This window comes from Pseudomonas sp. RW407, from assembly GCF_003176655.1.
GTDB lineage: Bacteria > Pseudomonadota > Gammaproteobacteria > Pseudomonadales > Pseudomonadaceae > Pseudomonas > Pseudomonas delhiensis.
Genome location: NZ_QGSL01000107.1, coordinates 321674 through 368315, shown reverse-complemented (window position 1 = coordinate 368315; position 46642 = coordinate 321674). Strand labels below are relative to the sequence as shown.

The window sequence follows — 46642 nt, the reverse complement described above, 5'->3', positions numbered from 1 at the left end:
CCTCTCCCGCAAGCGGGAGAGGGGGCCGTCCCGAGCGGCTGGAAAATCAGGCGTCATCCTGACCCGTAGGGCGCATAACGCCTACGGCGTTATCCGCCGTTTTCATTGGCCAGCGGCTGGGCACGGTCGTAGGAGCGGACTTTGTCCGCGATAGCCGGAGGTTCCGGCGCGATTCGCGGATGAGATCCGCGCCTACGCTGCGTCACCCACGCCATTCCCCTGTAGGAGCGCGCCCTGCGCGCGAATCGCGGGCAGGGCCCGCTCCTACAGTGCGCAACGGCGGATAATCGCAAACGGTTATTCGCCCTACATCGGCGTCAACGGCCGTAACGCTCGCGGCCCCAGGCCAGGAAGGTTTCCAGCATCCGCCGCAGCACCGCGGCGGTCGGGGCGGCCAGGTCTTCGCAGTAGGCGAAGGGCGCTTGCTCGTCCATGTAGTTGCACTGCGCGAGTTCCAGCTGCACCGCGTGCACGTCCTGCTGCGGCTGGCCGTAGTGGCGGGTGATGTGGCCGCCCTTGAAGCGGCCGTTGAGCACGTGGCTGTAGCCTTCGGCTTCTGCGCACACCGCCTGCAGGCGTTCGGCGAGGTCGGCCGGGCAGCTGTTGCCGGAGTTGGTGCCGATGTTGAAGTCCGGCAGGCGGCCGTCGAACAGGTGCGGGATGTGCGAGCGGATCGAGTGGGCGTCCCACAGCAGGGTATAGCCGAACTCGGCCTTCAGCCGCGCCAGCTCCTCGGCGAGCGTTCGGTGATAGGGCGTCCAGACCTCCGCCAGGTAGCGCGCGCGCTCTTCGGCCGAGGGCGCCTGGCCTTCGTGGAACAGCGGGCGGCCGTCGAACAGGGTGTCCGGGTAGAGGCCGGTGGTGGCCGTGGAGTACAGCGGCTTGTCGTCGGCCGGGCGGTTGAGGTCGATGACGTAGCGCGAGTAGTTGGCGGCCAGGGTGCTGGCGCCCAGCTCGCGGGCGAAGTCGTACAGGCGCGGGATGTGCCAGTCGGTGTCGGCCAACTCCTTCGCCTCGTCCACCAGGCCGTTCTCCACGGCCGGGGTCAGGCGGGTGCCAGGGTGCGGCATGCTCACCAGCAGCGGTACACGGCCGCGGCTGAAGCTCAGTACGTTATCCACAGGAGACTTCCTCTGCGTGACGGATGATGCGCTTGGGCAGGTCGCCGCCGAGCCAGTAGGCCAGCTCGGCCGGGCGCTGGATGTCCCAGGCGACGAAGTCGGCGAGCTTGCCCGCCTCCAGGCTGCCGTGGTCGGCTTCCAGGCCCAGGGCGCGGGCGGCGTGCAGGGTGACGCCGGCCAGGGCTTCCTCGGGGGTGAGGCGGAAGGCGGTGCAGCCCATGTTGAGCATCAGGCGCAGCGACAGCGCCGGCGAGGTGCCGGGGTTGAGGTCGCTGGCCAGGGCGATGGCCACGCCGTGCTTGCGCAGGGCCTCCATCGGCGGCAACTGGGTTTCGCGCAGGACGAAGAAGGCCCCCGGCAACAGCACCGCGACGGTGCCGGCCCTGGCCATGGCGATGGCGTCTTCCTCGGTCATGAATTCCAGGTGGTCGGCGGACAGCGCCTGGTAGCGCGCCGCCAGGCTGGAGCCATGCAGCGACGACAGTTGCTCGGCATGCAGCTTCACCGGCAGCCCCAGCGCCTTGGCGGCCTGGAACACTCGCTCGACCTGCGCCGGGGAGAAGGCCAGGTGCTCGCAGAAGGCGTCCACCGCATCCACCAGGCCTTCCTGTGCCAGCGCCGGGAGGATTTCCGAGCACACCCGCTCGATGTAGTCGTCCGCGCGGCCGGCGTATTCCGGCGGCAGGGCGTGGGCCGACAGGCAGGTGGCGCGCACCGTCACCGGCAGTACCTCGCCCAGGCGCCGGGCCACGCGCAACATCTTGCGCTCGCTGGCCAGGTCCAGGCCGTAGCCGGACTTCACCTCCAGCACGGTCACGCCGTCGGCCAGCAGCGGCCGCGCGCGCTTGATGGCGCTGGCCAGCAGTTCCTCCTCAGTGGCCTCGCGGGTGGCGCGCACGGTACTGGCGATGCCGCCGCCGGCGGCGGCGATCTCGGCGTAGCTGGCGCCCTGCAGGCGCAGCTCGAACTCGGCGCTGCGGTCGCCGCCGAACACCAGGTGGGTGTGGCAGTCGATCAGCCCCGGGGTCAGCCAGGCGCCGCCCAGGTCATGGCTGCGCTGCACCTCGTGCAGCGGCAGTTCGGCATGGGGGCCGATCCAGTGGATGCGCGCGCCCTCGGTGAGGATGGCGGCGTCCTCGATGATCGAGTACTTGCCGCCGGCCATGGTGGCGGCATGGCAGTTGTGCCAGAGCTGTTTCATTGCAGTCTCCCGATGCTCGCGCCGACGTTCTGCAGCGCCCGGCGGTCGGCCAGCAGCGCGGCGGCGCGGGCGATGTCCGGGGCCAGCCAGCGGTCGGTGTCGTAGGCCGGCACCTGTTCGCGCAGCAGCTCCCAGGCCCGCGTGGTGCCGGCGCCGAAGCGTTGTTCCTTGAGGAATTCGAAGGCCTGGGCGGCCAGCAGGTACTCGATGGCGAGGATCTGCTGGCAGTTGCCGATGCAGCGGCCGAGCTTGAGCGCGGCGCTGGTGCCCAGGCTCAGGTGGTCTTCCTGCAGGCCCGAGGTGACGTAGTTGTCCACCACCGCCGGCTGCGCCAGCTGGCGGTTCTCGCCGGCCAGGGCGGCGGCGACGTACTGCACGATCATCATCCCCGAGTTGACCCCCGGCTGGCTCACCAGGAATGCCGGCAGGCCGCTGACCAGCGGGTTGATCAGGCGGTCCAGGCGGCGCTCGGCGACGCCGCCCAGCTCGGCCACGGCGATGCACAGCAGGTCGGCGGCCATGGCCACGGATTCGCCGTGGGGGTTGGCCTGGGACACCACCCGGTAGTGCTCGGGCGTGCCCAGCACCAGGGGGTTGTCGTTGGCCGAATTCAGTTCGATCTCCACCTGGCGCGCGGCGTGGGCCAGCTGGTCGCGGCAGGCGCCGTGGATCTGCGGCATGGAGCGCATGCTCAGGGCGTCCTGGGTGCGGATGCCGCGGCTGCTGGCGAGCACTTCGCTGCCATCGAGCAGCGCCCGCAGGTTCTCGCCCACCAGTTGCGCGCCGGGGTGCGGCTTGAGCGCGAGGATTTCCGCGTCGAAGGCGTCGGTCTGCCCGCGCAGGGCTTCGAAGCTCATGGCGCCGATGACGTCGGCCCAGTGCGCCAGGCGCGTGGCGTCTTCCAGGGCCAGGCAGCACAGGCCGGTCATGCAGGGCGTGCCGTTGACCAGGCTGAGCCCGTCCTTGGCGCCCAGCTCCACCGGCGCCAGGCCTTCGGCGTCCAGCGCTTCGGCGGCGCTGACGATGCGCCCCTGGTAGCTCACCTCGCCGACGCCCAGCAGAGCCACCCCGACGTGGGCCATGTGCGTCAGGTAGCCCACCGAGCCCTGGGCCGGCACGCGCGGGGTGATGCCACGGTTGAGCAGTTCCAGCAGCGCCTGCACCACGCGGCGGTGCAGGCCGGACTTGCCGAGGCTGTAGTTGGCGATGGCGACGCAGATGATCGCCCGGGTCTGCTCGTCCTTCAGCGCCTCGCCGACGCCGCAGGCGTGGCTGAGCAGGGTGTTGCGCGACAGCTGGGCCAGTTGCTCGCCTTCGAGCACCACGTTGCACAGGGCGCCGAGGCCGGTGCTGATGCCGTAGGCGCGTTCGCCGCGCTCGACGATGCGCTCGACGATGGCGCGGGCGTTGTCGATGCGCGCCCAGGCCGCCGCCGACAGCTCCAGGCGGGCGCCATGGCGGGCCACGGCGACCACGTCCTGCCAGTGCAGGGGCGCGTCGCCGAAGGTGATGATGGAAGCGGAGGACATCGGAACTCCCGGACTACAGGTTGGCCACGCGGCGCTGGACGAAGCGGTCGACGTACTCGTCGGCCGGCTGGTGGAGGATTTCCCGCGGCGCGCCGACCTGGATCAGCTGGCCGTCCTTGAGGATGGCGATGCGGTTGCCGATGCGCACCGCTTCATCCAGGTCGTGGGTGATGAAGACGATGGTCTTGTGCAGGGTCTTCTGCAGCTCCAGCAGCTGGTCCTGCATGTCCGCGCGGATCAGCGGGTCGAGGGCACTGAAGGCTTCGTCCATGAGGATGATGTCGGTGTCGGCGGCCAGCGCCCGGGCCAGGCCGACGCGCTGGCGCATGCCGCCGGAGAGCTGGTGCGGGTAGGACCTCTCGTAGCCCTTCAGGCCCACGGTGGCGATCCAGTGCAGCGCCCGCTCCTGGCACAGCGCCTTGTTCTCGCCGCGGACCTTCAGGCCGTAGGCGACGTTGTCCAGCACGCTCTTGTGCGGCAGCAGGCCGAAGCTCTGGAACACCATGCTGATCTTGCGCCGGCGGAAGTCCTCCAGCTGGCGCGCGTCGTAGCGCAGGATGTCCTCGCCGTCGACCAGTATCTCGCCGCTGGTGGGGTCGATCAGGCGGTTGAAGTGGCGCACCAGGGTCGACTTTCCGGAGCCGGACAGGCCCATGATGACGAAGATTTCACCGGCCTCGATGGACAGCGACAGATCGTTCACCCCGACCACGCAGTCGGTGGCGGCCAGCACCTCGGCCTTGCTCTTGCCCTGGCGGATCATCGCCAGCGCGGCGTCGGCGCGGGCACCGAAGATCTTGTAGACGTTCTTGACCTGGATCTTGCTCATTTGCTGGCCTCGTGGTGACGCGAGCGGCCGTAGGCCTGGGTGATGCGGTCGATGACCACGGCGAGGATGACGATCGCAAGGCCCGCCTCCAGGCCCTTGCCGACGTTGAGGGTCTGGATGCCCACCAGCACGTCCTCGCCCAGGCCGCGGGCGCCGATCATCGAGGCGATCACCACCATCGACAGGGCCATCATGGTGGTCTGGTTGATGCCGGCCATGATGCTCGGCAGGGCCAGCGGCAGCTGCACGCCGAACAGCTGCTGGCGGCGGTTGGCGCCGAAGGCGGTGACCGCCTCCATGACCTCGCGGTCGACCTGGCGGATGCCCAGGTCGGTGAGGCGGATCAGCGGCGGCGCGGCGTAGATCACGGTGGCGAAGATCGCCGGCACCTTGCCCAGGCCGAACAGCATCAGCACCGGGATCAGGTACACGAAGCTGGGCATGGTCTGCATGATGTCCAGCAGCGGCAGCAGGATGGCGCGCAGGCGGTCGCTGCGCGCGGCGAGGATGCCCAGGGGGATGCCGATCAGCACCGAGATGATCGTGGCCACCATCATCAGCGCCAGGGTCTGCATGAGCTTGTCCCACAGGCCCACCGCGCCGACCAGGAACAGCAGGCCGGTGATCACCAGGGTCGGCACCAGGCGCCGCGTGGCGTGCCAGGCGATGCCGGCGACGATCGCCAGCATCAGCCACCAGGGCGTGGCGCGCAGCAGGCTCTCGAGGTTGACGATGGCCCACAGCAGGGTGTCGGAAATGTGCCGGAAGACGTCGCCGTAGTTGGTCACCAGGGCGTCGACCCAGCCGTTGACCACGTCGGCGATGGAGAAGGTGAAGCGTTCAGGGAACATGGCTCGTACTCGCAAGGATTAGGCATCGCCGGGGAGGCCTGGCCTCCCCGGCTCGGGCAGCGTCAGAGCGCGGCCTGGATCTTCTTCGCGGCGTCCTCGCTGACCCAGGCGCTCCACACCTCAGGGTGCTCCTTGAGGAAAGCCTTGGCCAGTTGTTCGGACGACAGCTTCTCCTTGGCCATCTTCGCCAGGTTCTGGTTCAGCAGGTCGATGGGCAGGTTGACCTTCTCCAGCACCGCGACCAGCTCCGGGGCCTCGTCGTGGAAGCTGCGCGACAGGCCGACCTGGATCTTCACGTCCTTGTTCACCCCCGGCTCGTCCAGCTTGACCAGGTCGGCCTGGCCCATCAGCGGCGTCGGCGACCAGTAGTAGAAGAGGATCGGCTCCTTGCGCTTGTAGCTGGACAGCACCGCGGCATCCAGCGCCGGGCCGGTGCCGGGGCGGAAGTTGGTGTACTTGTCCTCCAGGCCGTACTTCTTGAGCATCTCGGAGTTCTCCAGCTCGCAGGTCCAGCCGGCCGGGCAGTTGTAGAAGCGGCCCTTGCCCGGCTCCTCCGGGTCGCGGAACAGCTCGGCGTACTGGCCCAGGTCGGTGACCGCCTTGAGGTTCGGCGCCTTGGCCTCGATGCCGCGGGCCTTGTCGCCCTCGATCACGAAGCGCGGCACGTACCAGCCCTCGGTGGCGCCGACGATGGGCGCGCCCACGCCGACCACCTTGTTGGCGGCGGCGGCCTTGTTCCAGGCGTCGCTGCGGCCGATCCATTCCTCGCTGAAGATCTGGATGTCGTTGTTGGCCAGGGCCTGCTCCATGGTGATGGAGTTGCCCGGCAGGCTGTCGGTGCTGCAGCCGTAGCCGTTCTTGAGGATGAACTGCATGAGGTCGGTGAGCAGCATGCCGCTCTCCCAGTTCAGCCCGGCGAACTTCACCGGCTTGCCGCTCTCGCACCAGCCCGCCGCCTGGGCCTGGGCCATCGAGCCCAGCAAGCCGGCGGAAAGGATCAGGCCCAGCAGCGTCTTCTTGGAATTGTTCATCTGATGCTCCTAAACGGGAAAATGAGGTTCGGCAGTGCAAGGGGCCGCGCCGCTGGCCGGGCGCGGCCGGGCCGGTTCAGGTACGGGCCGGCAGGATCAGCCGGTCCGGCACCGCCCGGCGGCTGTGCCGGGCGACCAGGTAATAGAGGACGGCGGGCACCACCAGGCCGATGATCCAGGAGATGTCCACGCCGCCCAGGTAATCCACCAGCGGGCCGGTGTAGAACTTGGTGGAGATGAACGGTAGCTGAACCAGCACGCCGACCACGTACACGCTGATCCCCGGCAGGTTCCAGCGGCCGTAGCGGCCGTCGGGGTCGGCCAGGGCCGGCACGTCGTAGCGCTCACGGGTGATCAGGTAGTAGTCCACCAGGTTGACCGCGCTCCACGGGGTGAAGAAGGCCAGCAGGAACAGGATGAAGGACTTGAACGCGCCGAGGAACGAATGCTGGCCCAGCAGCGCGATCAGGGTGGCGGTGCCGACGATCACCAGCACGAACACCAGGCGCTGCAGGCGGCTCACCTCCAGGTGGCCACGGAAGCCGCTGATGATGGTGGCGATGCACATGAAGCTGCCGTAGGAGTTCAGCGTGGAGATGGTCACCTTGCCGAAGGCGATGCTGAAGTACAGCAGCGCGGCGGCGGCGCCGCTGCCGCTCAGGCCGACGATGTAGGCCACTTCGCGGCCGGCGAACTGGCCATCGGCCATGGCCGCGGCGAACACCCCGAGGGTCATCGCCACCTGCGAGCCGATCACCGAGCCGGCGCCGACGGCGAGGAAGGTCTTCACCGACGAGGTGGCGCCGGGCAGGTAGCGCGAGTAGTCGGCCACGTAGGGGCCGAAGGCGATCTGCCAGGAGGCCGCCAGGGACACCGCGAGCAGGAAGCTGCTCCAGCTGAAGTGGCGGATCTGCAGCAGCGCGCCGACGTCGGTCTGGCTCATCAGGCGGCTGAACAGGTAGAAGAAGGCGATCACCCCGACGACGCTGGCGATGCGGCCGATGTAGTGGATCACCCGGTAGCCGAGCACGGTGACCAGGACGATGACGCTGGCGAAGATCAGGATGCCGACGCTGTCGCTGACGCCGAACAGCTGGCCCAGCGCCTGCCCGGAAAGCACCGTGCCGGTGGCGGTGAAGCCCAGGTACATCAGGCACACCAGCACGATCGGGATGGCCGCGCCGTAGACGCCGAACTGCACGCGGCTGGAGATCATCTGCGGCAGGCCCAGCTTGGGCCCCTGGGCGGCGTGCAGGGCCATGACCGTGCCACCGAGCAGCTGGCCGATGAGCAGGCCGACCAGCGACCAGAACACGTCGCCGCCCAGCACCACGGCCAGGGCCCCGGTGACGATGGCGGTGATCTGCAGGTTGGCGCCCAGCCACAGGGTGAACTGGCTGTAGAGCTTGCCGTGGCGCTCGGCCTCGGGGATGTAGTTGATCGAGCGGCGCTCGATCAGCGGCTTGCTGGAACTGTCGCTGGCCTGGGACATCGCTTTTCTTCTCCACCCCGGCGCCGGGCCGGGGTTCTTGTAGTGTCAGAGGACGGATTGCGCTCGGCCCGACCGCCGCGCCCCCACCCGCGCGGCGGTTCCTCCCTGGCCCGGGGCGGCGGCGCCGCCCCCGTTCCTCACTTGCCGGTGATCATCGGCAGGTTCAGGCCCTGCTCCTTGGCGCAGTCGATGGCGATCTGGTAGCCAGCGTCGGCATGGCGCATCACGCCGGTGCCCGGGTCGTTGGTCAGCACGCGGGCGATGCGCGCGGCGGCCTCGTCGGTGCCGTCGCAGACGATCACCATCCCCGAGTGCTGGGAGAAGCCCATGCCCACGCCGCCGCCGTGGTGCAGCGAAACCCAGGTGGCGCCGCTGGCAGTGTTCAGCAGGGCGTTGAGCAGCGGCCAGTCGGACACGGCGTCGGAACCGTCCTGCATGGCTTCGGTTTCACGGTTGGGGCTGGAGACCGAGCCGGAGTCCAGATGGTCGCGGCCGATCACGATCGGCGCCTTCAGCTCGCCGCTGCGGACCATCTCGTTGAACGCCAGGCCGAGCTTGGCGCGCTGGCCCAGGCCGACCCAGCAGATGCGCGCCGGCAGGCCCTGGAAGCTGATGCGCTCCCTGGCCATGTCCAGCCAGCGGTGCAGGTGGGCGTCGTCGGGGATCAGCTCCTTGACCTTGGCGTCGGTCTTGTAGATGTCCTCGGCGTCGCCCGACAGCGCGGCCCAGCGGAACGGGCCGATGCCGCGGCAGAACAGCGGGCGGATGTAGGCCGGGACGAAGCCGGGGAAGTCGAAGGCATTGGCCACGCCCTCTTCCTTGGCCATCTGGCGGATGTTGTTGCCGTAGTCGAAGGTCGGCACGCCCTGCTTCTGGAACTCCAGCATGGCCTTCACGTGCACGGCCATGGACTGCTTGGCGGCCTTCACCACCGCGGCCGGCTCGGTCTGCGCGCGGTCGCGGTACTGCTCCCAGGTCCAGCCGATCGGCAGGTAGCCGTTGAGCGGGTCGTGGGCGCTGGTCTGGTCGGTGACCATGTCCGGGCGCACGCCGCGGCGCACCAGCTCCGGGAGGATTTCGGCAGCGTTGCCCAGCAGGGCGATGGAGATGGCCTTGCCTTCGGCGGTGTACTTGGCGATGCGCGCCAGGGCGTCGTCCAGGTCCTTGGCCTGCTCGTCGACGTAGCGGCTGCGCAGGCGGAAGTCGATGCGGCTCTGCTGGCACTCGATGTTCAGCGAGCAGGCGCCGGCCAAGGTGGCGGCCAGGGGCTGGGCGCCGCCCATGCCGCCCAGGCCCGCGGTCAGCACCCAGCGGCCCTTGAGGTTGCCGGCGTAGTGCTGGCGGCCCGCCTCGACGAAGGTTTCGTAGGTGCCCTGGACGATGCCCTGGCTACCGATGTAGATCCAGCTGCCGGCGGTCATCTGGCCGTACATGGCCAGGCCCTTGGCGTCCAGTTCGTTGAAGTGCTCCCAGGTGGCCCAGTGCGGCACCAGGTTGGAGTTGGCGATCAGCACGCGCGGGGCGTTGGCGTGGGTCTTGAACACGCCCACCGGCTTGCCGGACTGCACCAGCAGGGTCTCGTCGTCGTTCAGCTCCTTGAGGGTGGCGACGATCTTGTCGTAGCACTCCCAGTTGCGCGCGGCGCGGCCGATGCCGCCGTACACCACCAGTTCCTTGGGGTTCTCCGCGACTTCCGGGTCGAGGTTGTTCATCAGCATGCGCAGCGGCGCTTCGGTCAGCCAGCTCTTGGCGTTCAGCTGGGTGCCGCGCGGGGCGCGGATTTCGACGTCGCGGAATTTGCTGGATTCGGTCACGGCAGGCTCCTTCAAGGCAGTCTTGGGCTCGGGTGCGAAAGCCGGGGCGCTCGGCTTCCGGCAAAGGGATTCGGGGTGGGCATCGGTGCAGGAAGCGGCGCCTCCTGTCACGTATATGCTTGTACATACAAGTATAAGCAAAGGAAAGGCCAAGTCCCCCGCCGGGGGCTCTTGGCGTGGTCGGTATAAATCTCAAGCATTTGATTTAAAAAGAATTAACCGGATAACCCCGCGCACCGAGCACGGCCGGCAAGGCCGCCGCGCCAGGCGAACGACTGCACCAGAACGGTGATCGGCTGCTCCATTTCGTAGCATTCGGTAACGCCTGGCCGTTACAGCTCGCCTCATTTCCGGGGGCTGCCACCGCCCTTCCTCATTCCCCGGCCGGGGACGTTCCGCCCGGCCTTCTCGCAGAGGCTGGCGCCGCCGCCTGCCGGCCGGGCGGGCTGGCTCGCTTATTGCTCATACTTGTATATACAGGAATAGATAGTCTCGCCGCCGAGCGCGGTAACACTCCGGAACACGGGAGCCGTCATGTCCGAAACCCTGCAGATCACCCCCGGCCAGTTTTCCCTCGACCAACTGCGCGCCATCCACCAGCGGCAACCCGCGCTGCAACTGGATGAAGCCTGCCGGACGAACATCGAGAACAGCGCCCGCACGGTCAGCCAGATCATCGCCAACCAGCGCACCGTGTACGGCATCAACACCGGCTTCGGCCTGCTGGCGCGCACCTCCATCCCCGAGGATTCGCTGGTCACCCTGCAGCGCAACCTCATCCTGTCGCACTGCACCGGCACCGGCCCGCTGCTGGACGACGCCAGCGTGGCGCTGATCATGGCGCTGAAGATCGGCTCCCTGGCCCGCGGCTTCTCCGGCGTGGGCATGGCGGTGATCGACACCCTGCTCAAGCTCTACCAGGCGCGCGTCTACCCGTGCATCCCGTCCCAGGGCTCGGTGGGCGCCAGCGGCGACCTGGCGCCGCTGGCGCACATGTCCTCGACGCTCATCGGCGTTGGCCAGGTGCGCCACCAGGGCCGCGTCATGGAGGCCAGCGAGGGCCTGGCCATCGCCGGCTGCCAGCCGCTGGTGCTGGGGCCCAAGGAAGGCCTGGCGCTGATCAATGGCACCCAGGTGTCCACCGCCCTGGCCCTGCGCGGGCTGTTCGCGACGGAGAAGCTGTTCGTCTCGGCGGTGATCGCCGGCAGCCTGACGGTGGAGGCGCTCAAGGGCTCCTACGTGCCCTTCGACGCGCGCATCCAGGCGGTCCGCGGCCAGCCCGGGCAGATCGACGTGGCGGCCTTCTACCGCGAGCTGCTGCACGACAGCGCGATCAACCAGTCGCACATCGACTGCAAGCGCGTGCAGGACCCTTATTCCCTGCGCTGCCAGCCCCAGGTGATGGGCGCCTGCCTCGACCACCTGCGCTTCGCCGCCGGGGTGTTCCTGCGCGAGGCCAACGCGGTGTCGGACAACCCGCTGGTGTTCAGCGCCGACGGCGACGTGCTCTCCGGCGGCAACTTCCACGCCGAGCCGGTGGCCATGGCCGCCGACGTGCTGGCCCTGGTCATCGCCGAGATAGGTGCGCTGTCGGAACGGCGCATCGCCCAGCTGGTGGACCCGGCGCTGTCCGGCCTGCCGGCGTTCCTGGTCAAGGAGGGCGGGCTCAACTCCGGCTTCATGATCGCCCAGGTGACTTCGGCGGCCCTGGCCTCGGAGAACAAGACCCTGGCCCACCCGGCCTCGGTGGACAGCCTGCCGACCTCGGCCAACCAGGAAGACCACGTGTCCATGGCCACCTTCGCCGCCCGCCGCCTGCAGGACATGGCCGGCAACAGCTCGGCGGTGGTCGCCATCGAGCTGCTGGCCGCCGCCCAGGGCGTAGAGTTCCACGCGCCGCTGCAGAGTTCGCCGCAGTTGCAGGAGGTGCTGAAGATGATCCGCGCCCAGGTGCCGGCCTACGACCAGGACCGCTACTTCGCCCCGGACATCGCCGCGGCCCGCGCCTGGGTGGAGGAAGGTGCGCTCAGCCGCTGGCTGGACTACTCGCGGCTGTACGGCTGAGGAAGGCGGCGCCCGCCCTGGCGGCAGGCGCCGGTTTCAGCGCGGCTCGAGCTCGATCAGGCAGACGTCCGCCGCGCCGGCGGACGCCAGGCGGTACTCGGCCAGGCGGCCATCGCTTTCCACCTGCAGGCAGTCCTGGCGCGCCAGGCTGCCCAGGGCCTGGCCATCGCGGCGCAGGGCCACGGCAGCCTCACCGGCATTGAACAGCAGGACCATGGCGGCACTGCCGAACAGCGCCAGCTCGCCCTGCACCCGCAGCCACTGCAGGCGGGCGCGGTAGCGCGCGGGCGAGTAGATCAGGTTGAAGTCGCGGATGGCGCCGCCGAGCAGCTCGCAGTCCACCGCGCTGGCGCCATCGAAGGCGAAAGCGTCCAGGGCGTGCAGCTCGCGGGACGGCACACCGTCCACGGTCAGGCGCATGCCCTGACCTTCCAGCACGGTGATCACCCGCTGGTAGCCGGCGAAGGCGGAGAACGGCCCCGGCGCGCCGACGTCGGCGATGGACAGGCGCCAGCCGAAGCCCTCCAGGCCGTCGCCGGCGTCGCGGAGGATTTCGCGGGTGCTGCCCGCGCCGTTCTTCCAGGGCATCACCGGGTAGTCGGCAGCCCGCAACAGGCGGTGGTTCATGAAGAGAAGCGTCCTTCCAGGCGGTAGCGCGAGCCCGGGTAGAGCAGGCGCGCGCTGGTCACGGTGTTGCGCCCCGACCAGGTGCGCCGGCGGATCAGCAGGCAGGGCTCGTGGCGGTCGATGCTCAGCAGCCTGCAGTCCTCGGGGCCGGGCAGCACCGCCTCGACCACGTGCTCACCCTCGCTGAGCGGCGCCACCTGGGTGAGGTAGGCGAAGGGCGTCTGCCCGGAGAAATCCTGCTTGAGGTAGTCCGGGGCCACCGCGGCGTTGACGTAGCGGTCCTCGATCTGCACCGGCACGTCGTTCTCGTAGTGCACGATCAGCGAATGGAACACCCGCTGGCCCTCGCGCACGTCCAGCGCCAGGGCGCGCTCGGCGCTGGCCTTCTCCTCTTCCAGGCGCACCACCACGCAATGGTGGCGGTGGCCGCGGGCTTCGATTTCCTCGGCTATGTTCTGCACCTGGAACAGCGCCGACTGGCCCTTGGGCTCGGCGACGAAGGTGCCCACGCCCTGCATGCGCACCAGCAGGCCGTCGTTGGTCAGCTCGCGCAGCGCGCGGTTGATGGTCATGCGGCTGACGCCCAGCTCGCTGACCAGTTCGCTTTCGGAGGGTACCCGGTGGTGCGGCGGCCAGGCGCCGGACTGGATCTGCTGGACGATCATCTGCTTCACCCGCGCGTACAGCGGGGCGGGCAGCTCGCCCATCTGCGAGGCCAGCGAGGAGCCCTCCGCGGGCGGGGTGGGCGTGGACGATGCGGGCACGGGAGTACTCCTTGTCGTGGCGACGGTGGGCAGTGGCGGGAAGGCAGCGGCGCGATGCGCTCTTGTCCTCCGGCATGTACCGGAATCGACCGGTGCATACAAGCCCCGTGGCGACCGCCGGGCGCGTCTCGTAGTTTACGGCCATCCTAAACGTCTGTATATGTATATACAAATTCGAAGAGCCCTGCGAGGACCCCAGCATGCCTGCCCTGTTCGCCGAACGCGCCCTGCTCCCCAGCGGCTGGGCGCGCGATGTCCGTTTCGAGGTTTCCGCCGACGGCCTGCTGACCCGGGTCGAGGCCAACGCCACCGGAGAGGGCGCCGAGCGCCTGCATGGGCCGGTGCTGCCGGGCATGCCCAACCTGCACTCGCACGCCTTCCAGCGCGCCATGGCGGGGCTGGCCGAGGTGGCCGGCAACCCCAACGACAGCTTCTGGACCTGGCGCGAGCTGATGTACCGCCTGGTCGGCCGCATCACCCCGGAACAGCTGCAGGTGGTCGCCCGCCAGCTGTACATCGAGATGCTCAAGGCCGGCTACACCGGCGTCGCCGAATTCCACTACGTGCACCATGACCAGGGCGGCCAGCGCTACGCCGAGCCGGCCGAGCTGGCGCTGCGCATCAGCCAGGCCGCGCGCGAGGCCGGCATCGGCCTGACCCTGCTGCCGGTGCTCTACAGCCATTCCGGCTTCGGCGGCCAGGCGCCCAGCGAGGGCCAGCGCCGCTTCATCAACGGCACCGACGCCTACCTCGAACTGATCCACGGCCTGCAGCCACGCCTGGCGGCGCAACCGGCGCAGCGCGTCGGCCTGTGCTTCCACTCGCTGCGCGCGGTGACGCCGCAGCAGATCACCGAGGTGCTGGAGTCCGACAGCAGCGAAAGCCCCATCCACATCCACATCGCCGAGCAGCGGAAGGAAGTCGACGACTGCCTGGCCTGGTCGAAGCGCCGGCCGTTGCAGTGGCTGTACGACAACATCGAGGTGGACGGCCGCTGGTGCCTGGTCCACGCCACCCACGCCGAGCCCGACGAGGTCGCCGCCATGGCCGCCAGCGGCGCGGTGGCCGGCCTGTGCCTGACCACCGAGGCCAACCTGGGCGACGGCATCTTCCCGGCGGTGGACTACCTGGCCCGCGGCGGGCGCCTGGGCATCGGCTCGGACAGCCACGTGTCGCTGAGCGTGGTGGAGGAACTGCGCTGGCTGGAGTACGGCCAGCGCCTGCGCGACCAGAAGCGCAACCGCCTGTACCGCGGCGACCAGCCCAACGTCGGCCAGACGCTCTACGAAGCGGCGTTGAAAGGCGGCGCCCAGGCCCTGGGCCAACCGGTGGGCGAACTGGCCGCGGGCCGCCGCGCCGACCTGCTGGTGCTCGACGGCAACGACCCCTACCTGGCCACCGCCACCCCCGACACCCTGCTCAACCGCTGGCTGTTCGCCGGCGGCGACCGCCAGGTGCGCGACGTAATGGTCAACGGCCAGTGGGTGGTGCGGGAGCGCCGGCATGCGCTGGAAGAGCGCAGTGCCGGGGAGTTCGCGGGGGTGTTGCGGGAGTTGTTGGGTTGATGGGGGGTGGCCGGTGACGAGGGCTGCCGGTGGTTTTATCTTTTGGCCAACCTCTTTTCCCTCTCCCCAGCCCTCTCCCTGAAGGGAGAGGGGGCTTGTCCGTGCCGAGAGAAGAAATGGTTTCAGCTGGAAACCACCGGAGCTGCCGGCTGACTCCTGAATCCCCAACCCTGCCCAACGGTCCCCTCTCCCTTCAGGGAGAGGGTTAGGGAGAGGGAGCGGAGGTCAAGTAGCGCGCCTACGTTACCGGCAGACACCACCCCCCACAAAACATCCATCCCTCAATTCCCCGCTATCGCACTATCCTTGCTCCGCCAGATCAGATCGCTCGTGTCATACCCCTTGCGATTAGCCTCAGCCAGCAAACGGCGCAACGTCGCCTCGGACAGGCTGGTCTGCCGCGCCAGCAGCCACAGGTGGTCGCGATCGCGGTTGCCGACCAGGGCGGTCTGGTAGTCCGCGTCGACGTAGATCACCCGGTAGTCGCCGCGCACCACGCCGGGGAGCAGGCGCGACGCCCAGTTGTCGAAGTGCACCCAGAAGGCATCGGTGCTGCCCGGCACCTGCGGGGTGGCCGTGCCGGTCACCTGCTTCCAGCTGCCATCGGCGGTGCGGCAGCGGTTGAGCAGGCCGATGCTGCCGTCGGCGCGCACGCGGTAGTGGGCCTCGGACTGCAGGCAGGCGCGCTGGAAGAACATCGGCTTGCGCGCCAGCTCGTACCAGGTGCCCGCGTAGCGCTGCGGGTCGACCTGCATGGTCTGCGGCCGCTCCTCGGCGTGCCCGGCGCCGCCGCCCAGCGCGAGCAGCGCCACGAGCACCCGCAGCGCGGCGTTCATCTCACTTGAGCCCCTGGCCGGAGAACATCAGCACCTTGTCGCCGGCGTACTGCACGCTGATGAAGGTCTTGTCGTCGCCCCAGGTGCAGCTGGACACGCCCAGCGCGCCGGAGCACTCGGTGGGCTTGCCGAGCAGGGCCTCCACCTCCGCCTTGGCCATGCCGGGCTTGAGCTTGGAGTAGTTCTCCTGGTTGAGCTTGCTGCAGGCGGCCATGGCGATGCAGACGGCGATCAGGGCGATACGGCGGAAGGACATGGGCAACTCCATTGTCGGATGGTCCGTTGGACAAGCGTGGCACAGGCCACGCGAAACGCACCCTTGGAGTCAGAAACGCGAGCCGGGTTCCTTGAGGAAGGCGACTTCCCCGGCGCTGGACTCGCGGCCAAGGATGGCATTGCGGTGGGGGAAGCGGCCGAAGCGCGCGACCACCTCGCGGTGACGCTCGGCGTAGTCCAGGAAGTCGGCGAACAGCGCCTTGTCCACCTCATCGGCCTGTTCGTGCAGCGCGGCGAAGGCGGCCACGGCCTGTTCCTGCTGTGCCAGGTCCTCGGCATGCTCCAGCACCAGGTAGACGAAGACCCGCTCGATCGGCTGCAGCTGGCGGTCCAGCCCGGCTGCAAGGCCGCGGCGCACCAGCGCCTGGGCGCGGGCATCGCCGGCATAGGCGCGCGGCGTGTCGCGGAAGATCATCCGCGGCAGCTGGTCCAGCAGCAGGATCAGCGCCAGCCAGCCCTGGGCCGAGCCGGCCCAGTCGGCCAGAGCGCCATCCAGGGCCTGGCGCACCAGGCCGCCGAAACGGTTGTCCGAGGCCGTGTCCTCGCAGGCGCTCTTGCCGAACCACAGGCCGTTGCGCTGGGCGGCGACGTCGCTGGCGCGCAGGGCGTCGCCGAACCACCAGTCGAGCAACGCCTGCCAGGCGGGTAGCGCGCTCATCAGGCCTGGTGGTAGCCGGTGACGCGTTCGACCTCTTCCTTCGAACCGAGGAACACGGCCACGCGCTGGTGCAGCGAATCCGGCTGGATGTCGAGGATGCGCTGGGTGCCGTTGGTGGCGGCGCCGCCGGCCTGCTCGATGATGAAGGACATCGGGTTGGCCTCGTACATCAGCCGCAGCTTGCCGGGCTTCTCCGGCTCACGGGCGTCGCGCGGGTACATGAAGATGCCGCCGCGGGTGAGGATGCGGTGCACGTCGGCCACCATGGAGGCGATCCAGCGCATGTTGTAGTTCTTGCCCAGCGGGCCTTCCTTGCCGGCCAGCAGTTCGCTGACGTAGCGCTGCACCGGGGCTTCCCAGTGGCGCTGGTTGGACATGTTGATGGCGAACTCGGCGGTGCTTTCCGGCACGCAGATGTTGTCGTGGGTGAGCACGAAGCTGCCCAGCTCGCGGTCCAGGGTGAAGCCCTTGACGCCGTCGCCGAGGGTCAGCATCAGCATGGTCTGCGGGCCGTAGATGGCGTAGCCGGCGGCGACCTGCCTGGTGCCCGGCTGGAGGAAGGCCTGCTCGTTGAGGCTGTCGTTCTGGCTCAGGTGCTGCTCGGGGCAGCGCAGCACCGAGAAGATGGTGCCGACCGAGACGTTGACGTCGATGTTGCTGGAGCCGTCCAGCGGGTCGAACACCAGCAGGTAGGCGCCCTTGGGGTACTTGCCGGGGATCTGGTAGGCGTTGTCCATTTCCTCGGAGGCCATGCCGGCCAGGTGGCCGCCCCACTCGTTGGCTTCCAGGAGGATTTCGTTGGACATCACGTCCAGCTTCTTCTGCACCTCGCCCTGCACGTTCTCGGTGCCCATGCTGCCCAGCACACCGCCCAGGGCGCCCTTGGACACGGCATGGCTGATCTCCTTGCATGCACGCGCCACCACCTCGATGAGGAAGCGCAGGTCGGCCGGGGTGTTGTGGCTGCGGGTCTGCTCGATGAGGTAGCGGCTGAGGGTAACGCGGGACATGGAAGGACTCCGGGGAGAGGTAGGAAAAAACTGCGCGCATTCTAGCGTGGAATCGACCGCGCCGCCTCCCGTGCGGCGCGTCCGTCCTGAGCTTGGAGCGCGCCGCCGGTGGTCGGTTCCCTCTGTGCTGCGGCCGTCAGTCGCTGCCATGGGCGCCCCGGTGGTCGAGGGCAGCCCACCGGGGCTTTCGTAGGCGCGAGCTTGCTCGCGAATGGTCCGCAGCGGAGCAGGTTCGCGAGCAAGCCATACAAGGAGCAGGAACGCCGTCGCAGGATGGGTTGAGCGAAGCGATACCCATCGCCACGGCCGCATGGGTTTCGCTCAACCCATCCTACGAAGAGCACCTCGCCTGCAAGACAGTCGCGCTTCCGAACGCCGCCTCAGAAATCGAGGCTCAGGGCCAGGCTGATGCCCTGCTGCAGGTCGTCGTCGCTGCGGTGCGCGCTGTAGCCGCCACGCAGCGAGAGTTCCGGGGTCAGCTTCTGGGCGAAGCCCAGGGTCGCGCGCTGCAGGTGGCTCTGCGGGGTGTAGCCTTGCAGGGTGAAGCCGATGTCCGGCAGGCTGGTGAGGTTCATGCCGATGTTGCGGGTGTCGTCGGCATATTCGCGCTCCACCGCCACCTCGCCGAACAGCTGGGTCTGCGCCGACAAGGCGAACTTGCCCTGCAGGCCCGCGCCCAGGCGCCGGGAATAGCGGTTCTGCTCGTCGAACGCCAGCGAGGCGGCGTCACCGCCATCCTCGGCATAGCCATCCACCTTCACCCGCGCCCAGTCGGCGCTGACGAAGGGCGACAGGTGCCAGGCCTCGCCGCCCTGGGCGATGTCGTAGCCGAGCCGGCCGCTGAAGGCGAGCAGGTTGCCGTCGGTGTCGGCCTTCTCCTCGATGGTCACCCCGGGGGTGGCGAACTTGCGGTTGGCATCCTCGTAGTCGAGATAGCCGCCGGTCACCGCGGCGTCGGCCCACCAGCGGTCCTGCTGGAACTGCACGAAGAGGCTGCCCAGGTAGCTGTTGAGCTTGTACTCGGAATCCTCGGCGTCGGCCTCCAGCTTCTGCCGGTAGAAGCCGGCGGCGACGCCGACGCGCCAGGCATCGTCGATGCGGTAGCTGCCGCCGAGGTTGAGGTTGTAGCCGAAGCCGTCGCCATCGGCGGCGCTGTCCTGGTCGTCGTAGTCCAGGTGCTGGCCGCCGCCGCTGACGAAGCCGCGCCACTGGCCCACGCCCTGCCAGTCGCCCCAGTCGGCCAGCCACTGGCTGCGGATGCCGTCCTGGAAGCTGTTGAGGGTGCCCAGCGCCATCTCCGGCAGCAGGGTGGCCTCCCAGGGCGCGGACAGGATCGAGTAGGCGTAGTCGGCGATCAGCCGCTGGCCGGCGATGGTCGGGTGCACGCCATCGTTGAAGATCAGTTTGGTCGGGTCGGGGTTGCTGCCGTTACGGCCGTAGGTCAGGTTTTCCGGGCAGCTGTTGCCGCTGAAGCAGGTGCCCACCAGGTTCTGGTCGGCGGCCAGGCCGAAGGCGGCCGGATCGTCCAGCACCTCCTTGAGCATCAACGGGATGTTCAGCGGGATGACGTTGGCGCCGCTGCTGGCCAGCTGGCTCACCAATTCCTCGTTGAAGATGCCGCTGAGCTGGGTGCCGAAGCTCTGCAGGACGGTACCGTTGGTGGCCGGGGTCAGGCCCAGGTCGGGCAGCAGCCAGACCACGATGTAACGCGCGCCGGCCTGGCTCAGGGCCTGGGCGCTGTCCACCAGGCGCCCGGCGGCGGCGCGGGCGGAAGGATCGTCGGTGATACGGAACTGCAGGAAGTCGTTGCCGCCGCCGGTGAGGTAGTAGAGCGCGTTGGGGTCGGCGACGCGGCCGACCAGGTAGCCGTCGCGGGTACGGGTCTCGCTGCCGGAGCTGACCACCGAGCCACCGGCAGCGGTGATGGAGTCGTAGATCTGGTCGGTACGGTAGCCCCCCACCGCCCAGTTGTTGCCGTCCGGCAGGCCTTCGGCGGCGTTCACCAGCGAGGTGGAAGGCCCGAGGTCGCCGGCGGCGACGCCCAGCTTGCCGCCGAGGATCATTGCCGCGGTGGGCCCGAAGACCTCGCCGCTGCCGTCGAGGTAGGTCGGGCCCACGCGGTTGGTGAAGCGGGTGGAGGCGCCGGCGGGGCCGTCGGCATCGGGGAACTGGCCGGCGTCGCTGAGGCTGTCGCCGAACACCACCATGGTCGAATACGGGGAGGGGGACGCTAGGGCTTGGCCGGCGATGCCGAGCAGGCAGGCGGCGGCCAGAGGGGAAAGCACCTGTTTGATCATACAGCTGACTCCATGCTTGTTCTTATAGGTAGAGTGCAACGGCGATAACAGTATCAGAACAATCGCGCAGAGTAGCGTTCTTGACGCATTTCCCTACATAAGCTGGCGTAATTTCTCCATTTCCCGGTATTTGCTCACTGGCCGGCGCGCTGCCCGCGCAACAGGCTGAAGGCCATCCCGCCCAGCAACAGCACCCCGCCCAGCAATACGGCCCACAGGCCGATGCGCTTCCAGTCGCCGGCGCCGGCCACGGCCGCTTCCGCCGGGGCGGCCTGCAGGGCTCCGTCCAGGCTGGCCTGGCCGATCCGCGCCGGCTTGTCCGGCTGGTAGCCGGGGATCAGCACGCCCAGCGGCAGGCTGGCCGAGGTGGCGTCGCGCTTGCCCAGGGCCAGCTGGTAGGGCGCGCTGCCGCGCACCAGGAACACCAGCTCGCGGGCGCGCAGGGCCACGCGCAGGTTCGGCGCCGCGCTGCCCAGGCCGGTACCGCGCTCGTCGGTGACCAGGCGCAGCTGGCGCACCGGCTGGCCGGCGAGGAAGAGTTCGTCCTGGCGCACCTGGCGGCCGTCCACCGGCAGGTCGTAGAGCACCCCGCGGGCCAGCGGGTACCAGTCGTCCCGGCTGCCCTGCCCCGTCGCAGTGCGCGCGGACAGCGCCACCGGCGCCATCAGGCGCTGCGCCGCGGGGTCCAGCTCGAAGCGTACCCGTTCCAGCGGCAGCGCCAGGGGCAGGTCCCAGCGGTAGCTGCCGTCCTGCTCGCGGCGCCCGGCGATGGGCTCGGACCACACCAGCGGCGTGCTCGCGGCCTGGTCGGTGCGGCCCAGCAGGCGCGCGCCCTTGAGCGTCACCGCCGTGCCGCCGCTCGGCCAGGACAGGCGCAGATAGCGCGCCTTCTGCCCGGGCAGGGCCACGTCGCTGACGTCCATGCGCTCGCCGTTGAAGCTCAGCCGGGCGAGCTGGCCGTCGCCCCAGCTGCGCCAGTGCAGCAGGTCGTCGCTGGCCTCGATGCGGAAGTGCTGGAAGCCCTCGGCCTCGCTGCTCCAGTCCAGGGCCAGGCGCTCGAAGGGGAAGTCGGCCTCGCCGGCATCCAGCAGCCAGCCGCTGCGCCGCTCGCCCGTCGGCGTGGGGGCCGCGTCGGGCAGTACTTCCACCAGGGTGCCGGTGGTGCTGCGCTGGATACGCAGGCCGGGCTGCTGGCCGGGGTCGGCTTCGGCGCCGTACAGCGGGAACAGCCGGGCCACGGCCTCATGGGCGGTGCTGCTGCCCTGCGCCGCTGCCGCGCTCAGGGCATAGGGCAGCGCCTCACCTTCCTTGTCGAACACCCGCAGGTCGCGCAGGTCGGCATGGGCGGCGGCCAGTTGCACGCTTATCGGCACCTGCAGGCGGTACCAGGGGCCTTCGCCCTGCAGCCGCAGGGGCACCTGCTGCGGGTAGTCGGCGGGGTTTTCCGCGGCCTGGGCCAGCCCGGCGGCCAGGCAGAGGATGAGGGAAGCCAGCTTCATGCGGGGGGTTGCTCCTGTTGCCCTTGCCCGCGGTGCGGCGGCAGCGGGGCGAAATAGCCGACGACCAGCAGCAGCACGCCGACGCCGATGAAGGAAACGATGCGTTCCAGGCTGCCGCTGTTGCCCAGTTCGACGAAGAACAGCTTGACCACCACCACGCCGATCAGCGCTGCGCCGACCATCCACAGGTCGCGCCGCCCGCGCAGGTGGCCGCCGACCATCAGGCCCAGGGCGATCAGCGTCCAGACGATGGACAGCCCGGCCTGCACCAGCATCGACTCGCGCAGCGGCTCCAGGGCGAAGGGCACGCCGCCCCAGTGGTGCGCGGTGCGGCACACCGCCATGGTCAGCAGGGCGAACAGCGAGGCGCCCAGCAGCGCCTGGGCTGGCAGGCGCACCTGCTCGCCGGGCAGGCCCAGCGGCGGCAGCCCTTCGCGGCTCCACAGGAAGATCGCCGCCAGCACGATCAGCATGCCCAGCTCCAGCGGGTTGAGCAGCGGCAGGTAGGGCAACGGCTGCGCGGCGCCGTCGCTGACCAGGTTGACCAGCCAGAACCAGCCGAGCAGCGCCACGGCCACCGGCGCCGCGGACAGGGCGCGGTACTCGCGAGGGAAGGCCGCCACCGGCCAGGGCAGGCTACGGCGCGCGCCCATGAGGATCAGGTAGGCGCTCGGCACCAGCGCCCAGCCCAGCCAGCGCCAGGCGTTGTAGTGCTCGGCCAGGGCCAGGAACAGGTAGCGCAGCTGCAGCGCCAGCACCGCGAGCAACAGCCAGCAGCCGAGGACGTGGGCGCCGCGCAGGGGCAGCGCCGGCAGCACCGGCTCCAGGCGCCGGAGCGACCAGAAGTGGGCGACGAACAGCGCGCCCCAGCCCAGCCAGCCCAGTTCGCCCAGCGGCTGGTATTCCAGGTGCCAGGCACTGGCCAGCGCCAGCACGCCCGACGGCGCCAGGGCCAGGCAGGCGAGCGCCAGGGCCCGCCACGGCTCGCGGCGGGCGACGAAGGCCCAGAGCATCACGCTCAGCGCCGCCACCAGCAGGGCGACGTGCTCGCGCCGCGGCGCCGGGACGAAGCGGGCGATCTCGCACAGCGCGGTCAGCGCCCACCAGCCGGCGCCCCAGGCCAGCAGCAGCTGCGACAGCCGCTCCAGGGTCAGCGCCCCCAGTTGCAGCGCCTGCCCGCCCTGCCCCGCCCGGTGCAGGCGCCAGGCGCCCACCAGCGCCGCCAGGGCCAGCACCGCCGGGCACCAGAAGCCGCTATGGGCCAGGGGCGTCAGGCCCTCGCCGGACAGCCCGGCGAACAGCGTCGAGCCGCCGAACAGCAGCGCCGCGCCGCCCAACACCTGCAGCAGCAGGCCGAACAGGAAGCTGGCGCGCTGCTGCAGGGCCAGGCTCAGCCAGAGGATCAGCAGGCCGCTGCCGGCCCACACCGCCGCGGCGCTGCGCCAGGGCAGCACGAACAACACCGCCAGGTTGACGAAGGCCAGGCCGGCCAGCAGCACGGCGCTCAGGCCGAGCATCAGCCGGTGGTCGTCGAGCACCAGCGGGTCGCGCGCGGCGAGGATCATCCCGGCGATCAGCGCCAGGCCGATCAGGCTGGCGCCGAACAGGCCGGTCCAGCCGCTGCCGAGCACGCCGGCGCCGCCGTCGGCCGCCTGCAGGTCGGCGAGGAACAGCGCGCCGCCCAGCAGTTGCACGGCGAAGGCGCAGAACAGGAAGGTCCGCGAACCCAGGCGCAGGCCGGCGAATACCGTGGCCAGGCCGGCCAGGGCCCAGGCCATGGCGGTACCCGGCACGGCGAAGCACAGCGGCGCGATCAGGTACAGGAAGGCCAGGCCGCAGACCGCCAGCAGCGGCTGGCAGCGCGGCTCCCAGGGCCAGAGGCCGGCGTCGCCGTGGCGGCGCAGCCGCCAGTAGCTGAACAGCAGCGCCACGCCGAGCATCAGGGCGCCCAGCGGCGCGCCGTCCAGCAGGTTATCCACACCCGGGCGCAGGCCCATCAGGAAGGCGATGGCCGCGCCCACCTGCAGCAGCAGGGCGAACATCCGCGCCAGCCGCCGCCCCTGGCGCAGGCCCAGCCAGTAGATGCCGGCACCCTCCACGGCCCAGGCCGCCGAGGTCCAGCGCGCATCCAGGCCCAGCGGGATGGCCAGGCTGCCGAACACCACGCCCAGCGCCAGGCAGGCTTCCACCAGCAGCAGGGCGCGGCCGGCGGTGCGCCCGGCCAGCAGGCGCGCCAGGCCCATGTAGAACAGCCCCAGGGCGAGGGCGCTGAACGCCGGGCCGAACGCCAGGTGGCGGATCAGCGCGTACTGCAGGCCGAAGCCGATCAGCGGCGCGCCGAACAGCACGGTGCCGTCGACGTAGTCGGTCTGCCGCAGCGACCAGCGCAGCGTCTCGTCGCGCCCGGCGCCCTCCTCCAGCCCGGCGGCCTCGCGCAGGCGGCGGCGGGCGAAGAGCAGGCCGATGGCCACGTACATCAGGAAGAACAGCAGCAGGAAGGGCTCGGTGCTGGCGAACAGCTCCGGCGTGTAGGAACGCAGCCCCCAGGCGAAGCCGATGCCGAAGGTGCCGAAGAAGCCGATCAGGTTGAGCAGGCGCCAGGCGCGGAACCAGGCGATGGCGAAGATGCCGGCGTTGAGCAGGGCGAAGTAGCTGAACAGCGCGACGTGGTTGCCGGCGCCGGTGGACGTCAGGATGGGCGCGGCGAAACCACCCAGGGCCGCCGCGGCGGCAAGGCCGAGCGCATCCTGCAGCACCGCCAGCACGGCGGAGAACACCGTCACCGCCACCAGCAGGCCGAGGGCCTGGCCGGGTGTCAGCAAGGGATGCAGGCGCATGGCGGCGAACACCGTCAGGTACAGCACCGCGATGCCGGTGCCCTGCAACAGCAGGCCGTAGGTCGCGCGCTTGTGCCGCAGCCACCAGCCCAGGCCCAGCAGGGCGATGGCGGCGGCGGCCACGCCCATGTAGCGCAGCTCCACGGGCACCACCACGCGCTCGGAGGCATAGCGCAGCAGGAAGGCCAGGCCAAGGAACAGCAGCAGCACGCCAACGCGCAGCACGGTATTGCCGCCGAACAGCCAGTCACGCGCCGCGCCAAGGGCACGGTCGAACCAGGTCGGGCCGGACGGCGCAGCCGGCTCGGCCTCCCAGGCCGAGACTTCACGTACGACGGGGGCTTCGACGACAGGCGGGACCGGGGCCGGCAGAGGCTCCCGGGGCTGCAACGACCAGTCCGGTGCAGCGGGGCTAGCAGCCGGCACTTCGGGCAGCTCGATCTCCCATTCCAGCTCCGGCTCGGCGACGGCCGGCGCCTCGGGCGCAACGACAGGCTCCACGGCCTCGGCAGGCGGCGAAACCGGCCCGCCCCCGCCCTGCTCCAGGCGCAACAGGCGCTGGTACAGCGCCTCGGTGCCCGCCTCGAACCGCTCGGCGAACTGCTCCAGTTGGCGGCGCAGCGCAGCGTTCTGCCGCTGCAACCCATGCAGCACCAGCGCCTGGCCGAACAGCAGCCCCAGCCCGGCCCCCAGCAACCCATCGGTGATCGACTCGTCCCAGGCAGCGCCCAGCACCAGGCCGATCAGCATGAAAATCCATTGCATGCATTCACATCCTTGAAGGGAAACGCCCCCATCCAGCGGCGCGCAAGGCTCCGAGTATATCGCCCCACGCGGCGCAGGCACCCTGATTCCACAGGATATGACGCCAGCGCCGGGCCGCCAGCCACAGACAAGGCAAAAGGCCCCGCCGGATCGCTCCGACGGGGCCTTTGTCTTTCGCTTGCAGCTTGCCGCTTGAGGCCTGCAGCCGCTCTTGGACTTAGACCTTGCTACGCTCGTAACGCTTGCGGTCGTTCTCGTTCAGCAGCTTCTTGCGCAGGCGGATGGATTTCGGCGTCACTTCCACCAGCTCGTCGTCGGCGATGAATTCCAGCGCCTGCTCCAGGGTGAAGCGGATCGGCGGAACCAGGGCGATGACTTCGTCCTTGCCCGAAGCGCGCATGTTGTCGAGCTTCTTGCCCTTGGTGGGGTTGATCACCAGGTCGTTGTCGCGGCTGTTGATGCCGGCCAGCTGGCCTTCGTAGATCTCGTCGCCCGGGCCGAGGAACAGCTTGCCGCGGCTTTGCAGGGTTTCCAGCGAGTAGGTCAGCGCGGTGCCGGTGGCCATGGAGACCAGTACGCCGTTCTGGCGGTTGCTGACTTCGCCGGCCTTGATCGGGCCGTAGTGGCTGAAGGTCGAGGTCAGGATGCCGGTGCCCGAGGTCAGGGTCAGGAAGTTGTTGCGGAAGCCGATCAGGCCACGCGCCGGAATGGTGTATTCCAGGCGCACGCGGCCCTTGCCGTCGGGGATCATGTTGCTCAGGTCGCCCTTGCGCAGGCCCATCTGTTCCATCACCGAGCCCTGGTGCTGCTCTTCGATGTCGATGGTGACGTTCTCGTAGGGCTCCTGCTTCTCGCCGGCCTCGTTCTCGATGATCACCACTTCCGGACGGCCCACGGCCATCTCGAAGCCTTCACGGCGCATGGTTTCGATCAGTACCGAGAGGTGCAGCTCGCCACGGCCGGAGACCTTGAATTTCTCCGGGCTGTCGCCTTGCTCGACGCGCAGGGCCACGTTGTGCAGCAGTTCCTTCTCCAGGCGCTCCTTGATGTTGCGGCTGGTGACGAACTTGCCTTCCTTGCCGGCGAACGGCGAGTCGTTGACCTGGAAGGTCATGCTCACGGTCGGCTGGTCGACGGTCAGCGGCGGCAGGGCCTCGACGTTCTGCGGGTCGCACAGGGTGTCGGAGATGAACAGTTCTTCCATGCCCGAGACGCAGACGATGTCGCCGGCTTCGGCTTCCGCTACTTCCACGCGCTGCAGGCCGGAGTGGCCCATGATCTTCAGGATGCGGCCGTTGCGCTTGCTGCCGTCGTCGCTGACCGCCACCACCGGGGTGTTGGCCTTGACCTTGCCGCGGGTGATGCGGCCGATGCCGATCACGCCGAGGAAGCTGTTGTAGTCCAGCTGCGAGATCTGCATCTGGAACGGGCCTTCGGTGTCCACCACCGGGGCCGGGACGTGGTCGATGATCGCCTGGAACAGGGCGTCCATGTTGTCGTCCATCTTCTCGTGGTCCATGCCGGCGATGCCGTTCAGGGCGCTGGCGTAGACGATCGGGAAGTCGAGCTGCTCATCGGTGGCGCCGAGGTTGTCGAACAGGTCGAAGATCTGGTCGATGACCCAGTCCGGACGGGCGCCCGGACGGTCGATCTTGTTGACCACGACGATCGGGCGCAGGCCGGCCTTGAAGGCCTTCTGGGTCACGAAGCGGGTCTGCGGCATGGGGCCGTCCTGGGCGTCGACCACCAGCAGCACGGAGTCGACCATGCTCATCACGCGCTCCACCTCGCCACCGAAGTCGGCGTGGCCGGGGGTGTCGACGATGTTGATGTTGTAGCCGTTCCACTTGATCGCGGTGTTCTTCGCCAGGATGGTGATGCCGCGTTCCTTTTCCTGGTCGTTGGAGTCCATCACGCGCTCGGATTCCGCTTCTTTGCGGTCGAGGGTGCCGGACAGCTTCAGCAGCTTGTCCACCAGGGTGGTCTTGCCATGGTCGACGTGGGCGATGATGGCGATGTTGCGGAGTTTTTCGATCACGGTGTTTTCCTAAAAGAGAGCGGCAAGCTTCAGGCCGCAAGCTGCAAGTAAAAGCGTTGGAAAGGGTGCGCAGGCCAGAGGTCGGGTGGATGCCGACGGCGCCGCGCGCTGCGGCGAATATGGCAGGTTCTCATGACCGTTCGCTCTGCTCTTGCAGCTTGCCGCTTACAGCTTGCGGCTGCCCAACGGGCCTGTATACCCGCACGTTGGTATGCCCTTCGTTGACCAGGTGGTGAGCGTGCAGCCGGCTCATCACGCCCTTGTCGCAGAACAGGAGGTACTGGCGGTTGGGGTCCAGTTCCTTGAACTTGCTGTTGATCGCGTAGAACGGCATGGCCAGCACTTCGATGCCTTCCAGCGCCAGGGGTTCGTCTTCCTGGGCGTCGGGGTGACGGATGTCGACCACGATCTGCCCGGGCAGCACTTCGTCGACCATCTCCACCGGCAGGTCCTTGCCCAGCTCGTCGATGACGCGGTCGACGGTCATCTGGGTGGCGCGCTCCAGGGCGCGGTCGAGCACGGCCATGTCGAACCTGGTCTCTTCGTGATCGACGCGGTAGGGCTTGGCCTGGGTGGTCGGGTTCACCGAGATCACGCCGCAGTACTCGGGCATGTGCTTGGCGAACTCGGCGGTGCCGATCTTCGTCGCGGTGTCGATGATGTCCTGCTTGTGGCTGACGATCAGCGGGCGCAGCACCAGGGTGTCGGTCACCCGGTCGATCACCGAGAGGTTCGGCAGGGTCTGGCTGGACACCTGGGAGATCGACTCGCCGGTGACCAGCGCGTGCAGCTCCAGGCGCTCGGCCACGCGGCTGGCGGCGCGCAGCATCATGCGCTTGAGGGTCACGCCCATGTAGCTGTCGTCGACCTTGGTGAGGATCTCGCCGACCACTTCCTCGAAGGGCACGCTGACGAACAGCACGCGCTGCGAGCGGCCGAACTTCTCCCACAGGTAGTGGGCCACTTCCATCACGCCCAGCTCGTGGGCGCGGCCGCCGAGGTTGAAGAACACGAAGTGGCTGATCAGGCCGCGGCGCATCATCTGGTAGGCCGCCACGGTGGAGTCGAAGCCGCCGGACATCAGCACCAACACCTGCTCCAGGGCACCCAGCGGGTAGCCGCCCAGGCCCTCGTGCTGGGCGTGGATGACGTACAGGCGGTCGTGGCGGATTTCCACGCGCACCTGCACTTCCGGGTTCTTCAGCGACACGCCCGCCGCGCCGCAGTGCTGGCGCAGGCCACCGCCGACGTAGCGTTCCACGTCGATGGAGGTGAAGGCGTGCTTGCCGGCGCGCTTGCAGCGCATGGAGAAGACCTTGCCGGGCAGCAGGTGGCCGAAGTGCTGCTTGCACTTCTCGAGGATGTCGTCGAAGTCGCCCAGCGGGTATTCGTGCACTTCCAGGAAGTGGCCGATGCCCGGCACGCAGGTCAGGCGCTCGATCATCTCGCGCAGCGCCTTGGCGTCGGTCACCCGGGTTTCCACTTCCAGGTTGTCCCATTCGCCCTCGACCAGCAGTTGCGGGTCCAGGTCGCGCAGCACGGTGCGGATGTTCTTCGCCAACTGGCGAATGAAGCGCTTGCGCACCGGCCGGCTCTTGATGGTGATTTCCTGGAAGACCTTGACGATGAGTTTCATGCGAGAAAAGGCGCAAGCCCGAAGGGACGAAAAAAAGGGGCAGAATTATACCCGAAATTGCTCAAGACTTGAGCAACCACGTGCAGAATCTTTTTAGTGCACCAAAATGGACTCATGCACCATTATGCAGCACCAAATCGGTGCAACAATTCCGCCATTCACGCCCGGTACCGTGCGCAAAGCCCTGTAGCGCGGGGCTCTGTCCAAAATCGGGCACTGGCACGCTACTTGCTCTCTTGTGAGGCAGGTTGCCCTGGCGGAGTATTCCGGCCGGCATCACCCGATACTGGGGCACAGAAAGCTCCCAGCTCTAATCCCTCCTGGAGGACAGCATGTCGTACAAGTCGCACCAACTGATCAAAGACCATGACGTGAAGTGGGTAGACCTGCGCTTCACCGATACCAAAGGCAAGCAGCAGCACGTCACCATGCCGGCCCGCGACGCGCTGGACGATGACTTCTTCGAAGCCGGCAAGATGTTCGACGGTTCCTCCATCGCCGGCTGGAAAGGCATCGAAGCCTCCGACATGATCCTGCTGCCGGACGACAGCACCGCCGTGCTCGACCCCTTCACCGAAGAGCCGACCCTGATCCTGGTGTGCGACATCATCGAGCCGAGCACCATGCAAGGCTACGAGCGCGACCCGCGCAACATCGCCAAGCGCGCCGAGGAATACCTGAAGTCCACCGGTATCGGTGACACCGTGTTCGTCGGCCCGGAGCCGGAGTTCTTCATCTTCGACGAAGTGAAGTTCAAGTCCGACATCTCCGGCTCGATGTTCAAGATCTTCTCCGAGCAGGCTTCCTGGAACACCGACGCCGACATCGAAACCGGCAACAAGGGCCACCGCCCGGGCGTGAAGGGCGGCTACTTCCCGGTACCGCCGGTCGACCACGACCACGAAATCCGTACCGCCATGTGCAACGCCCTGGAAGAAATGGGCCTGGTGGTCGAAGTTCACCACCACGAAGTCGCCACCGCCGGCCAGAACGAAATCGGTGTGAAGTTCAACACCCTGGTCGCCAAGGCTGACGAAGTCCAGACCCTGAAGTACTGCGTGCACAACGTCGCCGACGCCTACGGCAAGACCGTGACCTTCATGCCGAAACCGCTGTACGGCGACAACGGCTCGGGCATGCACGTGCACATGTCCATCTCCAAGGATGGCAAGAACACCTTCGCTGGCGAAGGCTATGCCGGCCTGTCCGACACCGCCCTGTACTTCATCGGCGGCATCATCAAGCACGGCAAGGCCCTGAACGGCTTCACCAACCCGTCGACCAACTCCTACAAGCGTCTGGTCCCGGGCTTCGAAGCCCCGGTCATGCTGGCCTACTCGGCCCGCAACCGTTCCGCCTCGATCCGTATCCCCTACGTCTCCAGCCCGAAAGCCCGCCGCATCGAAGCGCGCTTCCCGGACCCGGCCGCCAACCCCTACCTGGCCTTCGCCGCGCTGCTGATGGCCGGCCTGGACGGCATCCAGAACAAGATTCACCCCGGCGACGCCGCCGACAAGAACCTGTACGACCTGCCGCCGGAAGAGGCGAAAGAGATCCCGCAGGTTTGCGGCAGCCTGAAAGAGGCGCTGGAAGAACTCGACAAGGGCCGCGCGTTCCTGACCAAGGGCGGCGTGTTCACCGACGAGTTCATCGATGCCTACATCGAGCTGAAGTCCGAGGAAGAAATCAAGGTGCGCACCTTCGTGCACCCGCTGGAATACGACCTGTACTACAGCGTCTGATCCACGAATACCTATAAAGAAGCATCGAACTCAAGGCCTCCTTCGGGAGGCCTTTTTTATTGTTGGTGTTCCGGACTGTCGCTTTTCGTAGGAGCGAGCTTGCTCGCGAATGGTGTTCTGCCGGTGGGGGCGGTGTGCATCCTCAAGAGCGCCCTCTCCCTAACCCTCTCCCTGAAGGGAGAGGGGACCGTTCGGAGTGCCTGGATACTCTAGAGTCAGCTGGACATCGTGGCCTCCGGCTGAAACCTTGCTTTCAGCCGGCACGGACAAGCCCCCTCTCCCTTCAGGGAGAGGGCTGGGGAGAGGGAACGGCGCCAAACCGAAACACCCAGCCCACCTGGAAACTCCATTCGCGAGCAAGCCCGCTCCTACAAAGCGAGCCCCCTCCCCCCAATTCGGCTCAGCCCCCGGCATCTGTATGATGTGGCGAGTTTCGCCCTGCTCCGGAGTGCCATTCGTGACCGACCTTCTTCGCCGCTTCCTGCTGCTGTGCTGCCTGGGCCTGTTCCTCGCCGGGCCGGCGTCCGCCGCGCTGCCCAGCATTCCCGGCGTGACCGGCGGCGGCGATGGCAAGGTCAGCGAGGCGCAGCTGCAGCAGTCGCTGGACCAGGTGATCAAGACCCTGGAGAACGACCAGCAGCGCGCCGACCTGCTGAAGAAGCTCAAGCAACTGCGCGACGCCACCAAGAAAGGCGCGGAAGACCAGGGCGGCGTGCTGGGCCTGATCGGCGACACCCTGGGCAGCCTGGAGAAACGCTTCGAGGGCAGCAACAGCCCGGCGCTGCGCTGGAGCGGCCTGTTCCAGCAGGCCGGCGCCGAGCTGCAGGAACGCACCCCGTCCCTGCAGGAATGGCCGGGGATGATCCTCGACTTCTCCCTGGTGATCCTGCTCTGGGCCTGCCTGGCCCTGGGCCTGCGCTGGGTGGCGCGGCGCATGCGCGAGCGCTTCGGGCTGGCCGAGGAGCTGCCGCAGCACCCCAAGACCCGCGACCTGCTGCTGTTCGCCCTGCGCAAGCTGGGGCCCTGGCTGGTCGCCTTCCTGATCACCGTCTACCTCTCCGTGGTGCTGCCCAGTTCCCTGGGCAAGCTGGTGGCCATGGTGGTCGCCTACGTGCTGGTGTGCGGCACGCTGTTCTCCGCGCTCTGCGTGATCTCCCTGTCGCTGCTCGGCGGCCCGCACCGCGCGCGGGCGCTGAACATCCTGCGGCGCCGCGCCTTCCGCCCGCTGTGGCTGATCGGCAGCCTGGCCGCCCTGGGCGAGGTGATGCACGACCCGCGGGTGACCGACAGCCTCGGGCAGAACATCGCGCTGGCCGTGGGCTCGCTGGCGAACATCTGCGCCGCGCTGTTCACCGCCCTGTTCGTGCTGCAGTTCCGCCGCCCCATCGCCCACCTGATCCGCAACCAGCCGCTGGAGCGCCGCCTCAAGCGCCGCGGCCTGCACGAGCTGGTGGAGCTGGTCGGCTCGCTGTGGTACGTGCCGGTCCTGCTGCTGGTGGGCATCTCGCTGTTCGCCACCGTGGTCACCGCCGGCGACAGCAGCTACGCCCTGCGCCGGGCCCTGCTGTGCGCGCTGATCGCGGTGGTGGCGATGACCGTCAACGGCCTGATCCGCCGCGCCCACCTGCGCTCGGCGCAACGCAGCAGCCGGCGCAGCGCGCCCTATATCGAGCAGTTGCAGAACTTCGGCTACACCCTGCTGCACATCGCCACCCTGCTGGTGTTCCTGGAGGTGGGCCTGCGCGTCTGGGGCATGTCGCTGATCGGCTTCGCCGAGGGCGACGGCTCGCAGATCAGCCTCAAGCTGATCAGCTTCGGCAGCACCCTGCTGGTGGCCTGGCTGATCTGGATCCTCACCGACACCGCGGTGCAGCACAGCCTCGGCCTGGGCGGGAAGAACCGCGCCAACACCCGCGCGCTGACCATGCTGCCGCTGATCCGCAACGTGCTCTTCATCACCATCGCGGTGATCGCGCTGATCGTCGCCCTGGCCAACATGGGCATGAACGTCACCCCGCTGCTGGCCGGCGCCGGCGTCATCGGCCTGGCCATCGGCTTCGGCGCGCAATCGCTGGTGGCCGACCTGATCACCGGGCTGTTCATCATCATCGAGGACTCGCTGTCGATCGACGACTACGTCGACGTCGGCGGCCACCTGGGCACGGTGGAGGGCCTGACCATCCGCACCGTGCGCCTGCGCGACCTGGACGGCGTGGTGCACACCATCCCGTTCAGCGAGATCAAGAGCATCAAGAACTACTCGCGGCAGTTCGGCTACGCCATGTTCCGCTGGCCGGTGCCGGCGAGCATGCCGATCGACGACGCCCTGGCGCTGGTGAAGGACGTGGCCGGCGAGCTGCGCAACGACCGCAGCATCAACCGGGCGATCTGGTCGCCGCTGGAAATGCAGGGCGTCGAGAGCTTCGACAACGGCCAGGCGATCCTGCGCTTCCGCTTCAAGACCGCGCCGATCCGCCAGTGGGAGGTGCAGCGCGCCTTCAACCTGCGCCTGCGCCAGAAGCTGGACAAGGCCGGGCTGGAACTGGCCATGCCGCGCCTGAACGTGCAGCTCTCACGCATGCGCAAGCCGCGCGAGGAAGACCCGCAGGCCCCCGCCGAGCCCGCCGACGGCGGCATCTGAAACCGCCGGCTCAGACCGGCTCGCGCGAGGCCTCGGCGCCCGCCAGGGCGTTGACCTGGGCGCCCTTCTCGGCCAGCACCTGGCCGTAGACCTTGCAGCCTTCGTTGATCCGCACCCGGTCGGCGCTCACGGTGGTCGGCCAGTCCTGCGCGCCGACCACGCAATCGCGCCCCAGGCTGATGCTGCGCCCGGCGCTCAGCGGCCCGGCGACGCGCGAACGGCGGCCGACGCGCACCGAGCCGCGGGCCAGGATGCCGCCGGCCACTTCCGCGCCCTCGTCCATCCATACGCCACCCTCGACCTGCACCGAGCCGAGCACGCGGGAATAGCGGCCGAGGAACAGGTCGCCACGCACCAGCAGGTCGCCCTCCAGGCAACCGCCGGCGGCCACGCGGTACTCGCCCTCCTCGACCTGGTTGCGGCCACCGCCGACCCTGGCGATGCCGGTCGGCGTGCGCGAACAGTCACCGAAGCGGATTTCCCCCGCGGAGATCCGCCAGAACTGCAGCGGCGGGCGGATGCGTATCAGCCCTTCCACCACCAGCGGCCCATGCAGGCAACGGTCGGCCGGGTGCAGGCCCAGGGGCAGGTAGAGCAGGTTGCTCGGCGCCGCGCCGGCCTGCGGCCTGGGCAAGGCCGGCGGCTCGGGCAGCTCGCAGGCGTGCCAGGTGGCGGCGGCAGCGGCCGGTACACCGGCGGTGCTGGCCACGGGCAGCGGCAGCAGGCGCGGCAAGGCCACCAGCAGCAGGGCGATGATCAGGGGCAGCAGCAGGGTCATGCTCGGCACCTCCCGCTCAAGGCGCCAACTGCCAGGCTCCAGGCGGAGCGCAGGGGATGGGACGAATGGATGGACATGGCGTTAACTCCGGACGCCCCGGCACGAGGCGCGCGTACGATTCGATGCGCCTATCTCAAGCCATGCCCCCGGGAATACCGTTGACATTTGTCAGAAAACGCAGAAATCAACAACGAAACCGCGCTAGATATCAAATAAGTTCTAGAAAAGCAGCAGCTGTCCGTCGGCTGCACACTGTTAACTTCCACGCAAACCGGACCGCGGGATGGCGTTTCGCTTGCCACCCGTCGGCGCCGATGCAAGGCTTAGCCCATTGCCTTCCGGGAGATCACGCATGCGCGTGCCAGTCATCTGCCTGCTGCTCGCCCTGGCCGTGCCGGCCAGCGCGCAGATCTACAAGTACACCGACGCCAACGGCAAGACGGTCTTCACCAACCAGCCGCCCAGCGGCGTGAGCGCCAAGCCGGTGGAACTGCCGCCGACCAACACCGTGGGCGCCCAGTCCCCCGGCGCACCGCTGGGCGGCGGCGACGGCGAGCAGCGCCAGGCCCGCTACGCCATCCTGGCCATCGCCGGCCTGCCCGACGAGGAGGCCCTGCGCGCCAACAACGGCAACTTCGACATCGAGGTGGCCATCCAGCCGCAACTGGCCATGGGCGACCGCCTGCAGCTGCGCCTGGACGGCCAGCCCTACGGCGCGCCCAGCAGTTCTACGCGCTTCAGCCTGAGCAACCTCGAACGCGGCGAGCACAGCCTCTCGGTGGACGTGGTGCAGGGCGAGCGCGTGCTGCAATCCAGCGCGCCGGTCAGCTTCACCCTGCAGCGCATCAGCACCAACAGCCCGGCGCGCGTCAGGCCCATGCCGAGGAGCGGCAACTGATGAAGCGCCCACTGCTGCTCGGCCTGCTTTTGCTGGCGGCGTTCCAGGCCAGCGCCGAGGTCTATACCTACATCGACAAGGACGGCAACCGCGTCTTCACCGACCAGCCCACGCGCAGCAACGCCCAGCGCCTGAACCTGGCGCCACCCAACGCCATGCCGAACATGCCCCCGCCACTGTATGCGCCCGCCGCGCAGGCCCTGCCGCCACAGCCGCCGCAATACCAGGTGCTGCGCATCCTGGTGCCCGAGCCCGACGCCACCGTGCGCGCCAACGACGGCGAGCTGATCGTCACCGTCTCCAGCGACCCCAACCTGCTGCCCGGGCACAGCTACCGGCTGTTCCTCGACGGCGTGCCGGTGGGCGCGCCCAGCCGCAGCCCGGTGTTCCCCCTGCACAACCTGGATCGCGGCACCCACCAGCTGTCGGTGGAAATCCTCGACCAGCGCGGCCAGACCCTCGAACAGACGCCAAACCAGCCGTTCCACATGAAGCGCGTCTCGGTCGCCGAGGCCGACGCCAGCGGGCAACCGGCCCTGGCCGCCCAGCGCTGAGCCCGGCGAAGCTTCCCACGCCCTCTTAAGAAGCCTTTCCCGAGAATGCGCACCACTTTGGTGCGCAAGCCTGCACCACTTTCTATACTCTCCCCATTTCGGGTCACGACTACGGCGCGTTTTCCCTGAGGAAATGCCACGAGTCGGCGCAGATCGCGGCCTGGCGCGTCTTTTCGGGGCTTGGTTTGCTTTTTGCATTTTCCTGCCCAACCTTGGAACGCTGCCCGCCATGCCTACAGAAACCCAGCTCAGACTGTTGCTCGACAACCTCACCACGGCGGTGATCCTGCTCAACGCCGAACTGCGCCTGGAGTACATGAACCCGGCCGCCGAGATGCTCCTGGCGGTCAGCGGCCAACGTAGCCACGGGCAGTTCATCAGCGAGCTGTTCACCGAGTCCCAGGAGGCCCTGCAGTCGCTGCGCCAGGCGGTGGAGGAAGCGCACCCGTTCACCAAGCGCGAAGCCACCCTGACCTCGCTCACCGGCCAGAGCATCACCGTCGACTACGCGGTGACGCCCATCCTCAACCGCCGCGAGACCCTGCTGCTGCTGGAGGTCCACCCGCGCGACCGGCTGATGCGCATCACCAAGGAAGAGGCCCAGCTGTCCAAGCAGGAGACCACCAAGCTGCTGGTGCGCGGCCTGGCCCACGAGATCAAGAACCCCCTGGGCGGCATCCGCGGCGCCGCCCAGCTGCTGTCCCGCGAGCTGCCCGACGAGTCGCTCAAGGACTACACCAACGTCATCATCGAGGAGGCCGACCGCCTGCGGAACCTGGTGGACCGCATGCTCGGCTCGAACAAGCTGCCGCAACTGCGGGTGACCAACATCCACGAAGTGCTGGAGCACGTCTGCAGCCTGGTGGGCGCCGAGACCCAGGGCAGCATCCCGCTGATCCGCGACTACGACCCGAGCATTCCCGACCTGCTGCTAGACCGCGAGCAGATGATCCAGGCGGTGCTCAACATCGTGCGCAACGCCATGCAGGCCGTCGCCGCGCACAACGAACTGCGCCTGGGCCGCATCACCCTGCGCACCCGCACCCTGCGCCAGTTCACCATCGGCCACACGCGCCACCGCCTGGTGTGCAAGGTGGAAATCATCGACAACGGCCCGGGCATCCCGGCCGAGCTGCAGGACACCATCTTCTACCCCATGGTCAGCGGCCGCCCGGACGGTACCGGGCTGGGCCTGGCCATCACCCAGAACATCATCAGCCAGCACCAGGGGCTGGTCGAATGCGAGAGCCACCCCGGCCACACCGTATTCAGTCTGTTCCTGCCCCTGGAACAAGGAGTGCACCACCCATGAGCCGTTCAGAGACCGTCTGGATCGTCGACGACGACCGCTCCATCCGCTGGGTACTGGAAAAAGCCCTGCAACAGGAAGGCATGACCACCGTCAGCTTCGAGAACGCCGACAGCGTCATCCACCGCCTCGGCCGGCAGCAGCCGGACGTGATCATCTCGGACATCCGCATGCCCGGCTCCAGCGGCCTCGACCTGCTGGCGCAGATCCGCGAGCTGCACCCGCGCCTGCCGGTGATCATCATGACCGCCCATTCCGACCTGGACAGCGCGGTAGCCTCCTACCAGGGCGGCGCCTTCGAGTACCTGCCCAAGCCCTTCGACGTCGACGAGGCCGTGTCCCTGGTCAAGCGCGCCAACCAGCACGCCCAGGAGCAGCAGGGCCTGGAAGCGCCGGCCAACCAGGCGCGCACCCCGGAGATCATCGGCGAGGCGCCGGCGATGCAGGAGGTGTTCCGCGCCATCGGCCGCCTCAGCCATTCCAACATCACGGTGCTGATCAACGGCGAGTCCGGCACCGGCAAGGAACTGGTCGCCCACGCCCTGCACCGCCACAGCCCGCGCGCGGCCGAGCCGTTCATCGCGCTGAACATGGCGGCGATCCCCAAGGACCTGATGGAGTCCGAGCTGTTCGGCCACGAGAAGGGCGCCTTCACCGGCGCCGCCGCGCAGCGCCGCGGGCGCTTCGAGCAGGCCGACGGCGGCACCCTGTTCCTCGACGAGATCGGCGACATGCCGGCCGACACCCAGACGCGCCTGCTGCGCGTGCTGGCCGACGGCGAGTTCTACCGCGTCGGCGGCCACACCCCGGTGAAGGTCGACGTGCGGATCATCGCCGCCACCCACCAGAACCTGGAAAACCTGGTGCGCGAGGGCAAGTTCCGCGAGGACCTGTTCCACCGCCTGAACGTCATCCGCATCCACATCCCGCGCCTGGCCGACCGCCGCGAGGACATCCCGGCACTGGCCCGGCACTTCCTCGCCCGCGCCGCCCAGGAGCTGGCGGTGGAGCCGAAGCTGCTGAAACCGGAAACCGAGGAATACCTGAAGAACCTCGGCTGGCCGGGCAACGTGCGCCAGCTGGAGAACACCTGCCGCTGGATCACCGTGATGGCCTCCGGCCGCGAGGTGCACATCGACGACCTGCCGCCGGAGCTGCTGACCCAGCCCCAGGACAGCCTGCCGGCGGCCAACTGGGAACAGGCCCTGCGCCACTGGGCCGACCAGGCCCTGGGCCGCGGCCAGTCGAGCCTGCTCGACAGCGCCGTGCCGGCGTTCGAGCGGATCATGATCGAGACCGCCCTGAAGCACACCGCCGGCCGCCGCCGCGATGCCGCCGTGCTGCTGGGCTGGGGACGCAATACCTTGACGCGCAAGATCAAGGAGCTGGGCATGAAAGTGGATGGCCCGGACGACGAAGGCGACGACTGAAGCGCCCCTGGAGCGATCGAAGGGGCCTGCGGGCCCCTTTTTCGCGGGGAAGCGTTCTTGCACCTTGTAGGAGCGAGCTTGCTCGCGAACGGAGTTTCCAGGTGGCCTTGGTATTTCAGTTTGACTCCGCTCCCTCTCCCCAACCCTCTCCCTGAAGGGAGAGGGGGCTTGTCCGTGCCGAGAAAGAATTTGGAGTCAGTCGGAAACCACGCGCTAGCCGGCTAACGCCGAAACACCCGAGCACACCGAACGGTCCCCTCTCCCTTCAGGGAGAGGGCTAGGGAGAGGGGCGGAGTTGAGCCGACACACCGTCGCCAAGGGTAAACACAGCTCACGAGCAACCTTCCCTTGCGATAACCCCGAAATACCCCCAGAACCTGTGGATAACCCTGTGCACAGGCCGGGGAACGATCGCCCCGCAGCCCAGGCCCCGCGGGCCTCGCAGCCCCGGCTGAATTCTGTGCAGGATTTCCCACCTTGCCCACAATCACTGTGCGCCCACCTGTGGACAACCTTGGGATGAATGGCCACGACGCAGACCCCACGGGCCCTGCGCCGGATCGATCAATCGCTGCTCAATCCGTGGCGAAGCCGAGCTGGCGCCAGGCTTCGTAGACGGTCACGGCGACCGTGTTGGACAGGTTCAGGCTGCGGCAATTGGGGCGCATGGGCAGGCGCAGGCGCTGCTCCGGCGGCAGCGCGTTGCGCACCTCCTCCGGCAGGCCGCGGCTTTCCGGGCCGAACAGGAAGGCGTCGCCGCGCTGGTAGGCGACCTCGTGGAAGGCATGGGAACCCTTGGTGGTGAAGGCGAACAGGCGCGGGTGGCCGAGCTTCTCCAGGCAGGCCTCCAGGCTCGCGTAGCGCTGCACCGGGGCGTACTCGTGGTAGTCCAGGCCGGCGCGGCGCAGGCGCTTGTCGTCCAGTTCGAAGCCCAGCGGCTCGATCAGGTGCAGGCTGCAGCCGGAATTGGCGCAGAGCCTGATAATGTTGCCGGTATTCGGTGGAATTTCCGGTTGGAAGAGGATGACATGGAACATGCAGCGCTCCGGGCCTGAGGACGGCCGGCATTCTACTCCCGCGGCGGCGGATGTGCGGCCCCGGCCGTGGCTGCGGGTGTTCTCGGCGCTGGCCATCGGCGGGCTGATGATCGGCCTGATGCTCGGCCGCCTCACCGGCCCCACCCCGGGCGAGCCGCGCCTGCTCGCCGTACAGGCGCAGGAGGGCACCTTGCTGCTGCGCTTCGACCAGCGCGCCACGGTCGAGGCCGGGCAGATCGAGGGCGCCCTGGCGCTGCGCGTGCGGGCGGCGGGCGCGGCGACGGAAGGCCAGATGCGCCTGGACGGCCAGCCGCTGCGCTGGCGCGTGGAGAACCGCGACGGACAATTGTGGATAACCCTGTTGTCCACCCGCCACCTGGGCGGTAGCTGGGACAGCGAGGAGAAGGACGGGGACTGGGTGCTGCGGGTCCATCCGCAATTGCGCTGAGGGCGCCGGCGGCAACCCTCGGGAAGAAAGAAGGGGATTCCCCGGCCTGCCTGAACCGAGGGCCCCGAAAGGGGCGGAGGCCGCATTGCGGACCTCCGGTGTAAAAAGGGGGTTTCCCCGGCCTGCCTGTACCAGGACCCCCGAACCGTTCGCGCCATCCACCGCATCGGGTCGCGGCGGCGCGCCTTGTGTAAAAGTGGGGTTTCCCCAGCCTGCCTGTACCGAGGCCCCGAAATCGTCATTGGGACCATTGCAGGGGCTGTGCCAATTTTGCGAAAGGGCTGGGATTTCACTTCAACACAGCCGCGCAGGCCAGTATTCATGGGGTTTTCAGAGAATTCCCCCGTGGACGTCCAGGCAGAAAAGACATGGCCGAAATGCCCGCGCAGGCTGGCCGAGAAGGCGCCTTGCTAGTGCACGCGCACCAAAGTTGAACGCGCAGAGATGCTTTTCGTAGGAGCGCGCCCTGCGCGCGAATCGCGGGCAAGGCCCGCTCCTACAGGTGCGGCAGAAACGTCATCGCCAAAAAACCACGGGCAAAAGAAAAGGCGCCCGTGGGCGCCTTTCTTCGCTACGACGGACCTTACTGGACCGAAGGAATCTCGCCGGAGGCCTGCAGGCGGGCGATTTCCTGGGCGTACAGGGCGTCGAAGTTCACCGGCGAGAGCATCAGCGCCGGGAACGAGCCGCGTACCACCAGGCTGTCCAGGGCTTCGCGGGCGTAGGGGAAGAGGATGTTCGGGCAGAAGGCGCCCAGGGTGTGGCTCATGCTGGAAGCGTCCAGGCCCTTGATCAGGAAGATGCCGGCCTGCTGCACTTCGACGATGAAGGCCACGTCTTCCTTGTTCTTCACGGTCACCGAAACGGTCAGCACCACTTCGTAGAAGTCGCCGTCGAGCTGCTTCTGGCGGGTGTTCAGGTCCATGCTGATCGCCGGCTGCCATTCCTGGCGGAAGATTTCCGGAGCCTTGGGCGCCTCGAAGGACAGGTCGCGGATGTAGATGCGCTGCAGGGAGAACTGCGGGCCGTTTTCTTGCTCGTTGGCGCCGTTGCTAGCTTGCTCAGTCATTTCAGGACCTTCTTGTGGCTCGTTTGCAGTAATAGGGGATCACGCCGACAGCAGCGCATCCAGCTTGCCCGCGCGTTCCAGCGCGTAGAGATCGTCGCAGCCGCCAACGTGGGTGCTGCCGATCCAGATTTGCGGTACCGAGGTACGGCCGGCCTTGCGGCTCATTTCGGCGCGCAGGTCGGGCTTGCCGTCCACGCCGATTTCCTCGTAGGCCACGCCCTTGCTGTCCAGCAGCGCCTTGGCGCGGATACAGTAGGGGCACCAGGCCGTGGTGTATATCAGAACCGCCTGCATCTCACTTCACCAGGGGCAGGTTGTCGCCGCGCCAGCTGCCGATGCCGCCGCCCAGCTTGGCCACGTTGTAGCCGGCCTTCTTCAGCACGCCGCACCAGGTGCCCGAGTGCTGGCCCATGGCGTCGACCACGATGATGGTCTTGGCCTTGTGCTTGTCCAGCTCGCTCATGCGGCTGTTCAGCTTGTCGGCCGGAATGTTCAGCGAGCCGGAGATGTGGCCGCCGGAGAACTCCTTGCTCGGGCGGATGTCCAGTACGACACCCTGCTCGGCATTGACCAGCGCGGTCAGCTCGCGGGTCGACAGCGCGCGGCCGGCCTTGTTCAGCTCGTGCAGCGCGAGCAGGACCAGGAGCACCACCAAGGCGCCGACCAGCAGGTAGTGATGGGTGGCGAATTCGATCAGACGGGGAAGGAACGACGACATGGCGCAAGGCATCCACAGGTAAAAATGCCGGCCAGTATACACGCGCCCTCCTGACGGCTGAACCCTGCCAATCATGGCGCCCGTCGCCCCCAGACGGTAAAATGCCGATCCTTTTCTGACCCCCGTTTTGGAAAGAGCCGCACCTATGACTGCATCGCCCAAACCCTTGGTCCTGATCATCCTGGACGGCTTCGGCCATAGCGACAGCCCCGAGTACAACGCCATCTTCGCCGCGAAGAAGCCGAACCTCGACCGCCTGCTGGCCACCCAGCCCAATGGCCTGATCTCCGGTTCGGGCATGGACGTGGGCCTGCCGGACGGGCAGATGGGCAACTCCGAGGTCGGCCACATGAACCTCGGCGCGGGGCGCGTCGTCTACCAGGACTTCACCCGCGTGACCAAGGCCATCCGCGATGGCGAGTTCTTCGACAACCCGGTGCTGACCGGCGCGGTGGACAAGGCCGTGGGCGCCGGCAAGGCCGTGCACATCCTCGGCCTGCTTTCCGACGGCGGCGTGCACAGCCACCAGGACCACCTGGTCGCCATGGCCGAACTGGCCGCCCAGCGCGGCGCGCAGAAGATCTACCTGCACGCCTTCCTCGACGGCCGCGACACCCCGCCGCGCAGCGCCGAGCCGTCGCTGAAACTGGTCGACGAAGCCTTCGCCCGCATCGGCAGGGGCCGCACCGCCAGCATCATCGGCCGCTACTTCGCCATGGACCGCGACAACCGCTGGGACCGCGTCGAAGCCGCCTACAACCTGATCACCGAAGGCGCGGCCGAATTCACCGCCGACAACGCCGTGGCCGCGCTCAACGCCGCCTACGCGCGCGGCGAGAGCGACGAGTTCGTCAAGGCCACCCGCATCGGCGAGCAGGTGCGCGTGGAAGACGGCGACGCCGTGGTCTTCATGAACTTCCGCGCCGACCGCGCCCGCGAACTGTCGCGCGCCTTCGTCGAGCCGGGCTTCAAGGAATTCCCGCGCCGGCGCGAACTGCACCTGGCCGAGTACGTGATGCTCACCCAGTACGCGGCGAACATCCCCGCGCCCAGCGCCTTCAAGCCCGAGTCCCTGGACAACGTCCTGGGCGAATACCTGGCCAAGAACGGCAAGACCCAGCTGCGCATCGCCGAGACCGAGAAGTACGCCCACGTCACCTTCTTCTTCTCCGGCGGCCGCGAAGAGCCCTTCGAGGGCGAAGAACGCATCCTCATCCCCTCGCCGAAGGTCGCCACCTACGACCTGCAGCCGGAGATGAGCGCGCCGGAAGTCACCGACAAAATCGTCGAGGCCATCGAGAACCAGCGCTACGACGTCATCGTGGTCAACTACGCCAACGGCGACATGGTCGGCCACACCGGCGTGTTCGAGGCCGCGGTCAAGGCCGTGGAGTGCCTGGACACCTGCGTCGGGCGCATCGCCGCGGCGCTGGACAAGGTCGGCGGCGAAGCCCTGATCACCGCCGACCACGGCAACGTCGAGCAGATGGAAGACGAGAGCACCGGCCAGGCGCACACCGCGCACACCTGCGAGCCGGTGCCCTTCATCTACGTCGGCAAGCGCAAGCTGCGCATCCGCGAAGGCGGCGTGCTGGCCGACGTGGCGCCGACCATGCTGACGCTGATGGGCCTGCCGGTGCCGGCCGAGATGACCGGCACCTCCATCGTCACCCTGGAGTGACTCGCCGCGGGGCGCGGGCGGCGTGACGCTTTTCACTCGCCGCTCGCGCCTTGCAGCTTGTAACGATTTTTTTATGCATACTAGGCCGACCCCGCCCTCAGGTGCCCGCCACTCCATGCATCGCGCCCTCGCCTCCCTGCTACTGATCTGCCTGCTGAGCCCGCTGGCGGCCGTCGCCGACGATCGCGCCGAGACGCAGAAGCAGATCGAGCAGACGCAGAAAGACATCGCCGAGCTGAAGAAGACCCTCAGCGGCATCCAGGAAGAGAAATCCGGGGTGCAGAAGCAGCTCAAGTCCACCGAGACCCAGATGGGCGACCTGGAGAAGCAGGTCAAGGCGCTGCAGGAGGAGCTGGAGAAGAGCGAAAAGGAGCTGCAGCGCCTGGACGAGGAGAAAAAAAAACTCCAGGGCGCGCGCCTTGAGCAACAAAGGCTGATCGGCATCCAGGCCCGCGCCGCGTACCAGAGCGGCCGCGAGGAATACCTCAAGCTGCTGCTGAACCAGGAACACCCCGAGAAGTTCAGCCGCACCCTCACCTACTACGACTACATCAACCGCGCGCGCCTGGAACAGCTCGCCGCCTTCAACGAGACCCTGCGCCAGCTGGAGAACGTCGAGCGCGACATCACCACCCAGAAGAGCCAGCAACTGGCCCAGCAGCAGGACCTCGAGTCCCGCCGCCAGGAATTGGCCGAGGCGCGCAAGCAGCGCCAGGAAGCCCTGGCCAAGCTCAACAGCGACTACAGCGACAGCAACCGCAAGCTCCAGGACCGCCAGCAGGCCCAGGCGGAACTGAACAAGGTGCTCAAGACCATCGAGGAAACCCTGGCCCGCCAGGCCCGCGAAGCCGAGGAAGCGCGCCAGCGCGCCCTGGCCGCCGAACGCGAGCGGGCCCGCCGCGAACGCGAGATGGCCAGCAGCGGCGGCAGCGACAAGCCCGCCAAGCCCCGCGCGGACTACAGCGGCCCGCTGGTGTCCAGCGGCACCGGCTTCGGCGGCGCCTTCGACGCCACCCGCGGCAAACTGCCCTGGCCGGTCAACGGCCGCATCCTGGCGCGCTTCGGCAGCCCGCGTGGCGACGACCCGCGCGCCACCTGGGACGGCGTGCTGATCGGCGCCAGCGCCGGCAGCACGGTACGCGCCGTGCATGGTGGGAGGGTGGTGTTCGCCGACTGGCTGCGCGGCGCGGGGCTACTGGTTATCCTCGACCACGGTGGTGGATACCTGAGCCTTTATGGTCATAATCAGAGTCTTCTGAAAGGCGCCGGGGATACGGTCAAGGCCGGTGATCCCATCGCCACTGTCGGCACCAGCGGCGGGCAGGACACTCCGGCGGTGTATTTCGCCATTCGTCATCAGGGCCGCCCGACGGACCCCACTACCTGGTGCCGCACGCAAGGATAAGCAGCGGACACGCCTTAGGAGCCAAACATGTCGCATCGCTTCCGTCTCATCACCCTGGCCCTGCTGCTCGGTATCGGGGCGGCCCAGGCCGCCGAGACACCGCCCGCCGCGCCCGCTGCGGCCAGCGGCAAGGAGGCGCCGCTGCCGCTGGACGAACTGCGTACCTTCGCCGAGGTCCTGGACCGGGTGAAGGCCGCCTACGTCGAGCCGGTGGACGACAAGACCCTGCTGGAGAACGCCATCAAGGGCATGCTCAGCAACCTCGACCCGCACTCGGCCTACCTGGACCCGGAAGAGTTCGCCGAGCTGCAGGAAAGCACCAGCGGCGAATTCGGCGGCCTGGGCATCGAGGTGGGCACCGAGGACGGCTTCATCAAGGTGGTGTCGCCGATCGACGACACCCCGGCGGCCGCGGCAGGCATCCAGCCCGGCGACCTGATCGTGCAGATCGACGGCAAGCCGACCAAGGGCCAGTCGATGAACGAGGCGGTGGACAGCATGCGCGGCAAGCCCGGCTCGTCCATCACCCTGACCATAGTGCGCGGCGGCGGCAGGCCGTTCGACGTCAGCCTCAAGCGCGCCATCATCAAGGTCAAGAGCGTCAAGACCCAGCTGCTGGAGCCGAACTACGGCTACCTGCGCATCACCCAGTTCCAGGTCAACACCGGCGACGAGGTGGTCAAGGCCCTGGCGCAGCTGAAGAAGGACAACAAGGGCAAGCTCAAGGGCCTGGTCCTGGACCTGCGCAACAACCCCGGCGGCGTGCTGCAGTCCGCGGTGGAAGTGGCCGACGCCTTCCTCACCAAGGGCCTGATCGTCTACACCAAGGGCCGCATCGCCAACTCCGAGCTGCGCTTCTCCGCCGACCCGGCCGACCCCAGCGAGGGCGTGCAACTGGTGGTGCTGATCAACGGCGGCACCGCCTCGGCCGCGGAGATCGTCTCCGGCGCCCTGCAGGACCAGAAACGCGCCATCCTCATGGGCACCGACAGCTTCGGCAAGGGCTCGGTGCAGACCGTGCTGCCGCTGAACAACGACCGCGCCCTGAAGCTGACCACCGCGCTCTACTACACTCCCAACGGCCGCTCCATCCAGGCCCAGGGCATAGTCCCGGACATCGAGGTGGAACGCGCCAAGGTCACCCGAGAGCAGAGCGACTTCGAAGGCTTCAAGGAAGCCGACCTGCAGGGCCACCTGGCCAACGGCAACGGCGGCAAGGACCGTCCGACGCAGTCGGGCAAGGCGCCGGCGGCCGCCCCGCAGGACAGCGACTTCCAGCTGAGCCAGGCCCTCAGCCTGCTGAAGGGGCTCAGCGTCAGCCGCGGCAACTGACCGGTGCGCCGGGCACGGCTGCTGTTCGGCCTGTGCCTGGCCGCCCTGCTCGGCCAGGCGCAGGCCAGGCCCCTGCTGAGCGTGGTGATCGACGACCTCGGGCAGAACCTGGCGCGCGACCGCCAGGTGTTCGAACTGCCCGCGGCGGTGGCCCTGGCGATCATGCCGGACACCCCGCACGCCACCGAACTGGCCCGCGAAGCCCACCAGCGCGGGCGCACCCTGATCCTGCACCTGCCGATGGACCCGGCCGGCGGCCCCTACGCCTGGCGCCCGGGCCTGCCACAGGCGGAACTCGCCCGGCGCCTGGACGCGGCACTGGCCGCGGTGCCCTTCGTGCAGGGCGTGAACAACCACGAAGGCAGCCGCATGACCGCCGACCGCGCCGGCATGGACCTGCTCATGGGCACCCTGCAGGAACGCCACCTGTTCTTCCTCGACAGCCGCACCAGCGCCGCCACGGTGGCCGCCGCCGAGGCCCAGAAGCGCGGCCTGGCCAGCCTGTCCCGCGACGTCTTCCTCGACGACCAGGCGGATGAGGAAAGCATCGCCCGCCAGTTGCAGACCGGCGTGGCCCTGGCGCGCAAGCAGGGCTCGGCGCTGCTGATCGGCCACCCGCGCCCGGCCACCCTGCGGGTGCTGCTGCGCGAACTGCCGAAGCTGAAGGCCACCGGCATCGAACTGGTGAAGCCCGACCTGCTGATCGCCGAACGCGGCAACCGCGCCATGGCGGCCCACGGCAAGGACGGCGTCTACCGCTGAGCCCCCCGCTCCGACCGCACCTCAGCGCTTTTCGTAGGATGGGTTGAGCGAAGCGATACCCATCGTCGCGCCCGGCTTTGCCGACAGAATCGCGGACG

Annotated in this window: 37 protein-coding genes; 13 read left to right on the top strand and 24 right to left on the bottom strand. The window is 68.3% G+C overall.

Annotated elements, in window-relative coordinates:
* Nucleotides 1–317: 317 nt before the first annotated feature.
* The 8 genes from hutG to hutU all read right to left on the bottom strand — a co-directional run bounded on the left by hutG (nt 318) and on the right by hutU (nt 9868).
* On the bottom strand, nt 318–1121 hold the full coding sequence (gene hutG / locus DK254_RS25640; RefSeq protein WP_109936074.1) for an N-formylglutamate deformylase: 804 nt from the start codon (nt 1119–1121) through the stop codon (nt 318–320).
* On the bottom strand, nt 1114–2322 hold the full coding sequence (gene hutI, locus DK254_RS25635) for an imidazolonepropionase (RefSeq protein WP_109936073.1): 1209 nt from the start codon (nt 2320–2322) through the stop codon (nt 1114–1116). Before hutI ends, hutG begins: the two co-directional genes overlap by 8 nt.
* Nucleotides 2319–3851 (bottom strand): histidine ammonia-lyase, encoded by a 1533-nt coding sequence (gene hutH, locus DK254_RS25630; RefSeq protein ID WP_109936072.1) that lies wholly within the window; start codon nt 3849–3851, stop codon nt 2319–2321. Before hutH (DK254_RS25630) ends, hutI begins: the two co-directional genes overlap by 4 nt.
* A 13-nt stretch (nt 3852–3864) precedes the next feature.
* A complete protein-coding gene (locus DK254_RS25625) occupies nt 3865–4680 on the bottom strand; it encodes a glycine betaine/L-proline ABC transporter ATP-binding protein (protein ID WP_109936071.1) in 816 nt (271 codons plus the stop codon).
* Nucleotides 4677–5531 (bottom strand): proline/glycine betaine ABC transporter permease, encoded by an 855-nt coding sequence (locus tag DK254_RS25620; RefSeq protein ID WP_043313138.1) that lies wholly within the window; start codon nt 5529–5531, stop codon nt 4677–4679. Before DK254_RS25620 ends, DK254_RS25625 begins: the two co-directional genes overlap by 4 nt.
* A gap of 62 nt (nt 5532–5593) precedes the next feature.
* Entirely contained in the window at nt 5594–6562 is a 969-nt protein-coding gene (locus DK254_RS25615) for an ABC transporter substrate-binding protein (RefSeq protein ID WP_109936070.1), read from the bottom strand.
* A 76-nt stretch (nt 6563–6638) separates the two neighbouring features.
* Entirely contained in the window at nt 6639–8054 is a 1416-nt protein-coding gene (locus tag DK254_RS25610; RefSeq protein WP_109936069.1) for a cytosine permease, read from the bottom strand.
* Between the two features lie 137 nt (nt 8055–8191).
* The gene (hutU, locus tag DK254_RS25605) at nt 8192–9868 is read right to left on the bottom strand and encodes a urocanate hydratase (protein WP_109936068.1); all 1677 of its coding nucleotides are present in this window, start codon (nt 9866–9868) and stop codon (nt 8192–8194) included.
* Between the two features lie 534 nt (nt 9869–10402).
* Between hutU and hutH (DK254_RS25600) the strand changes: the two genes are divergently transcribed.
* Nucleotides 10403–11932 (top strand): histidine ammonia-lyase, encoded by a 1530-nt coding sequence (gene hutH / locus DK254_RS25600; RefSeq protein WP_109936067.1) that lies wholly within the window; start codon nt 10403–10405, stop codon nt 11930–11932.
* 36 nt (nt 11933–11968) lie between these two features.
* Here the strand turns inward: hutH (DK254_RS25600) and DK254_RS25595 are convergent, their stop codons facing one another.
* Both DK254_RS25595 and hutC read right to left on the bottom strand, forming a co-directional pair.
* On the bottom strand, nt 11969–12559 hold the full coding sequence (locus DK254_RS25595) for a HutD family protein (RefSeq protein WP_109936066.1): 591 nt from the start codon (nt 12557–12559) through the stop codon (nt 11969–11971).
* The gene (gene hutC, locus DK254_RS25590; protein ID WP_109937300.1) at nt 12556–13266 is read right to left on the bottom strand and encodes a histidine utilization repressor; all 711 of its coding nucleotides are present in this window, start codon (nt 13264–13266) and stop codon (nt 12556–12558) included. The genes DK254_RS25595 and hutC overlap by 4 nt, the downstream gene beginning before the upstream one ends.
* A gap of 257 nt (nt 13267–13523) precedes the next feature.
* Between hutC and DK254_RS25585 the strand changes: the two genes are divergently transcribed.
* Complete coding sequence (locus tag DK254_RS25585; protein WP_109936065.1) at nt 13524–14888, top strand: formimidoylglutamate deiminase; 1365 nt, start codon at nt 13524–13526, stop codon at nt 14886–14888.
* Nucleotides 14889–15169: 281 nt separating this feature from the next.
* Here DK254_RS25585 and DK254_RS25580 read toward each other — a convergent pair whose 3' ends face one another.
* The 9 genes from DK254_RS25580 to thiI form a co-directional block, all read right to left on the bottom strand.
* The gene (locus DK254_RS25580; protein WP_109936064.1) at nt 15170–15724 is read right to left on the bottom strand and encodes a lipocalin family protein; all 555 of its coding nucleotides are present in this window, start codon (nt 15722–15724) and stop codon (nt 15170–15172) included.
* A gap of 1 nt (nt 15725) precedes the next feature.
* Nucleotides 15726–15980, bottom strand: a complete 255-nt coding sequence (gene bamE / locus DK254_RS25575) for an outer membrane protein assembly factor BamE (protein ID WP_109936063.1) — start codon at nt 15978–15980, stop codon at nt 15726–15728.
* 69 nt (nt 15981–16049) lie between these two features.
* Nucleotides 16050–16658, bottom strand: a complete 609-nt coding sequence (locus tag DK254_RS25570) for a DUF924 family protein (protein WP_109936062.1) — start codon at nt 16656–16658, stop codon at nt 16050–16052.
* A complete protein-coding gene (locus tag DK254_RS25565; RefSeq protein ID WP_109936061.1) occupies nt 16658–17668 on the bottom strand; it encodes a class 1 fructose-bisphosphatase in 1011 nt (336 codons plus the stop codon). Before DK254_RS25565 ends, DK254_RS25570 begins: the two co-directional genes overlap by 1 nt.
* Nucleotides 17669–18048: 380 nt before the next feature.
* Complete coding sequence (gene estP, locus DK254_RS25560; protein ID WP_109936060.1) at nt 18049–19965, bottom strand: esterase EstP; 1917 nt, start codon at nt 19963–19965, stop codon at nt 18049–18051.
* A 134-nt stretch (nt 19966–20099) separates the two neighbouring features.
* The gene (locus DK254_RS25555; RefSeq protein WP_109936059.1) at nt 20100–21464 is read right to left on the bottom strand and encodes a DUF3999 domain-containing protein; all 1365 of its coding nucleotides are present in this window, start codon (nt 21462–21464) and stop codon (nt 20100–20102) included.
* Nucleotides 21461–25066 carry a DUF2339 domain-containing protein gene (locus DK254_RS25550; protein WP_109936058.1) on the bottom strand — a complete coding sequence of 1202 codons (3606 nt, stop codon included), beginning with the start codon at nt 25064–25066 and terminating at the stop codon, nt 21461–21463. The genes DK254_RS25555 and DK254_RS25550 overlap by 4 nt, the downstream gene beginning before the upstream one ends.
* Before the next feature lie 217 nt (nt 25067–25283).
* On the bottom strand, nt 25284–27104 hold the full coding sequence (typA, locus tag DK254_RS25545; RefSeq protein WP_109936057.1) for a translational GTPase TypA: 1821 nt from the start codon (nt 27102–27104) through the stop codon (nt 25284–25286).
* Between the two features lie 130 nt (nt 27105–27234).
* A complete protein-coding gene (gene thiI / locus DK254_RS25540) occupies nt 27235–28740 on the bottom strand; it encodes a tRNA uracil 4-sulfurtransferase ThiI (protein ID WP_109936056.1) in 1506 nt (501 codons plus the stop codon).
* Between the two features lie 332 nt (nt 28741–29072).
* On the opposite strand from thiI, the gene glnA reads away from it, so the two are divergent.
* Nucleotides 29073–30482, top strand: a complete 1410-nt coding sequence (glnA, locus tag DK254_RS25530; protein WP_109936055.1) for a glutamate--ammonia ligase — start codon at nt 29073–29075, stop codon at nt 30480–30482.
* A 421-nt stretch (nt 30483–30903) separates the two neighbouring features.
* Nucleotides 30904–33123 (top strand): mechanosensitive ion channel family protein, encoded by a 2220-nt coding sequence (locus DK254_RS25525; RefSeq protein WP_109936054.1) that lies wholly within the window; start codon nt 30904–30906, stop codon nt 33121–33123.
* Nucleotides 33124–33133: 10 nt separating this feature from the next.
* Here the strand turns inward: DK254_RS25525 and DK254_RS25520 are convergent, their stop codons facing one another.
* Nucleotides 33134–33901: a hypothetical protein gene (locus DK254_RS25520; protein ID WP_109936053.1), complete on the bottom strand. Its 768-nt coding sequence runs from the start codon at nt 33899–33901 to the stop codon at nt 33134–33136.
* 352 nt (nt 33902–34253) lie between these two features.
* Between DK254_RS25520 and DK254_RS25515 the strand changes: the two genes are divergently transcribed.
* The 4 genes from DK254_RS25515 to ntrC all read left to right on the top strand — a co-directional run bounded on the left by DK254_RS25515 (nt 34254) and on the right by ntrC (nt 38092).
* Nucleotides 34254–34799, top strand: coding sequence for a DUF4124 domain-containing protein (locus DK254_RS25515; protein ID WP_109936052.1), 546 nt, complete (start codon nt 34254–34256; stop codon nt 34797–34799).
* A complete protein-coding gene (locus DK254_RS25510) occupies nt 34799–35353 on the top strand; it encodes a DUF4124 domain-containing protein (RefSeq protein ID WP_089394548.1) in 555 nt (184 codons plus the stop codon). Before DK254_RS25515 ends, DK254_RS25510 begins: the two co-directional genes overlap by 1 nt.
* Before the next feature lie 229 nt (nt 35354–35582).
* Complete coding sequence (glnL, locus tag DK254_RS25505) at nt 35583–36665, top strand: nitrogen regulation protein NR(II) (protein ID WP_089394547.1); 1083 nt, start codon at nt 35583–35585, stop codon at nt 36663–36665.
* Nucleotides 36662–38092 (top strand): two-component system response regulator NtrC, encoded by a 1431-nt coding sequence (gene ntrC / locus DK254_RS25500; RefSeq protein WP_109936051.1) that lies wholly within the window; start codon nt 36662–36664, stop codon nt 38090–38092. The genes glnL and ntrC overlap by 4 nt, the downstream gene beginning before the upstream one ends.
* A gap of 575 nt (nt 38093–38667) precedes the next feature.
* On the opposite strand, the gene trmL is transcribed toward ntrC, so the two are convergent.
* Nucleotides 38668–39129 carry a tRNA (uridine(34)/cytosine(34)/5-carboxymethylaminomethyluridine(34)-2'-O)-methyltransferase TrmL gene (gene trmL, locus DK254_RS25495; RefSeq protein ID WP_109936050.1) on the bottom strand — a complete coding sequence of 154 codons (462 nt, stop codon included), beginning with the start codon at nt 39127–39129 and terminating at the stop codon, nt 38668–38670.
* 52 nt (nt 39130–39181) lie between these two features.
* On the opposite strand from trmL, the gene DK254_RS25490 reads away from it, so the two are divergent.
* Nucleotides 39182–39577: a hypothetical protein gene (locus DK254_RS25490; protein WP_256595957.1), complete on the top strand. Its 396-nt coding sequence runs from the start codon at nt 39182–39184 to the stop codon at nt 39575–39577.
* A gap of 583 nt (nt 39578–40160) precedes the next feature.
* On the opposite strand, the gene secB is transcribed toward DK254_RS25490, so the two are convergent.
* Genes secB through DK254_RS25475 form a run of 3 tightly spaced genes read right to left on the bottom strand, consistent with a single transcriptional unit; the run spans nt 40161 to nt 41364 of the window.
* Complete coding sequence (gene secB / locus DK254_RS25485; protein ID WP_089394544.1) at nt 40161–40646, bottom strand: protein-export chaperone SecB; 486 nt, start codon at nt 40644–40646, stop codon at nt 40161–40163.
* A 39-nt stretch (nt 40647–40685) separates the two neighbouring features.
* A complete protein-coding gene (gene grxC / locus DK254_RS25480) occupies nt 40686–40940 on the bottom strand; it encodes a glutaredoxin 3 (RefSeq protein ID WP_089394543.1) in 255 nt (84 codons plus the stop codon).
* 1 nt (nt 40941) lies between these two features.
* Complete coding sequence (locus DK254_RS25475) at nt 40942–41364, bottom strand: rhodanese-like domain-containing protein (protein WP_058070782.1); 423 nt, start codon at nt 41362–41364, stop codon at nt 40942–40944.
* 145 nt (nt 41365–41509) lie between these two features.
* Here DK254_RS25475 and gpmI point away from each other — a divergent pair, with 145 nt between their 5' ends.
* From gpmI to DK254_RS25455, 4 genes are all read left to right on the top strand, one after another.
* On the top strand, nt 41510–43045 hold the full coding sequence (gene gpmI / locus DK254_RS25470) for a 2,3-bisphosphoglycerate-independent phosphoglycerate mutase (protein ID WP_109936048.1): 1536 nt from the start codon (nt 41510–41512) through the stop codon (nt 43043–43045).
* A gap of 115 nt (nt 43046–43160) precedes the next feature.
* Nucleotides 43161–44450: a murein hydrolase activator EnvC gene (locus DK254_RS25465; RefSeq protein WP_109936047.1), complete on the top strand. Its 1290-nt coding sequence runs from the start codon at nt 43161–43163 to the stop codon at nt 44448–44450.
* Between the two features lie 27 nt (nt 44451–44477).
* A complete protein-coding gene (locus DK254_RS25460; RefSeq protein WP_109936046.1) occupies nt 44478–45782 on the top strand; it encodes a S41 family peptidase in 1305 nt (434 codons plus the stop codon).
* A 3-nt stretch (nt 45783–45785) separates the two neighbouring features.
* Nucleotides 45786–46544 (top strand): divergent polysaccharide deacetylase family protein, encoded by a 759-nt coding sequence (locus tag DK254_RS25455; protein WP_109936045.1) that lies wholly within the window; start codon nt 45786–45788, stop codon nt 46542–46544.
* Nucleotides 46545–46642 lie beyond the last annotated feature (98 nt).

Bases quoted from the DNA above. Each gene is read 5' to 3' on its own strand.
- hutI (WP_109936073.1), bottom strand. From the start codon at position 2,322: ATGAAACAGCTCTGGCACAACTGCCATGCCGCCACCATGGCCGGCGGC.
- hutH (WP_109936072.1), bottom strand. From the start codon at position 3,851: ATGTCCTCCGCTTCCATCATCACCTTCGGCGACGCGCCCCTGCACTGG.
- DK254_RS25625 (WP_109936071.1), bottom strand. From the start codon at position 4,680: ATGAGCAAGATCCAGGTCAAGAACGTCTACAAGATCTTCGGTGCCCGC.
- DK254_RS25620 (WP_043313138.1), bottom strand. From the start codon at position 5,531: ATGTTCCCTGAACGCTTCACCTTCTCCATCGCCGACGTGGTCAACGGC.
- DK254_RS25615 (WP_109936070.1), bottom strand. From the start codon at position 6,562: ATGAACAATTCCAAGAAGACGCTGCTGGGCCTGATCCTTTCCGCCGGC.
- DK254_RS25610 (WP_109936069.1), bottom strand. From the start codon at position 8,054: ATGTCCCAGGCCAGCGACAGTTCCAGCAAGCCGCTGATCGAGCGCCGC.
- hutH (WP_109936067.1), top strand. From the start codon at position 10,403: ATGTCCGAAACCCTGCAGATCACCCCCGGCCAGTTTTCCCTCGACCAA.
- DK254_RS25595 (WP_109936066.1), bottom strand. From the start codon at position 12,559: ATGAACCACCGCCTGTTGCGGGCTGCCGACTACCCGGTGATGCCCTGG.
- hutC (WP_109937300.1), bottom strand. From the start codon at position 13,266: ATGGGCGAGCTGCCCGCCCCGCTGTACGCGCGGGTGAAGCAGATGATC.
- DK254_RS25585 (WP_109936065.1), top strand. From the start codon at position 13,524: ATGCCTGCCCTGTTCGCCGAACGCGCCCTGCTCCCCAGCGGCTGGGCG.
- DK254_RS25580 (WP_109936064.1), bottom strand. From the start codon at position 15,724: ATGAACGCCGCGCTGCGGGTGCTCGTGGCGCTGCTCGCGCTGGGCGGC.
- bamE (WP_109936063.1), bottom strand. From the start codon at position 15,980: ATGTCCTTCCGCCGTATCGCCCTGATCGCCGTCTGCATCGCCATGGCC.
- DK254_RS25570 (WP_109936062.1), bottom strand. From the start codon at position 16,658: ATGAGCGCGCTACCCGCCTGGCAGGCGTTGCTCGACTGGTGGTTCGGC.
- DK254_RS25565 (WP_109936061.1), bottom strand. From the start codon at position 17,668: ATGTCCCGCGTTACCCTCAGCCGCTACCTCATCGAGCAGACCCGCAGC.
- estP (WP_109936060.1), bottom strand. From the start codon at position 19,965: ATGATCAAACAGGTGCTTTCCCCTCTGGCCGCCGCCTGCCTGCTCGGC.
- DK254_RS25555 (WP_109936059.1), bottom strand. From the start codon at position 21,464: ATGAAGCTGGCTTCCCTCATCCTCTGCCTGGCCGCCGGGCTGGCCCAG.
- DK254_RS25550 (WP_109936058.1), bottom strand. From the start codon at position 25,066: ATGCAATGGATTTTCATGCTGATCGGCCTGGTGCTGGGCGCTGCCTGG.
- thiI (WP_109936056.1), bottom strand. From the start codon at position 28,740: ATGAAACTCATCGTCAAGGTCTTCCAGGAAATCACCATCAAGAGCCGG.
- glnA (WP_109936055.1), top strand. From the start codon at position 29,073: ATGTCGTACAAGTCGCACCAACTGATCAAAGACCATGACGTGAAGTGG.
- DK254_RS25525 (WP_109936054.1), top strand. From the start codon at position 30,904: ATGTGGCGAGTTTCGCCCTGCTCCGGAGTGCCATTCGTGACCGACCTT.
- DK254_RS25520 (WP_109936053.1), bottom strand. From the start codon at position 33,901: ATGACCCTGCTGCTGCCCCTGATCATCGCCCTGCTGCTGGTGGCCTTG.
- DK254_RS25515 (WP_109936052.1), top strand. From the start codon at position 34,254: ATGCGCGTGCCAGTCATCTGCCTGCTGCTCGCCCTGGCCGTGCCGGCC.
- DK254_RS25510 (WP_089394548.1), top strand. From the start codon at position 34,799: ATGAAGCGCCCACTGCTGCTCGGCCTGCTTTTGCTGGCGGCGTTCCAG.
- glnL (WP_089394547.1), top strand. From the start codon at position 35,583: ATGCCTACAGAAACCCAGCTCAGACTGTTGCTCGACAACCTCACCACG.
- ntrC (WP_109936051.1), top strand. From the start codon at position 36,662: ATGAGCCGTTCAGAGACCGTCTGGATCGTCGACGACGACCGCTCCATC.
- trmL (WP_109936050.1), bottom strand. From the start codon at position 39,129: ATGTTCCATGTCATCCTCTTCCAACCGGAAATTCCACCGAATACCGGC.
- secB (WP_089394544.1), bottom strand. From the start codon at position 40,646: ATGACTGAGCAAGCTAGCAACGGCGCCAACGAGCAAGAAAACGGCCCG.
- grxC (WP_089394543.1), bottom strand. From the start codon at position 40,940: ATGCAGGCGGTTCTGATATACACCACGGCCTGGTGCCCCTACTGTATC.
- DK254_RS25475 (WP_058070782.1), bottom strand. From the start codon at position 41,364: ATGTCGTCGTTCCTTCCCCGTCTGATCGAATTCGCCACCCATCACTAC.
- gpmI (WP_109936048.1), top strand. From the start codon at position 41,510: ATGACTGCATCGCCCAAACCCTTGGTCCTGATCATCCTGGACGGCTTC.
- DK254_RS25465 (WP_109936047.1), top strand. From the start codon at position 43,161: ATGCATCGCGCCCTCGCCTCCCTGCTACTGATCTGCCTGCTGAGCCCG.
- DK254_RS25460 (WP_109936046.1), top strand. From the start codon at position 44,478: ATGTCGCATCGCTTCCGTCTCATCACCCTGGCCCTGCTGCTCGGTATC.